The organism is Mycoplasma sp. 327 (assembly GCF_053851655.1).
The window spans coordinates 1-57,671 of sequence record NZ_JBSQBA010000006.1; the positions used below are offsets into that span (position 1 = coordinate 1).

The 57,671-nt window shown below is 27.7% G+C and carries 49 protein-coding genes and 1 other RNA gene (1 of these 50 running past the window's edge); 28 read left to right on the forward strand and 22 right to left on the reverse strand.

Annotated features, from left to right (window positions below; genetic code table 4):
- Positions 1–23 precede the first annotated feature (23 nt).
- From ACWXVS_RS01990 to ACWXVS_RS02030, 9 genes are all read right to left on the reverse strand, one after another.
- On the reverse strand, positions 24–227 hold the full coding sequence (locus tag ACWXVS_RS01990) for a hypothetical protein (RefSeq protein ID WP_455994773.1): 204 nt from the start codon (positions 225–227) through the stop codon (positions 24–26).
- A 430-nt stretch (positions 228–657) separates the two neighbouring features.
- A complete protein-coding gene (locus ACWXVS_RS01995; protein WP_455994775.1) occupies positions 658–987 on the reverse strand; it encodes a hypothetical protein in 330 nt (109 codons plus the stop codon).
- Between the two features lie 349 nt (positions 988–1,336).
- A complete protein-coding gene (locus ACWXVS_RS02000; protein WP_455994777.1) occupies positions 1,337–1,597 on the reverse strand; it encodes a hypothetical protein in 261 nt (86 codons plus the stop codon).
- Between the two features lie 352 nt (positions 1,598–1,949).
- Entirely contained in the window at positions 1,950–2,138 is a 189-nt protein-coding gene (locus ACWXVS_RS02005; RefSeq protein WP_455994779.1) for a hypothetical protein, read from the reverse strand.
- Between the two features lie 968 nt (positions 2,139–3,106).
- Entirely contained in the window at positions 3,107–3,325 is a 219-nt protein-coding gene (locus ACWXVS_RS02010) for a hypothetical protein (RefSeq protein ID WP_455994781.1), read from the reverse strand.
- 231 nt (positions 3,326–3,556) lie between these two features.
- Entirely contained in the window at positions 3,557–3,808 is a 252-nt protein-coding gene (locus ACWXVS_RS02015; RefSeq protein ID WP_455994783.1) for a hypothetical protein, read from the reverse strand.
- A 202-nt stretch (positions 3,809–4,010) separates the two neighbouring features.
- Complete coding sequence (locus tag ACWXVS_RS02020) at positions 4,011–4,133, reverse strand: hypothetical protein (protein ID WP_455994785.1); 123 nt, start codon at positions 4,131–4,133, stop codon at positions 4,011–4,013.
- 184 nt (positions 4,134–4,317) lie between these two features.
- Positions 4,318–5,229 (reverse strand): hypothetical protein, encoded by a 912-nt coding sequence (locus ACWXVS_RS02025; protein WP_444704849.1) that lies wholly within the window; start codon positions 5,227–5,229, stop codon positions 4,318–4,320.
- Positions 5,230–5,241: 12 nt separating this feature from the next.
- Positions 5,242–6,108 carry a hypothetical protein gene (locus tag ACWXVS_RS02030; RefSeq protein ID WP_438340421.1) on the reverse strand — a complete coding sequence of 289 codons (867 nt, stop codon included), beginning with the start codon at positions 6,106–6,108 and terminating at the stop codon, positions 5,242–5,244.
- A 429-nt stretch (positions 6,109–6,537) separates the two neighbouring features.
- On the opposite strand from ACWXVS_RS02030, the gene dnaE reads away from it, so the two are divergent.
- Positions 6,538–9,522, forward strand: a complete 2,985-nt coding sequence (gene dnaE, locus ACWXVS_RS02035) for a DNA polymerase III subunit alpha (RefSeq protein ID WP_455994787.1) — start codon at positions 6,538–6,540, stop codon at positions 9,520–9,522.
- Positions 9,522–10,409: a 5'-3' exonuclease gene (locus ACWXVS_RS02040; RefSeq protein ID WP_455994789.1), complete on the forward strand. Its 888-nt coding sequence runs from the start codon at positions 9,522–9,524 to the stop codon at positions 10,407–10,409. The genes dnaE and ACWXVS_RS02040 overlap by 1 nt, the downstream gene beginning before the upstream one ends.
- Positions 10,410–10,462: 53 nt before the next feature.
- Here ACWXVS_RS02040 and ACWXVS_RS02045 read toward each other — a convergent pair whose 3' ends face one another.
- From ACWXVS_RS02045 to ACWXVS_RS02105, 13 genes are all read right to left on the reverse strand, one after another.
- Positions 10,463–15,343 carry a valine--tRNA ligase gene (locus tag ACWXVS_RS02045; protein WP_455994791.1) on the reverse strand — a complete coding sequence of 1,627 codons (4,881 nt, stop codon included), beginning with the start codon at positions 15,341–15,343 and terminating at the stop codon, positions 10,463–10,465.
- Entirely contained in the window at positions 15,343–16,350 is a 1,008-nt protein-coding gene (locus ACWXVS_RS02050) for a hypothetical protein (protein ID WP_438340417.1), read from the reverse strand. Before ACWXVS_RS02050 ends, ACWXVS_RS02045 begins: the two co-directional genes overlap by 1 nt.
- Positions 16,351–16,428: 78 nt before the next feature.
- A complete protein-coding gene (locus ACWXVS_RS02055) occupies positions 16,429–17,517 on the reverse strand; it encodes a YhjD/YihY/BrkB family envelope integrity protein (RefSeq protein ID WP_438340416.1) in 1,089 nt (362 codons plus the stop codon).
- Positions 17,501–18,928 (reverse strand): Asp-tRNA(Asn)/Glu-tRNA(Gln) amidotransferase subunit GatB, encoded by a 1,428-nt coding sequence (gene gatB / locus ACWXVS_RS02060; protein ID WP_455994793.1) that lies wholly within the window; start codon positions 18,926–18,928, stop codon positions 17,501–17,503. Before gatB ends, ACWXVS_RS02055 begins: the two co-directional genes overlap by 17 nt.
- Positions 18,921–20,249, reverse strand: a complete 1,329-nt coding sequence (locus ACWXVS_RS02065) for an amidase family protein (protein ID WP_455994795.1) — start codon at positions 20,247–20,249, stop codon at positions 18,921–18,923. Before ACWXVS_RS02065 ends, gatB begins: the two co-directional genes overlap by 8 nt.
- Positions 20,239–20,541, reverse strand: coding sequence for an Asp-tRNA(Asn)/Glu-tRNA(Gln) amidotransferase subunit GatC (locus ACWXVS_RS02070; protein ID WP_444704842.1), 303 nt, complete (start codon positions 20,539–20,541; stop codon positions 20,239–20,241). The genes ACWXVS_RS02065 and ACWXVS_RS02070 overlap by 11 nt, the downstream gene beginning before the upstream one ends.
- An 11-nt stretch (positions 20,542–20,552) precedes the next feature.
- Positions 20,553–21,386, reverse strand: a complete 834-nt coding sequence (locus ACWXVS_RS02075) for a pseudouridine synthase family protein (protein ID WP_455994797.1) — start codon at positions 21,384–21,386, stop codon at positions 20,553–20,555.
- A complete protein-coding gene (gene scpB, locus ACWXVS_RS02080; protein WP_438340411.1) occupies positions 21,379–21,999 on the reverse strand; it encodes an SMC-Scp complex subunit ScpB in 621 nt (206 codons plus the stop codon). Before scpB ends, ACWXVS_RS02075 begins: the two co-directional genes overlap by 8 nt.
- Entirely contained in the window at positions 21,989–22,795 is an 807-nt protein-coding gene (locus ACWXVS_RS02085; RefSeq protein ID WP_455966110.1) for a segregation/condensation protein A, read from the reverse strand. The genes scpB and ACWXVS_RS02085 overlap by 11 nt, the downstream gene beginning before the upstream one ends.
- Positions 22,796–22,810: 15 nt before the next feature.
- Positions 22,811–23,599 (reverse strand): lysophospholipid acyltransferase family protein, encoded by a 789-nt coding sequence (locus ACWXVS_RS02090; protein ID WP_455994799.1) that lies wholly within the window; start codon positions 23,597–23,599, stop codon positions 22,811–22,813.
- A 24-nt stretch (positions 23,600–23,623) separates the two neighbouring features.
- The gene (locus ACWXVS_RS02095) at positions 23,624–23,926 is read right to left on the reverse strand and encodes a 4'-phosphopantetheinyl transferase superfamily protein (protein ID WP_438340408.1); all 303 of its coding nucleotides are present in this window, start codon (positions 23,924–23,926) and stop codon (positions 23,624–23,626) included.
- Between the two features lie 103 nt (positions 23,927–24,029).
- A complete protein-coding gene (locus ACWXVS_RS02100; protein ID WP_455994801.1) occupies positions 24,030–25,358 on the reverse strand; it encodes a C1 family peptidase in 1,329 nt (442 codons plus the stop codon).
- A 31-nt stretch (positions 25,359–25,389) separates the two neighbouring features.
- Entirely contained in the window at positions 25,390–26,079 is a 690-nt protein-coding gene (locus tag ACWXVS_RS02105; protein ID WP_438340406.1) for an NAD-binding protein, read from the reverse strand.
- Positions 26,080–26,448: 369 nt separating this feature from the next.
- Between ACWXVS_RS02105 and ACWXVS_RS02110 the strand changes: the two genes are divergently transcribed.
- From ACWXVS_RS02110 to dnaK, 26 genes are all read left to right on the forward strand, one after another.
- Complete coding sequence (locus ACWXVS_RS02110) at positions 26,449–27,891, forward strand: TrkH family potassium uptake protein (protein WP_455994803.1); 1,443 nt, start codon at positions 26,449–26,451, stop codon at positions 27,889–27,891.
- A 10-nt stretch (positions 27,892–27,901) separates the two neighbouring features.
- Positions 27,902–35,887 (forward strand): hypothetical protein, encoded by a 7,986-nt coding sequence (locus ACWXVS_RS02115; RefSeq protein ID WP_455994805.1) that lies wholly within the window; start codon positions 27,902–27,904, stop codon positions 35,885–35,887.
- Between the two features lie 37 nt (positions 35,888–35,924).
- An RNA gene (gene rnpB, locus ACWXVS_RS02120) (RNase P RNA component class B) lies at positions 35,925–36,236 on the forward strand.
- 543 nt (positions 36,237–36,779) lie between these two features.
- Positions 36,780–37,364: a hypothetical protein gene (locus ACWXVS_RS02125; protein ID WP_455994808.1), complete on the forward strand. Its 585-nt coding sequence runs from the start codon at positions 36,780–36,782 to the stop codon at positions 37,362–37,364.
- A gap of 253 nt (positions 37,365–37,617) precedes the next feature.
- Positions 37,618–38,367, forward strand: a complete 750-nt coding sequence (locus ACWXVS_RS02130; RefSeq protein WP_438340402.1) for a DNA-processing protein DprA — start codon at positions 37,618–37,620, stop codon at positions 38,365–38,367.
- A 109-nt stretch (positions 38,368–38,476) separates the two neighbouring features.
- Positions 38,477–39,193 carry a purine-nucleoside phosphorylase gene (gene deoD / locus ACWXVS_RS02135; protein ID WP_438340401.1) on the forward strand — a complete coding sequence of 239 codons (717 nt, stop codon included), beginning with the start codon at positions 38,477–38,479 and terminating at the stop codon, positions 39,191–39,193.
- Complete coding sequence (locus ACWXVS_RS02140; RefSeq protein WP_438340400.1) at positions 39,193–40,488, forward strand: thymidine phosphorylase; 1,296 nt, start codon at positions 39,193–39,195, stop codon at positions 40,486–40,488. Before deoD ends, ACWXVS_RS02140 begins: the two co-directional genes overlap by 1 nt.
- Before the next feature lie 28 nt (positions 40,489–40,516).
- On the forward strand, positions 40,517–41,179 hold the full coding sequence (gene deoC, locus ACWXVS_RS02145; protein WP_438340399.1) for a deoxyribose-phosphate aldolase: 663 nt from the start codon (positions 40,517–40,519) through the stop codon (positions 41,177–41,179).
- 32 nt (positions 41,180–41,211) lie between these two features.
- Positions 41,212–41,838: a uracil phosphoribosyltransferase gene (upp, locus tag ACWXVS_RS02150; RefSeq protein WP_438340398.1), complete on the forward strand. Its 627-nt coding sequence runs from the start codon at positions 41,212–41,214 to the stop codon at positions 41,836–41,838.
- 84 nt (positions 41,839–41,922) lie between these two features.
- Entirely contained in the window at positions 41,923–42,879 is a 957-nt protein-coding gene (locus ACWXVS_RS02155; protein WP_438340397.1) for an HAD-IIB family hydrolase, read from the forward strand.
- A gap of 1 nt (position 42,880) precedes the next feature.
- On the forward strand, positions 42,881–43,579 hold the full coding sequence (locus tag ACWXVS_RS02160) for a ribonuclease HIII (protein WP_455994810.1): 699 nt from the start codon (positions 42,881–42,883) through the stop codon (positions 43,577–43,579).
- A 166-nt stretch (positions 43,580–43,745) separates the two neighbouring features.
- Positions 43,746–44,174, forward strand: coding sequence for a 30S ribosomal protein S6 (gene rpsF / locus ACWXVS_RS02165; protein WP_438340395.1), 429 nt, complete (start codon positions 43,746–43,748; stop codon positions 44,172–44,174).
- Between the two features lie 29 nt (positions 44,175–44,203).
- A complete protein-coding gene (locus ACWXVS_RS02170; RefSeq protein ID WP_438340394.1) occupies positions 44,204–44,668 on the forward strand; it encodes a single-stranded DNA-binding protein in 465 nt (154 codons plus the stop codon).
- A 15-nt stretch (positions 44,669–44,683) separates the two neighbouring features.
- Positions 44,684–44,998, forward strand: coding sequence for a 30S ribosomal protein S18 (rpsR, locus tag ACWXVS_RS02175; RefSeq protein ID WP_438340393.1), 315 nt, complete (start codon positions 44,684–44,686; stop codon positions 44,996–44,998).
- A gap of 128 nt (positions 44,999–45,126) precedes the next feature.
- The gene (locus ACWXVS_RS02180; protein WP_455994812.1) at positions 45,127–46,341 is read left to right on the forward strand and encodes an AAA family ATPase; all 1,215 of its coding nucleotides are present in this window, start codon (positions 45,127–45,129) and stop codon (positions 46,339–46,341) included.
- Positions 46,334–47,272 (forward strand): phenylalanine--tRNA ligase subunit alpha, encoded by a 939-nt coding sequence (gene pheS, locus ACWXVS_RS02185; protein WP_438340391.1) that lies wholly within the window; start codon positions 46,334–46,336, stop codon positions 47,270–47,272. The genes ACWXVS_RS02180 and pheS overlap by 8 nt, the downstream gene beginning before the upstream one ends.
- Before the next feature lie 20 nt (positions 47,273–47,292).
- The gene (locus ACWXVS_RS02190; protein WP_455994815.1) at positions 47,293–49,470 is read left to right on the forward strand and encodes a phenylalanine--tRNA ligase subunit beta; all 2,178 of its coding nucleotides are present in this window, start codon (positions 47,293–47,295) and stop codon (positions 49,468–49,470) included.
- A gap of 96 nt (positions 49,471–49,566) precedes the next feature.
- Positions 49,567–50,565: a recombinase RecA gene (gene recA / locus ACWXVS_RS02195; RefSeq protein WP_438340389.1), complete on the forward strand. Its 999-nt coding sequence runs from the start codon at positions 49,567–49,569 to the stop codon at positions 50,563–50,565.
- A gap of 75 nt (positions 50,566–50,640) precedes the next feature.
- Entirely contained in the window at positions 50,641–51,447 is an 807-nt protein-coding gene (locus tag ACWXVS_RS02200; protein ID WP_438340388.1) for a YmdB family metallophosphoesterase, read from the forward strand.
- Positions 51,447–51,878 (forward strand): transcription antitermination factor NusB, encoded by a 432-nt coding sequence (locus ACWXVS_RS02205; RefSeq protein WP_438340387.1) that lies wholly within the window; start codon positions 51,447–51,449, stop codon positions 51,876–51,878. The genes ACWXVS_RS02200 and ACWXVS_RS02205 overlap by 1 nt, the downstream gene beginning before the upstream one ends.
- 1 nt (position 51,879) lies before the next feature.
- Entirely contained in the window at positions 51,880–52,626 is a 747-nt protein-coding gene (locus ACWXVS_RS02210; RefSeq protein WP_455994818.1) for a TlyA family RNA methyltransferase, read from the forward strand.
- Positions 52,619–53,794, forward strand: coding sequence for an aminotransferase class V-fold PLP-dependent enzyme (locus tag ACWXVS_RS02215; RefSeq protein WP_455994821.1), 1,176 nt, complete (start codon positions 52,619–52,621; stop codon positions 53,792–53,794). Before ACWXVS_RS02210 ends, ACWXVS_RS02215 begins: the two co-directional genes overlap by 8 nt.
- Complete coding sequence (locus tag ACWXVS_RS02220; RefSeq protein WP_444704830.1) at positions 53,781–54,206, forward strand: iron-sulfur cluster assembly scaffold protein; 426 nt, start codon at positions 53,781–53,783, stop codon at positions 54,204–54,206. Before ACWXVS_RS02215 ends, ACWXVS_RS02220 begins: the two co-directional genes overlap by 14 nt.
- Positions 54,199–55,446 carry a Y-family DNA polymerase gene (locus ACWXVS_RS02225; RefSeq protein WP_455994824.1) on the forward strand — a complete coding sequence of 416 codons (1,248 nt, stop codon included), beginning with the start codon at positions 54,199–54,201 and terminating at the stop codon, positions 55,444–55,446. The genes ACWXVS_RS02220 and ACWXVS_RS02225 overlap by 8 nt, the downstream gene beginning before the upstream one ends.
- On the forward strand, positions 55,447–56,550 hold the full coding sequence (locus ACWXVS_RS02230; protein ID WP_455993820.1) for a nicotinate-nucleotide adenylyltransferase: 1,104 nt from the start codon (positions 55,447–55,449) through the stop codon (positions 56,548–56,550).
- Positions 56,551–56,764: 214 nt separating this feature from the next.
- Positions 56,765–57,671 carry the 5' portion of a molecular chaperone DnaK gene (dnaK, locus tag ACWXVS_RS02235; RefSeq protein WP_438340381.1) on the forward strand. It continues 893 nt past the right edge of the window, so only the first 907 of its 1,800 coding nucleotides appear in the window; the start codon lies at positions 56,765–56,767; its stop codon lies beyond the right edge, outside the window.

The following is a 57,671-nucleotide window of genomic DNA, read 5'->3' on the forward strand; positions in this document are numbered from 1 at the left end:
CCTATAACATTTTACTATATATGTTAGGTGGCTCATTTTTGTTGCAATTTAACGTTTATAAATTTATTAATTAGTGGTATTGATATTGTTGTTTTATTATTTTCGAAAATAATACTATCAATATCATTAGTTGGTATTGTAATTTTACCTTGTTCTTTTTTAATAATTAAATTTCCTAAAAAAAGTGATAAATATTCACTTTCCGTAACATCGATTATTTTCTTCATATTCTTCTTTCTGCTTATATATTAAGCAAAAAAATTACATTGCAATTTTAAATATTATTTAAAAAATCCATTAAATTGGGCTTCTAATAATTAATATAACTATTTAGCTTGTTAATTCTTAATCAAATTGCAACATTTTTATAGTTTAAAAATGTTTCTTAAACTTAAGATATCAAATATGTTTTTTAAGACCTAAAAAATTTAAAACAGGAATTAGGAAAATTAACAAAGTGTCATACTTTGCTATTATTTTTTTGTAAATCTATATATTTCGAAAATAAAAATTAAATAGTAATATATCTTTAAATTAACCTTACGGGTCTTATTTTAAAAATTAGAATCCATTTTTTTAAGCTTTATTTATATTTGGATTGGTTGGCAAACCAATTTTTCAAACCCACTTTGCGGACATTAAAATAAAATTAAAAATCTACTTAAAGTTTTCAGATAGGTCATTACCCACTCGTTTAATTGGGTTTTTAAACATTGTTTTTAAGTGACTCGTTTCTTGTTTTAAATCCGATGTATTTAATTTAAATTTTTCTAAATTTCTAATCAAGTAATTAAACTTGTCCGTAAATGTCGAAACTACTGACTTATGCGTTACGACTATCAAACTCAATTTATAAGCCAAATCGTCTCAAATGTCAAGATTTTTGTCTATTAAAAAAATTTCTTGTGAGTTAAAGTTAGATAAATCACTACTTGCTTTGTAACGATTTTCTGGAGTTTTAAAACAATATTCACCACTTGAGTTCATACAAAATAAAACTCTTATTTTCTTTGAAAAATTAACTCTATTGCCCTTAGTATCGACTGGGGCATAATATTCGTCTGTGCCTGAATGAGTTTTGTTTTTAAAATGATAATCAACATACCAACCAGGATCGCCTTCAGTTATTTTTCTAAAACAGTTTTTATTGCTATTTCTTTTTAATTTTGGAGATATAGAATTAAAGTAATCTATTAAATGGTCTTAAATTTTACTAATTTCTGTTCAATGTTTTATATTCTTTATTTTAAAGCATATGGGATAACTTAATTGAGCAGTTTTAAAAGGCCTTTCAACAAAAGACCTAAATTGCAAAACAAAGATTGAACTTCAATGCCTAAAGATCGCAAATACTCAGTAATAGGTGTGTATGAAGACTCTTTTTTCAAAAAGTCGTTCTCTTATCGGTCTTTATAATCTGCGGAATTCCATGTGTTCTAAAAAGTTTTTCGAGCAGATTCATATAACCAATATCGGTTTTTTCTTTAGACACATGGACCGCTAAAAGCCTATCAGTGGCAGGATCAATAGCGTGGTAAGTACGAAAAGTTTCACCCAACCCCATTGTGTCTGTCGCAGCAATGATTTCAACGATCATACCTGGAGAAAGATTTTTCCAGGTATTTTTTATTACTACATTTTTTTCTATTGTTTTAAGATTCTCTAATCTACTATTTATTGCATAATAAAATATTGTTTCTAAAACCGTGCTATTTAAAATATTTTTTGCGTTTCTTTTAGCTTCTTTTCTAGTTGATTTGTGTAAGTGCTCTGTTGCATACCCCTTTTTAAAGTGGGTCTGTAAGAGTTTTAAAAGACATTATTGACCCTTTTGTTCTATAATAAACTGCCATAGTAACATTTCTAGTTCTATCTGTAGGTTGATCAAAAACAAAGGAACTAAAATCTCTGATTTTTTCAATTTCAGAATCTACTAGATCAGCACCAAACTATTGTCTATATTTATTTCCTTTATTTTTGTGCGAGGCATTAAATGTCCCACTAAAATTTATAGATTTTTTAATTTTAAAAACTGTAAAACGGCTAACATCGTGTTTATGGCGATTTGGTTTATTTTTAATTTTTTCATTAGTTATATCGATATAAATACCTTTTCTTTTTTTCTCAAAATCTGTCAAATTATGGATTTCTATTTTTTTATATTTCCAAAATTTCTGTTACAAACATAAATCAAATATCACCATGTGTATTTAACTATTCTTTTAATTTAATGTCACCATAATTTTAGGCCCGTATCTTGTAATATAAAAAATATTTTTATTACCATGTTTCTTTTTATAATCATCATAACTATTGTGAATTTTATGAGGTATTTCACTTAAAAAATGGTTACCTCCACTTCCTTTTATTCAATGCGGGATGCAAATCAAAGTGATTGGCTTAATAATGTGTAATTTATTATTAGTCTCATAACATGTTCTAATGATATTCAATGTATTTAGACTAATTTCAAGCTCGTATAAAACTATATTAATCATATTTCTTTAACTTTACTGTATTTTATAAATTGATCTATGCATTTATATTATCAATAATATAAAAATCAATAAATGAAAAATAAAAACCGCCAGTGGGCGGTAAATTCGGCATAAAGCCTTATTTTAGTACATACTATTCTTAAGCAAGATCAGATTGTGATCAAATTTCTGTACATAATCATTATAAAGGATTTTTTAATAAATGTTAAAAAAATATTTTAAAACCATTAATTAGCGTGAAAAATGAGCCACCGATATTTTGAATTTGTTTAATTATACATTTTGCATAATTTCTAATAAAAAATATAAAAAAGCTCTACTAGGAATAGAATAATTTATAAAATTTATGTCTCTTCTTATTTTTTTATAAATCTTCATTAATTGATCGCATTAAATCTATTTTTCTTTGTGAAATAAGACCAGTTTTAACAAAAGATTCTAAAATTTCTGTTTTTTTTAGATAACATTTGATTGTACTAATATCTTGATTCTTGATGTTTCACAATTTTTTTAACCGCCGATATTTCAAGAGGAAGTTTTTTTACTATATGCTATTTTCTCATACATTTGAATGTCATTTTTCATTTAATTCAAAAGCTTTATATCTTTTATTGTTTGTGTGAAAATAGTATTATTGATCTGCACCGATCATAAAAGTTACATCATTTTTTGACGTGACTTTTATTTTTTAATATTACAATTCCATTAAAAATTTGTCTTTTAATTGGCGAATCAAAATAAGCTTCAAGAGTTGCGCTGTTTGGTTTTCTAAATTCATTTTTTTCAGAATCGGTAATTGATTTTCTTGTTTTTATATCATTAAGCATTGCAATAATTTCGCATCTATATTTATTAGCGTCTTGGTTTGTTTTAATATTTCTATCTTTTAAGAATATCGGAATTCTATTATGTGCAATTCTCTAAAAACTTTCTATATGTGGTTTTTCATTAGGTAACTGATGTTGTTATAAATTCAGTAGCTAATTTTGTGACTGCATTATACAAAATAGCGCTAGATTCAAGGCTATTATGAAAATTTATTCTATTATCGTTAATCATTACTTTTTGTATCCCGTGTTCATTAATCATATCTTGAATAATAATTTGATAACCTTTTGCTGATTTACGCTTTTTTTATCAAAATAAAGTGATAAAACTTTTGAAGTTGAAACATCGATACATGCAACAATTGTTCATAAGGTTTGATCAACATAAAAATGAATAGATCCATCAAGTTCAACACATTCGCCCATATTTACTAATTTTCTTTTTGAGATTATGGTTGGTTTTGCAATCTTTTCTTTAGGCAAAATATTTGGCTTATAAGGTATATATTTTTTACAAAAGTTTTTTGTCTTTTTATTGTATTTTTATGAGCAAAAGCACTTAGAAAACCGCTTTGTGTAAGTCTTCTTGTTAATTGACTATATGATATTTTTGCATTAGCTATTCTCTCATAAAACAAACACTAAGACATATATGAATTACAAGAACTATTTTTTGTTCCAGCAATTATTTTTTTGCTTTCATATTTTTTTCATAATTGATAATTAAATCATTGTTGTAAATCTTTTTTCTATCGCCTCATTGGTTGCCATGTGCTAAATTAACTTCTTTTTTTGCATAATTCAGCATTTCTTAATTTTTGTTTAATCTTTTTTTGGTTGATATTGACATTTTGCTTTCAAGGATAATTGCTTATTTGTATGTAGTTATAACATCTAATTTTTTGCTTTCTATTTCATGAATAATAAAACCACCTATAACATTTTACTATATATGTTAGGTGGCTCATTTTTGCTACAATTTAACGCTTTTTTTATGAAATTACAATTTTTTTAAAGAAATTAGCCACCATTGTCTTAAAAACTTCTTCTAAATCATTTTCATTATCTTTTGAATAATAGTATGTAGTTAGTAATTTTGTGTTTTTACTCAAAAGATCCTTTGTTGAAGAAATAATAATTGGTGATTTTTTTTGTATACGCGTTTCAAATATGTTAATTAATAAGTCAAAAAATCATTGGGATTTCAAACCCAAACTAAGATTTGCAATGAATAATACATCAACATTATTCAAGTAATAACATATTGATTGTTTTTCTTCTTTATTTGATGATAGAAAATTATATAGTTCATTAGCATTTAAAAAGGCTACTGTCTTGCCTTGGCTAATTACATTCATTAGAGCTATATATTTAATAATATCATTGCTTATTGTAAAATTGGTTCCTCATAATCAAATGTTAAAATCAAAAACGCCTTTTCCGGTGATCATTGTTCTAAATTTAGCTCTAATATCTTCACTAGCAATAGTTTTAGGTAATGAGTCGATAAAAATTTTTGTTGTTTTTTTTAAAGCAACAACATCAGACGAATTGTTATTTTTTTGAAAATATTTCTTAAATATTGGATCTAACTCTGTGATTGATGTTAATCAGAATTTTTCTAGTTGTTGGCTTCTTATTATCTCCTTATCATTACTATAATCTTCAGCCAAAAAACCATAAATATCAACAAACAGCTTATAGTCAGGCTTTTTATGATTTTTGATAACTGAATCATGATATCTTTGTAAGATACCCATACCCTTTTTTATTTGTTTTTCATTAAGGTTTAATCTTTTAATTTCTGTTTGAATAAAATCCTTTGAAAGAACTTCATTCCTTAATTCATCAATATTTATTTTTTCATTAGGTGATAATATTGAATCAAAAATCTTTTTCTCCATTATTTATTCCTTTTAGTCATCTCATGTTAGTACATCGTTTAAATCATCATTAATATTATTATATTTTTTACTAAATAAAGAATAGCTATTATTTCTATTTAGAGAAGCTTGACATAATTCATTATCGATTAAATATGCATCATATAAGTTTCTTCTTGCAAAGTCATTGGCTATTTTTAGGATGTAATTGCATATAATGGCATTATTTATAGAAATTGAATATTTTATTATATTGTTAATAGCATTATCCTTAAAATTTAATGACTTTATTTTTTTTAGCATCAAAATTTGCGAAGGACTGAGTTCTTTTCTTGTGTGGTAACTAATATATTCTTCTGAAGTGAGATCTTCAATTAATTCGTGTTCATTAATAATTTTAAAATCAAAGCAATCTTCCTGCTGCAAAGAAATTTTTTCACTAGAAAAGACCTCAAAAAAGTTTTTTGAAACATTATTAAATTCTGTTTCATCATAATAATAAAATGCATTATTCTTAATTAAATTATTATATAAAACTTCACCTAATTTATTTTTTAACAAATTAGCGATAAGGGAATTTTTTACAATTCCATTGGCACATAGTGGTTTTATTAATTTAAATAATAAAGTGCCATCTTTGTCCTGCAGGGTTTTAATTAGACCTAAACCCTCTAATTTATTTTTAGCATCTTTTATTTGGTTTATCGACATAACTAGAAATTCTGAAGTTTTGGCTAAATCATATTTCTTTAGTCTATTTATATTATATAAATCATATAAATGTTGATAAAAAGCAACACCCAGACTTCCAATAATAGGAGAATAGAAGGTTCTTAAATTAATTAAATCTTTTGAAGAAATATCAGCTGAATTATCAACCAAAAATTTAATTTGATCCATTTTTATCCCCCCTCTTGTTTATATATTTGTTTTTGCATAAAATTAATTTATGTTAAAACGCATTTTTACTTGATAGCAAAATTATTTTATGGGACTAAGAGAATGTTTTGTCTCATTTTTATTAGTTTTTTGGGGGCTAAGTATTTTTAGTGTAATTTATAGACATCGTTAATAGCCTTTATCATCTAAATTTAAGAAAAATTTATAAAAAAAATTCAGTTTTCTACATGAAAATGTTTAAAAAAATAACTGTTTTTGGGTTAAAAATGGCTAGTTTTGATTACTTATAAAAATATCTTTTTGATTTAAGTTGAATTCTATTATTTTTATTTAAAAATCATCATTATAGAATTTTTATTTAATATTTTTTTATATCCTTTCAACGTCTCTAATTTAAAATTAAACTTAATATTATTTTATAATTAAACTATGAAATTAAATAACCTACATCTTAATACGACGTTTTCTTTTTTAGAAAGTACAATAACTGTTGATGAAGCAATAAAACAAGCTCTTAATAGTGGTATAAATTATCTTGCTTTTACAGAAAAGAATCATTTTTTTAGCTTAGCTGAAGCTAATAAAAAATGCATGGAAAATAACATTAAGGCTAATTTCGGGCTTGATGTAAAACTAATGATTGATGACCAATGATACCAATTTATCTTGTTTGCTAAGCATCAAAAAGGTTTTGAGATCCTTAAAAAGCTATCTTATCAATTATTAAATAATGAAATAATTTATCTTAATAATATTCTTAATTTTGAAGATGATATTGTTATTATAGAAAACCCTATTTTAAGCTACTTTAAATTAACTAAAAATGTTATAAACAAATCGAATTATTATATAGGATTCACAATCATAGATATTGAAAAAAATAAAGAATTTTGTTCTTATTTTCAGAATATTTTGGTTGTAAATAATTTTAACACAGTCGATTTTCAGGATTTTATGATTATAGAATTACTGAATAAAATGAATAATAAGACAAATAACATATTGTTTGATGGTACTTTGTTTTTTGATGTTGATGATGGAGATGGCTTGATGAATAAATTAGTAAATAGAACTAATGCATTTGTTGAGTCAATATATTTTGAACATCAAAAAAATAAATATAATTTGCCATTTTTTAAAAACGAACAAAACCTTGATTCAAAAGGCTATCTAAAATTTTTAATATGAGAAAAAATTAAAAATAATACTAAAATCAAGGCACTTTTTGAAAACCAAGCTTATAAGGATAGACTATTAAAAGAATTTCAAATTATTTCACAATTAAGATTTGAGGATTATTTTTTAATTATTCAAGATTGAATCAATTGGGCTAGAAAAAAAGGGATTTCAATTGGCCCCGGAAGAGGTTCTGCAGCTGGTTCGTTGGTTTCATATATTCTTGGAATTACAGAAATTGATCCAATAAAATACAATCTTATTTTTGAGAGATTTCTTAATCCTAAAAGAATTTCAATGCCCGATATTGATGTCGATGTTCAGGATGACCAAAGACATGAAATTATTAATTATCTTGTACAAAAATATGGGTATGAATGTGTTGCTAATATTGTAACTTTTTCTGTTCTAGGTAAAAAATCTGCGATTAGAGATGTTTTGAGAACTTATAAAGATGTATCTTCCGATAAAATAAATCAAGTTTCAAAATTAATTTCGTCTGATGACAGAAGTTTATTTGAAGAAGCAAATAAAAATACGGCATTTATTAGTGCTTTGCAGCAAATTAAGCCAACAGATAATTCTTTTGCTAAGAACGTTATCAACCAAACGTCTCGAATTTCTGGTTTCTATCGTCAAACAGGAACACATGCCGCTGGAATTGTAATATCATCAAGGCCAATAATGGAGCTTGTACCGACTTTTAAAAATATTGATAATTTTCAACAAACGCAGTTTAGCATGGAATACCTTGACTATTTTGGTTTAATAAAGATGGATATTTTAGGCCTTAGAACCCTATCGACAATTAAACAAATTGAAGATGAAGTTAAAAAGAAAACAAAAAAGGATATCAATTGAGACATTATTGATTATAATGATCAAAAAACATTTGATCTTCTTTCACAAGGAAATACTTCCGGTATTTTTCAAGTGGAAAGTCCTATAATGATTAAGGCCTTAAAGCAAATTAAGGTAAGCACGTTTGAGGATATTAGTGCTATTATATCATTGAATAGGCCAGGACCAATGGCTTATGTATCAAGCTATGCAAAGAGAAAAGCTGGTATAGAACCAATACCAAGCATCTCGTTAGAATATGATGAAATTGTTAAAGATACATATGGAATTATAATTTACCAAGAACAAATTATGCAAATAGTTCAGAAAGTAGCAAATATGACTTTCGAAGAGGCTGATTTGTTTAGAAAAATTATTTCAAAAAAGAAAGCTGATGAAATGAATGATATTAAGGATTCATTTATTGGGCAAGCAACTAAAAATGGATATAGTTTAGAAGTGGCTAATAAAATTTTTAGTAATATTGAAAAGTTCGCTGATTATGGATTTAATAAATCGCATGCTGTCGCTTATTCAATGCTAACATTTAAAATGGCTTATTTAAAGGCGAATTTTCCATTAGAGTTCTATAGTTCATGCATTACAAGTTCAAATGGAGCCCAAGCGACGATTTCAAAATATGCAAATGAAGCAAAAACCATGGGCATTCAAATTGTTAGTCCAGAAATAAATCTTTCAACAAATAAGGCAATAATTTTTGATAATAAAATAATTTTACCATTAGGTTTAATCAAAGGCATTGGTCCCGAGATAATAAGGATAATTATTAATGATCGCAAAGTAAATGGCCAATATAAAAATTTCTTACATTGTTATTTTAGCTTGTTTAAAATTAAAACATTTGGTAAATCGACATTAGAGACATTGATTAAGGCTAATGCATTGCGAAATTTTAAATTAAGTCAAAAAACAATGCTTGAAGAGATTGATTCATCTTCGAATTCTAGTGTTTTTGTACAACAAAATTTATTTAAAAATACGGTTGATATTGTTGATAAAATCATTAATTGTGAACCACAAAATGTTTATGAAGATGAAACTCAAATAGTTGAAAAAAATGAAATTGAATTGCTTGGCCAAATATACAATTATTCAACAACACAAAACTACGAGATTGATGGCAATAGATTAATAGATACAAGACCTAATAATGAGTATGTAATGATTGTTCAATGTGTTAATGTAGTAGTTGGAAATGATAAAAATGGTAGACAATATCAAAGAATTGATTTTCAAGATTCAAGTTTTAAAGTAGTTGCTTTTATGTTTAGAGTTGATCCTGAGCTATCCAAACTTAAACACAGGCTTGTAAAAATTAAATTTATAAGAAAATTAGATAATAAAATTATTTTAAGAAATTACGAGGTAATTAAATAATGAAACAAAAAATATTAATTATTGATGGTACTTATTTAACGTATCGTTCTTATTTTGCAATAAATAAGAATAATACTTATTTAACAAACGCAGAAGGCGTTTCAACAAGTACAATATTATTATTTTTTAGAACATTGTTTAATCTTATTGAAGAATATTCACCATCACACCTTTTTATAGCATTTGATGCAGTGGGAAAAACTTTTCGTCATAATTTATATGAGCATTATAAGGAAGGCCGAGCAAAAATGCCGAATGAATTTTATAATCAAATGACTATAATAAGAAAATTACTTACATCTTTAAATATTGTAAATATAGAAAAAACAGGGGTTGAAGCAGACGATTTAATTGCCAAGGTATGTTTTGAATACCCCTTGATTGAAAAGGTAATTTTTTCAGCCGATCAGGATCTTAATCAATTAATTAATGAATATACTTCAATAATTAAAAAAACAAAAGAAGGAATTGTTATTTTAACGCCAAAAAATTTTAAATCAATTTATGGCATTAACCCTAATCAAGTAGTTGATTATAAGGCCATAGTAGGTGATTCAAGCGATAACTTTTTTGGTGTTAAGGGTGTCGGGTCTAAGACAGCTATAAAACTTCTTGAACAATATCAAACCCTCGATAATATTTATGAAAATCTAGAAAATTTATCATCTTCTAGGCTTGCGCAAAAATTCATTGATTATAAATCTATTGCATTCAGAGATCAACATATTGCTAAATTAGTTACTAATTTTGAATTAGAAGGTATTGAATTAAATTTATTAGATATAGCGAATGTTGAGCTAACCCTTGACGCCGTAAAAATTATTGACGAGTTTCAACTTAATTCAATAAGAAGAGCATTTTTTAATAAAATAAAAATTATTAATTAAAGCCCTATTTCAGTAAGAAAAAACGCACAAACCAGGTGCGTTTTTTAATGTTATTATGAGTTATCCTTCTTGGTTAATTCTTCTTCATATACTTCTAAATTTCTTTGGTGTAGTGCTAGTTTTTCTTGTTTTTCTTTAATTTTATCCTCACTAGCATTTTTCATAAAGTTTGGGTTATTAATAAAGGTTTTATTAAATTCTATTTCTTTTTTCGTTTTTTCAATTAACTTTTTAAGTTCAATAATTTCATTTTCCTTATCTTCTTTGCTTTGTTTAATGAAGACCTTGGCAAAGGAGGTTTGGATAGACAAGTCATTATTTTCGCCGATAACAAAATTTGACAATTTAAAGATTATTAGTTGTTGATTTTCAGAAATATCGAAGTTTTCGATAAAGTAGTTTAATGTAATGTTTTTAGATATTTGTTTTTCTTCACGATATTTTCTAAACGTAGTGATTAGTTCGATTAGGTTGTTTATTTCATTTGAATTAAATGTATCTTCAATTGTGTAGTTGGCAAGTGCATTATCCCAAAGCTCCTCGTTGTATATTTCTTGAAACAAATAATCTGTAACAAAAGGCATATATGGTTGAAGCATTATTAAGATTTCTCTAAATAAATAATGAATAAAATAATCATTTTTTTTGAATTTTAAAAACTCTAAATATCATGATGAAAATTTATTGATCATAAATTCTTGAATATGTTTATAAACAACGGTGAATTCATAGTTTTTCATTGCTTCATCAATTTTAGATGTCATTTTTAAAAATTCTAGTAATATTCATTTATCGAAATTGTCTAATTTTTCATATTGCAACTCGCTTTTAATATTAATAGGAATATTTTTTATTAGGCGACCAATGTTTCAAATTTTATTAATAAATAACCTTGCGCTTTGAATTTTTTCATCTCCAAAATTAATATCTAATCCAGGTGTGCAATTAAATATTAAAGACATTCTTAAAACATCTGATCCATATTCGCCAATAACCTTAATAGGGTCAATACCATTGCCAAGTGATTTAGACATTTTGCGTCCGTGTGAATCCCTTACTAACCCATGCAATAAAACCTCTTTAAATGGTATCTTGTCCATAAATTCTAAGCTTTGAAAATACATTCTTGATACTCAAAAGAAGATAATGTCATATCCTGTTACTAATAAACTTGTAGGAAAGTATCTTTTTAATTTTTCTGATGATTGTGGTCAGCCCAAAAATACAAAAGGCGCTAATGCTGAGCTAAATCAAGTGTCTAAAACATCGCTATCTTGAATTCATTCATTACCAGGTTTTTCAGTTTGTACTTTAATTTCGTTACCTTTGTATCATACCGGAATTCTATGACCTCACCAAATTTGTCTGCTAATTGTTCAATCATGAACATTTTCCATTCATTTGACTAGATTATCCTTAAATCGTTTAGGTATTATTTTTACACCTTCCATAGAATCTAGATTTTTTAGAAGTTGTTCTGAAAGTGAATTCATTTTCACAAATCATTGTGGTTTTACTAATATTTCGATTGGTTCTTTGGTTCTTTCACTATAACCAATATTTGAAATAATATTTTCTGTCTTGTAAATAAAACCTTTTGTTTCAAGATATTGCGCAATTTTTATTCTTGCTTCGAAACGGTCTAAACCCTGAAACTCCTTCGCTAATGAGTTCATTAAACCATCATCGTTAATACACTCGTTGATGCTAAGACCATAGTTTTTGATAATTTCAATGTCATCAATAGCATGAGCTGAAACTTTCATCGCCCCTGTCCCAAAATTGGGATCAATATTTTCTGAACTAATAATTGGAATTTCTTTTTTGGTTAATGGATGAATTACTGTTTTATTTTTTAGTGAATTAAAACGTTCATCATTTGGATTTAAGGCAATTGCAACATCGGAAAACATTGTTTCAACACGGGTGGTAGCTACAAGCAAGTAATTATTCTTATCATTTTTAAATGGATATTTAATGTAATACATTTTTTGATTAGTTTCAGTGGGTATTACCTCAATATTAGATAATGCGGTTTTTAGCTTTGGATCCCACAAAATTGCTTTTGTATCACGATAAATCAATCCTTTATTATACATATCAATAAAGACTTTTGCAACCGCTTCTGATGCATCCTTATCAAGAGTAAATCGTTCGCTATTATAATCAAGCGCTAATCCAAGTTTTGCTCATTGGTCATTAATGTTTTGCGAATATTCATCTTTTCATTTTCAAATCTCTTTAATAAATTTTTCTCGTCCTAGTTGATATTTATTTCTTCCGCTCTCTGATAATCTTTTTTCAACAACGGCTTGTGTTGCGATGCCTGCATGGTCTTTACCAGCCACTCACATAACATCAAATCCTTTTATTTTTTTATATCTAATAATTGTATCTTGAATATATGTATCTAAGGCGTGCCCGATATGAAGCTTTCCAGTTACATTTGGAGGCGGCAAAATTATTGTAAAAGGAGGTTTTTTGATATCATGTGTTGAAAAGGTTTTCATATCTATTCACTTTTGATGGCGTCCTTGTTCAACGAGTTTGTGATTAAAATTCTTATCCATGTTATCTCCTAAATTTGTAGCAATGTTTTGTATACTGAAATCAATAATTTTCTCCTCATCGTAATTTCTTTTATCCTTAATAGCTTTTTCATTCTTATTTAATGAGCGATCAAATGAAAAAATATCTCTTATTTTTTTATTCTGAGTGTTATCTTTGTTTATTCATTTGGATAATTGATTTCACTTGCAACTTATATAATGATCTGGTTCAATTTCATATTCAAAAATATTTTCAATTTCATCAATATTATCAATAAATTCTTCATAGTTAGATAATAGGTAATCATCTTTTTTGTCTAACATTTTTTTAACAACCGGATTTATCGGGTTGTCTACAACAATGTTTGTTTTACCTCTCTCAATAATTCGCGAGTTTATCATTATTTGCAAATCTGTTGTTAACTTACTGGCCGTTTTTATATCACTTAATAAGTAAATCCCGATGGCTTCATGTTCAAAAATGTATTCATTTATTTTATTAAGTACTTCGATTTGGTTTTTAGCATCAATTTTATCAATGTTGTTTCCGATTACAATTAAGCTTGGATTGTTGATTAAAATTTTACTTAGCTCAAGAGCAATTTTTTCATCCTTAGAAAGATAAGACAATTTCATTGTAAGTTTGTCCAACGAAAGGTTTGCATTTAAAAGGATTCTATAAATATTGGATTTAAAAATAATTCTTTTCATCGCTTCTTCAGCGTCACTTGTTTCAAAAATTCTTTTATAGATTAGAAACTGATTAAAAAGATTATTAAGTAAGAAGTTTAATTCTTTTAGATTAAAAAATGCTCTTAAAAAAGGATTCAAAAAGGTTAATTCTTGATTAAAATCTTCTTCAAATTCAATTTTATTTAATGAGTGGAGGTTGGTTAATAATTCTTTTATATTTTTAAATATTTTTTTGGCATTTTCTATATTATTTTGAAAAACATTTGCTAATTTTGAATTGTAATTTTTTGTTTCATCCCTAATACTTTTACCGATATTTTCAACATTTCAATGAAATTCTGCCTGTTTTTCTTCAAACTTATACTCGTATTCCTTAATTGTTGAAATATCAATATAATCGCTAGTTTTCTCATTATTGTCTTCTTTGTCTACAAGTAATAAGCTTGGGGAGTGATTTTTTTTATTTTTTAGCGATTTAAATCTTTCGATAAATGAGCTAAAATTGTTGGTTATCATTGAATTAGCAATTAATTTTATTTGCTTTTTTAATTGTGTTCTAGTTCAGTAAGCTCCTAATAAACTAATTTCATTGATTATATTTTTTCTCAAATCATATAAATCATCAATAAACGAAAGTAGGGAAGTGCGATTTAGAAGCGAAATTAGAAAGAAATGTTTTGTTAAAAAACGCTGTATTATTTTATTAATATAATATCTACCATAATAGTGATTAAAAGAATCAATTTTAAGATTTGTTTTTAAATGGAATTTATTTAAAAGAATTTCACTGCTGAAGCTTTTTCTTAATCTAGAAAAATATTTATTATTTTCCTTTTTAACTTGTTTTTTTTCTTTTAATTTGTCTATTATTTTTTTTATCTTAGTTAGTAATTTACTTTTAAAACCATGATTTGAGTTTATGTCTTTTTTTGAACATATTTCAAGATAATTAGTTTTGGCTTCTTTATATTCATTATATTGCATTAACGACTTTCCAGAAACATAGTTCTTTATTGTTTGCTCTATATATGTAAAGAAGGATTGCTCATGATTTTGTATATTTTTTGCGATATTATGAATAATGCCTGAGAGATTTTGCATTAGTAAAATTTGGTCATTTTGATTTAATTTATTAAGATTTTGCGCATTATTTTTTGAGAGTATTAATTTTAATTCATTTACTAATGGTTCTAATGAGTATTGAAGTTGGTAATTTGTTTTAGAATATTCTAATCTAAAATGGTATCTCGAATCTTGGTAGACATCTTTTCAACTATTTTTAAAGATATTATTAAATGAGCTAGTAACTTTATTTTCTTTTATATAGTTTTTCAGATAAGCAAAAACAGTTTCTTCTGATTTTGTTTCAAATAGCTCATCGCTTTCAAAGCCATATGCAAGATTATCACGGAAATTTTGGTTTGAATCTATCATATAGAAATTTTCATCATCTTGTTTAAATTCGATAAATCCTTGAAAATCTTTGATTTTATTATCTCTATCTATCAAGAGATTGAAAATGTTTTTTTTAGATTGAATATTATCGGCAATAATGCCTAAAATACTGCTTTTAGAAAGCTTAAAATTTAAATCATTAATAAGATATTCGAATGAGTAATAATTGTTTTTTTTGATCTTATTTATTTTTTTTAGTTCTTGAACTCTAAAACCAGTAATTTTTTTCTTATTCATTAGAATCTGTCACCTTCCTTTGTTTTAACTAGCGATGCAACAACTCTATATGTTGCAAGTATGACAGCTAGATTAAAGAAAATCTTAACAGGACCCGTTAATGTTTGACCAGTAAAATTAACTCAAAAATCAGTTTTTAATGTTTGAGTATCGGCTCATGCAAGTAACACGGTGTTTGCCAGTTCTAGTAGAGCGCTAAATGAAATAATAGCCATAACTTCAAGGAACGTTTGGTATTTTTTTCTCACAAAAAGGCGATATATAACAACAAATAAAATCATTCCAATAAAACCAGATGTCGTTAGTAGAATATAAAATGTTTTATTTTTAACAAAACGATTGTGTTCGAATATTGAATTGTCAAGTTTAGAAAATATAGTTACAATGATTAAAATTTGCAAGGATAATAGCACTAAAGTAGAAATAAATGAGAAATTCATCATTGCCGTAGGTCTTGGCTTGTTCTCTAAAATAATGATTTTAACTTCATAGAATGCAATTTTTTCTGAAAAATATTGTAAATCTTCAGAATTCCCTTTTGCTAGTGCTTCAGCAAACTGAATTTTAAAAAATTCTACAATTTGTTTATATTTATATATTCGGTAGTTTCTCGAAAAGAAAAGTTCATTTATGTTAAAAAAGTAATATGATGCTATTCCTGGAATAAATCCAGCAATAGCCACTGCAATAGTATATAAGAAACTATAATATGTAGGAACTAGGGCAAATGAAATGAAATCTGCCAATACTCCTGTGATCATTCCGACAAACGGTCCGAAAATAAAACCTGTAATTTTTATTGGTAGGCCTATAAAACCAAATTTAAATGATGGTAGGGCGCTAATTGGTAAAATTCTTACTGAAATTAGAAAGAAAACAACAGAGATAGCAATTAAAACACCCACAAAGGCAATTCTTTTTGGGTTTCATTTTTTGAATGAAATATTTGTTTGTGATCTTAGCCATCTAATATAATGACTCAAGCCGCCTGGTAACTTTGAATTCATGCTTTTCCTTCGCTATCTTTTTAATAATAATTATATTATTATATTCTGAAACTACTTATAAAGTATGGTTATGCTTTGCTAATATTTTCTTGAAAATCACTTATTTTTCTCGAGAATGGGTAAATTAATAAAAGTTTTATAAAAGCTAGAATTAACTATTACGCCAGTGTAGATAAAATATGACATAACACTTAGTAATAAAATGATATACATAAATGATGCGACAACACCAAATTTCTTATAATCAAATACTGAGGTTAGAGATCCAAAAATTAAAATGTATAGGGTAGTTGGCACTGTTACTATTAGTGCGCCGGGATTTACATGTGAAAATTTTAGTTTAAAGTTAGGTGCAAATTTAAAGAAAAATAAAAATGCTACATATGTTATTATGGGTAAAAATAAAACTGTTGGAATTCAAAAAATAAGTTGAAATTCTCAGGGTAACATTTTAAGTGTTGTTGTGTGATCAACATTAATACTAAATACATTCTTTAATATAAAGTTAAGAAAAGCTGATGTAACTAATAAAAAAACTACGAGTAATACTGTGATAATTATGCTTGTTATAAATCCCTTGATTCGTGTTCTCCACATTGAGGATGAAGTTTTTTGTTCGTATAGAGCATCAAATGATCAAATAAATTTGCTATAGCCCTTTGACGATATTCACAATATAGATATGGTAAGAAAAATAAATGCAGCAATTCCGCCTGGGCTACTTCAAATTTCTGAAAATGCCGGAATAACGTTTTCAATACCAGGAATTAGCTGGCCTAGAATTGTGACTTTGATAACAATCTCTAACTGAGAATTTATTGCTCCAATAATTCCTATAACTAAACCTAGAGTCGGTATAAATGAAAGAAAAAGGTACATTGCGTATCCCGTTGGAACAAAGGCAAATTCATTTGAGTTTATTTTAGCATATGTCGATCTAACTATTTCTTTTCCTTTTACCTTCGAACTTCGCAAGTAATTTGGAATAGCAACAAAGAGAATCCCATATATAATCGCCTTTAAAGCCTTTTCAAAAAAGTTTTGTTTATTTTTATTTTTTATTACTTGTTTTGCTGAAATAGAATTAGCATTATTATTTAGTTTTTTTTCTTGGTTTTTATCATTATTTCAACCGGTCTGGAGTAAGTTTTTATTCCTTTTTTTCATAAAGATCCTTAATTATTTTGCTTAGCTCAATTGCATTTGCTTTCCCAGCAGTTTTTTTCATTACTTGGCCAAGCATAAATTTTGAAGCTCTGTTGAAATTTATTTCAAATTCTTTGTTTAAAGTTGGGAATTCATTTAAAATTTCTTTAATAATATCTGTTAATGAAATTTCCTTGTGTTCAATGAAAAGGTTATTTTGTTTAATTATTTCATCAATATCATTGTTTTCGTTTTGATTAATTAGAATACTTAGGATGGTTTTTATGCTGGTCTTTTGTATTTTTTCATCTATTGTATATTGAATGATTTTTGACATAACATCAATATTTAGTTTTAGCTTTGATAATGACAAATTATTCTGATTTAGAAATGAAACGATTTCGGCAAAGAAAATATTCACGCTCTTTTTAAAATCTGTTGTGTTGAGCATATCAATGAAACTTGCATATTCCATATTTTCAATTAATTGCATAATTTGAACATTATTTAACCCATATTTTAGATAACGCATTTCTCTTTCATATGGTAGTTCTTCAATGGCAATGCTATCAACAAATTCTGGTTTTAGTTCGATACAAGGGATATTGGGGTCTGGAAAATATTTATAATCAATTGAGTCAGATTTTGAACGCATTGTTATAGTTTTTAGTTTAGATTCATCAAATCTTTTTGTTTGTTGCGAGAAAGTTTGGCCGCTTTCATAACATGATGTTTGCCAATTATATTCATATTCTATTGCTTTTTCAATATTAGAAATTGAGTTTAAATTTTTTACTTCAACTCTTGTGTTTAGGTCATTAGTTCCTTTTTTTCTAACAGAAATATTTAAGTCAACTCTTAAGCTGCCTTCATTCATTTTGGCATCGGAAATGTCAAGAGCTAGCACAATTTTTCTTATTGCATCAACATATGCAACCGCTTCTTTAGCACTATGAAGAACTGGATTAGAGACAATCTCGATTAACGGAACACCTGAACGATTGTAGTTTAGTAAGGTTTGATTTCCTTCATGAAGAGATTTAGCTGTATCTTCCTCTAGGTGAATTCTCTCAATCTCAATATCTTTTCATTCATTATTGACTTTAATTTTTATTTTTCCATTTTTGCCAATTGGATTAAATTGTTGTGTAATTTGGTAGCCTTTTGTTAAATCTGGATAAAAATAGTTTTTTCTATCAAAGCGAATATTATGGTCGATTTCCATATTTAAAGCTTTTGCTAATTTTATTGCCTTAATGATGGCTTGTTTATTTACGATCGGTAATGAACCTGGATATGCTAAATCAATGTGCGATACATAAATATTAGGGTTGGATGTATAAAGATTAGGTTGTGATGAAAACATTTTAGTTTTTGTATTAAGTTCAATATGTATTTCAATACCAATAACTAATTCTCAATTTTTATCCATTTATTTCTCCTAGTTTTTTTTCAAAATATAATGCTTGGCTAAATAACTTTTTGTCATTATTTCTTTTTGTATCAAAAGCAATATTGAATGGTAAATGGTTTTTTAAATCAATACCAAGTTTCATTGTTAATGATGGATTCCCAACTAGATTTGCATAAGTTAAAATAAAATCTAAATATGATTTATATTTTGACCCATTTTTAATATTGGGAGCAATATCATTAGAGGCAGGATAAACAAACACATCGGCTGTGTTATGAATATTTTCAAAATATTCAACCAAGACTCTTCGCATCTTTTTGGCTTTTACAAAGTATCTAATTTGATTATTGGCTTTGAGAAAAAAAGATCCTAGAATTAGACGTGATTGAACCATTTTGCCCAGATATTTTGATCTGGTTTTTTTGAATGTATCAATCCAATCCTTGCCTTCTTCTCTTAATCCGAAGGAAACACCAGTAAGATTGGCGAGATTTGAAGATGCTTCTGAAAAGGCAATTATTTTGTAAACTACATCTATTGAGTTAAGAAGCTTTATATTTTCTTTAATTTTAATTAGTTTAATTCCATCTTTTTCCATCACATTAAGAAAGTTTTTGTATGATTTAGCAATTTCTGGATTAAGTTTATCAAAACAATCTAAATAGGCAATAGATTTTGGCTTTTCTTCTTTAATCTCATCATATTTAAAGCTAAGATCAATTGAAGTTAAATCATTTTTCAGATCTTGCTTATACAATATTGATGATAATTTTATTAGGTCCTTAATGTTGTGTGTAAAATAAGCCACAGTATCCAATGAAGAAGCAAATGCAAAAAGTCCATATCTACTAATTGCTCCATATGACGGTTTAAATCCAATCTCGCCGATATTTGAAGCAGGTTTTCTTACAGAGTCTCCGGTATCTGAACCAATTGCAAAGTCAATATCTTTACTAAAAGTGGCAGCAGCTCCTGACGATGATCCACCAACTAGATATTCTTTATTTAAAGGATTTTTTATTAAACCAAAGGCAGAATACTCCCCCGATCCCCCGAGACCGAATTCATCAAGATTTGTTCTAGCAACACATGTTGACCCATTTTCTTCGAGCAATTTGATAACACTAGCTTTATATCCTGGTCTGAAATTGCGCAAAAACAAGCTCGAGGCTTTACATTCAACATTTATGTCAGCATAGTTATCTTTTATTGTGTATATTGTATTGGATAGTGGAAGACTACTATCATTTAATTTAGCATCTTTGAAAATGTAGGATATAGCATTATTATCATCTTGTAATAATTTATCAATTATATTTTGAATATTTTTATTCTTCATGAACAACTCTTTTCATAATAACTAGATCTTCATTGCTATTATATGCGTTTTTAAGAAGTTTTTCTTTGTCAATTTTAGTGCAATCACATATTTCGTCGTCTCTTAAATCATTAAAAGAAATTTTAGATTCGTTGATATGCGATAACGGTTTTATATTGGCTAGATTTATTTCGTCAAGATCAGTTAGCGATTGGTTAATTGAGTCTAATAATTTTTTGGCCATATTAATAACTTCATCAGATGGGTCTAGTAATAAATTATTCGCTATTGTTTTTAGTTCTTCATCGTTCATTTTGGTCCTTTTTATCAACGCGGTTGAGATATAAAAATTTGATTATTATATTCATTAAATTCATCAGGTAAATTTTGAAATTTTATTGAATATGAATGCAAATATAATCTTTTTGCTTTTTTTCCACCATATTTAGTATCTCCCAAAATTGGAGATTTTAGATATTCAAGAGTAGCCCTGATTTGGTGCTTTTTTCCTGTAACAATTTGAGCGTAACTACGGTTTCCTTCCTTGAAGAAGATGGTTCTAGCTTTTATTCCAAAATCTGGATTTACTCGCATTTTTTCATTTTTAATATCTTTTTCAAGGCGTACAGTTATGTCAAGCTTTTCTTTGTTAAAGTCTGCAACAAATTGATAAATTTTTTCAAAATATTTTTGATACTCATCAAAAACTACTAAGGTTTTATAGTTCTTTGCATATATCACTAAACCACTAGTTTTTTTATCAATTCGGCCGATTGAAGCCGGTACAAAAGAAGAAGTTTTTTTAAAATTTAGATATTTATGAACTTGGTCATCTAGGCAATTTTCTTCTGAATGCATTGCGATGTTTATTGCTTTATCAACAATTAAAATATTTTTATCCTCATATATAACTTTAAAATTAATATTTGCAGTATTTCTCTTTTTTGGTTTTTGAATTTCAGAAATTCCATAAACAATAATTTCATCGTCTAACTGTAATTTATATTGTTTATCGTTAGTTTTAACTCCATTTACTCTTATGTCTTTTTCACGAAAAATTTTTTCAATTCGTGATTTCGGGACATTGTCACATACTTTTAATATGTATTTATAAAGAATACGATCCACATCATCTTTTTTTGCTCTAAATTTATTCATTATATGTTTCCTCTACAAATAATTCATTATTGGATGCGTCGACTCTTTGAGAATCAAATAAGTCAAAATTTTCATCAGCCATTTCTTCTTCGATATTCGAGTAGCGGCTAAATTCAGGAAAAGGAGGAAGTTCAGCCAGTGTTTTAATTTTAAAATAATCATAAAATTTGTTAGTTATTCCATAAATGATGGGATTACCTGGGGTTTGAGCTACACCTACCTCCTCAATAATTCCTTTTTCTAATAAACTCGCAACAATTCCGTCACTAACAACACCTCTAATGTTTGAAATCATTGAACGAGTTACTGGTTGTTTATATGCAACAATTCCGGCTACTTCAATAGCTGCATTTGAAAGTCTTTGTTTCTTGACAATTGTAACTAGTTCAGATATATATTCCTTTACAGCCTCAACTGTAAGAAATTTATAAACATCATTGAATTCATAAACCTTAATACCATGATCTTGGTTATTAAAAAAAGTCTTGAAATCTCTTAATATTTTTCTGCCTTCTTGGATGGTGTTTAATTTAAAAATATCTTTCACTTGTTCCGAACTTAATCCTTCACTTCCTTGAACGAATAGTAGTGCTTCAATTATTTTATTCTTCATATTCTATTCCTTTTTTAAATTTGATAATACCTTCATCAACATCTTGTTCTAAAATAACAATTTGTTGTCTTGCAAGATCCAAAACGGCCAACATTGTTATGACAAAATGGCCTATTGTTGGGACATTAAAAATCTCATTAAACATAACCTCATTTTTATTAACAAAAAGACTGATTATTCTCTTTTTTTGATCCTCAGGATTTACAGCAACTGTTGATATAGTAATATTTCTAATTAATTCCGAATATGTTCGTTCAAACATTTTTCTTAATGTTATAACTAACTTCGAGCTATTAGAATGTCCATCAAGAATTGTTGAATCAACTTCTTTAACAAATTCCTCGGTTTCTTCTGGTTCTTTTGAAAACAAGTTTTGTCTTTGTTCTTCTTGTTTTTTTAATATTGAGGAAATTTCCTTAAACTTTTCATATTCCGCAATTTGTTCAAGCAATCTTTTCTTTTCTTGTTTGATTTCCTCTTCTGCTTCTGGGTCTTGTAATAACATCCTTGCTTTTAATTGAACTAGTGTTGCAGCCATAACTAAATATTCTGATGCAAGATCAATTTCATAACTTTCTATGTGTTTAATAATTTCTAAATATTGAGCAGTCAATTCAATTAAATCTACCTCAAAAATACTAATATTCTTTTCTCTTATTAGTGTTACTAAAAGGTCAAGTGGACCATCAAAATTAGAAAGTTTAAAAATATGTTTATCGCTTTCGGTACTTGTGTTTATTTTTTTGTCATCTTCTGAAGATAACTTACCTGATTTTGGTGTGTTTGTATGGTTCATAATATTGGTTATTCTCTATTTTCTTTTTGTAAAAGTATTTTTTATGGTTTCATCTGATGAGATATTTTGATCTTGATATTTGCTTGAAACAATATTTTTAACTCAGTTAGCAAAATCTTTTTTATCTAGTGTTTGAAATTGCTGAGGTTTTATTGAAGGGTGAAAAATTACCTTAACGACAAGCTTTCCTCGTCTTTTATTATCAAGAGCATTAGCTGCGTTATTTATTGTTACTGGTACAAGGGGAATGTAGGTTGATTGAGCTGTTAGAAATACACCACTATTAAAATGAGCTATCTTGCCATCTCTTGTTCTAGTGCCTTCAGGGAAAATAACACCACAAGTTTGGTGTTTTTTAACATATTGCCCAAAATCTCTTAGAATTGCTAACGCTTCCTTTGGCTTTTGTGTATTTATGTAAAAGGTGCTAATTAGTTGACTAATTTTGTAAATTGATTTCTTTTGTTTAGCTTCCTCTCTAGCAACAAATGTCATTGGTTTTGATTTTCTTTCGCCATTACCATGGTTTCATAAAGCTGAAGCAATAATTAAAGGATCTAGATAAGTTGAATGATTAGGCGTTAAGAAACAAGGTCCACTTGGAATATTTTCAAATCCTTCAACTTCAACCTCGACATTCAGGTGTCGCAAAATATTTGAACTATATTTGTGGATAAAATGTTGTTTTTCCACGTCTTTATAATAATCTGGCATTGCTCTATTTCTTTTTGCTTTTGCCAAAAGTCTCATAAAGTTGTGTAGTAAAGGAATAAATCTAAGAAATTTTCTTGTTTTTAGTGTCATAAGTTTTTCTCCTTGTTTTATTTTTTAGGATTTAAATGCAACAGCAACAACATAACCATCTTCACTAGTTGTAGATAATTGGTAATTGGCATATGTATATCTTCCAGCATTCGTTTTTTTGATTAGTATGTTTTTAAAACTAAATATTGAATTGTCAATTTTGAATATGCACTCTTTTAATGCTCATCTGGTTGCTAAAAATATTGGTTTTTTAGAGTCGCTGATTTTTAAATATTCTTCAATTTCAATTGGGTGTAAAATTTTTTTAATGGCGTTGGTGGATATATTTATAAACCTATTAATTTTAGCCATATCAATTGAAATCATAAAACTCCTTAATAAATAATTATTAATTATAATTTAATTAATAAATATTATGATTACAAAAGGAAAAAAATACCAAGCTATTAAACTGGTATTTTGCTATTAATTATTCATCACATAGTGGATCAAATGGAGAAATCGTAAAAATAGGTTTATTAAATGATTCAATTATTTCTTTATCTAAATATTTCTTATCAACAATAGCCATGTAATTATAATCAGTAAATCATTGGTCGCTCATTGATCAAAAACCTTTTGATCCTCGATCGCTTCCTCAACTATTTTCGACCTTTCAATTAATTGCTTTTCCTTGGGAATCTAGGTTTACTCCTACCATATTCATTGCATGAGCAATTACTGAAGCTCTTGATTCGAATTTTTCAGCTTTTGAGAAGTCTGGCGTTTTTGTTAGTGTTAGATCAAAATTGTAAAGTTCGGAATCTAGGATGCCCTCTCTATTTCCAAATGTAGAAACATCGCATCCAAATCATACTGGGTCCCCTGCTTTAATTTGATTAATCATAACTTTTTTCATTATCTCGATATCAATATTAATCATTGTTAAGGGAGTACCGCCAACCATATTATTGCATAGAGGGGCTTGGATGACAGAATTATGTGGAAACTTATTTCTCGGATCAGATACAAGAGTGATTTTTGTTTCAATATGTTTGCTTAGGTATTTTTGGTAAAACTCAACTGGCGTCATTTTATCTAATGATACATATTTTTTATCCTTATTCATATATTCGAATTTGAATTCCTTCGGTGGTTTACCTAATGATTTTACTAAAATGTTATAAACATCTTCTAGTGCTTTTTCTTTTAGTAAAGAAACTTTATTTAAATCATTTGTTTGCAAAAATGTTTGTCTCATCTTAGCAGTATAAGCCTTTAATCTTCAATTAATTTGTTCTACCATTTCACTCGTGGCTTCAGAACTGAATGATTCATTCATTGCATCTTTTGTTACAATTCCATATTTCTTAATAAGATTTGTAAAGAAATCTCAATAGCCACCATCTGAAACTGGGTTAGTGTTAAAATATCTAAATAGGCGATCTTCATTCTCTAATTTTAGTCCTTCATTTTCAATTCAATTTAAGTAGAAATTTGCCTTTTCTAATTTATCAAAGAAATGAATATAGTTTTGTGAAAGTTCTAATGATTCAACATTAAATTCTTCCATTAGTTTAGTTCTAATAGAGTTTAAGCCAGCAAAAATTCAACATCTTCCTGATGCTTTTTGATTAGTAATATTCCCTACTTTTGTTTCATGAGAAAAAACAAAATTATGTTTTTTTATTGCCTCATTGTTTATTGAGCTTTGTTTCAATCCATTTTTAAAAATGGCTGATTCAATAATTTTGTTATTTATATTATTTTCATAATTTTCTTCAAACTTGTTAATTAATTCAAAATTAATTTCTGACATATTTTTATATTTTCTCCTTACTTTATTTAGATTATTTTGATTTGGTACAAAATTCCGTCACTCTTATAATATCTTCAAGTTTACCAATAAACGTAATTAGGTCACCATTTTCTATTTCAAAGTCGCCGCTAGGAAGAAATCAACTTTCGCCTCTTTGAATTAATGAAACTGATACGGAGTATTTGCTTCTAAATTCTGTTTCTCTAATTTTCTTGCCAATTATTTCATGATTTTTAATCCCGACTTTTGAACTAACAAATCCATCTTGAATTTCAGTAATACATTCCGAAAAATTTGTCAAAGCATTATCAGAAACTAGGATAGCTGTTTTTGTTCCTGCTTCTTCTTCTGGAGAAACAATTCACTTGACACCAATTTGTTTTAAAACACGTGAATGACGAGAATTTGATGCTCTTGCAATTACTGTTTGCACACCTATTTCTGCTAGCGCTGCAACAATTTCAATGTTGTCTGATGTCGCAACGATAACGACATCAAATTCCTTAACATTAATTGATTCAAGAGTTTTTTTATCAGCACAATCAGCGACGTAAATGTTTTCAACTTCATCTTTAAATGGTAGAAGGTGTTTTTCATCTTGGTCAATTAGTACTAATCGAATATTGTTCGTTCTATCTAAAAGAAGTTTTCTTACAACCGCTTGACCAAAACGGCCAATGCCGATTACACAAATTTCCCTTGCCTTTTTAAAAAGTTTCATATTTTCTCCTAAACTATTTTGATGATTACAAAATCATATACTAATAAATTTTAAGACTTTTATATTTAAATAAAGTAAAGTAATTTCAAAAAGATAACCCTAGCAAATGATTGGACTATTCAATCTAGTTGTCTGCAGATATAAATTATTAAATTTTTCTTTTAAATTTAAGTTGCCTTTTTAAATTTTAACATTTAAATTTTTTTAGTCAATTTCACCAAAAATATATTTTTTTACCTTTTGCTATATAATATAGCAATGATAAAAAAGCATCATATACCTAAAAAAACTAATATTTTCCTAAGATTTTTGCGTAAGCTTGGGGTGGTAAGATATATTTTTATAATATATATCTTATTTACTATTCTTATGTCACTTTTGTTATTCTGAAACATATCCCATAAGGCTGATATAAAGGAACCAGTTAAATATATAGATGCACTTTTCGTATCTTCATCAGCATTTAGCGATACCGGGCTAACACCATTAGTCACATCCGATACATTTAATACCTTTGGCCAGTTTTTGATTGCCTTAAGTATGGTTGTTGGCGGAATTGGAATATTTACATTTAAGATTTACATTTTTCAATCTATATTGGGTTTGAGATCTAACATCTTTAGCAATATGGTTTCTCAAACAGAAAGAGGTTCTATAACTGTTAGTGAAACAAGAAAGATGATTAAGATAGCAATTTCGTTCTTAATTATTACAACTGCTGTTGCTTCATTTATCTTTACAATGCTTTTATATTTGAGACCAAATTCAAATTTTATAACACAAGAGTTAAAAGAAACTAGCCCTTTATTGTTTAATAATAAAGTCGTTTTGAAGGGTAATGAGATACCATATAATAACTTTCTTCAATCATTAAAGTATGGAATTTTTCATGCGATTAGCTCAATAAATAATGCGGGATTTGACTTGTTTGGAAATAAGAGTTTACAACCTTTTTATAATGATTATGCTTTTCAAATAGTGACAATAATAACCTTTTTGATTGGCGGAATAGGCTTCCCGGTGATCTATGATATATGAAAAAAAATTCAATCAGTCAAGTTAGACCAACCACATCATAGATTTAATTTATTCACTAAATTTACAATAATAACTTATCTAATTACTACTGTATTAGGTTTTAGCATAAGTGTTATATTGGAATATAGTTCTAAATCAGAAACTACTTTTTGATATCAAAAGGAATATGGAACTGTGGGCGACAAACTATTTGCTATATACTTTCAAGTTAGTTCAACTAGATCTGCTGGTTTTTCGACTGTAAATTACTATAATTTTACACACTCAACCGTTTTATTACATAGCATCCTTATGTTTATCGGCTTTTCACCAGTTTCAACTGCAGGTGGTATTCGGAATACAACAATAGCAGTTATTTTTCTAAGCATAGTTACAATGATGACTGGTCGCAGTAGAATTAACGCCTTTAAGAGACAAATTGGTAAGGAAACTCTTATTAAAGCAGTCAATGTTTTTACTCTATCTATTGTCTTGATATTTATTGTATCAATTGTTAGTTATTCAACTCTTCCGACTCAAACTAAACAAATTGGTGATGTTAATTATCCAATTATTTTTGCAACATTTGAAGCATGCTCAGCTTTTGGCAATACTGGTTTGACAACAGGACTATCTTCAAATTCACACAACTTGCATATTGCTGGCAAATTAAGTCTTATTTTTATCATGATAATTGGACAATTTGGTATTCCTCAGACTATCAAAATATTTGGTCGAGGAAGAAAAGCGCCAGAATACTATCAATATATCTATGAAGATGTATCGATTGGTTAGGAGGTTTCTCATGAAAACGAAAGAAATGATTAAAAAAGTTACTAAAATAACTGTTGGTTTATCACTTGGATTAGTAATCCCAATTACTTCTATTTCTTGTGATAATAAAAAAGCATCAGATCAAGCAAAACCTAAAATTCAAAAGAAAAATATTCAAAAACCAGTTAGCGGAAAAATAAATTATGTTGCCATCGGTGATGATTATGCGGCTGGAAATAATAATAGTTTTAATGCTCATAGTAATAACTTTTTTAGCAAAGAAGATAATGAAGTATACGGAATTTCATATGCCTCATATTTAGCTAATTCAATCTCGCTAATCAATGATGATGAAACAATATTAAATAGATATGAAAATCTGGGTTTATCTTATTCTACTACTGATGCTTGATTGCATTTATTAAAACCAACCAATACTAGCAATTTAAATGAATTTAATGAGGTAATAAATCTAAATAAAAAATTAGGTTTGTATAATGCTAATTTGAATAGTAAAAAGGTTATTAGTAATATTAAAGAATCAAATTTTATAACCATTTCATTAGGATTTAATGATATCTTTAAGAAAGATGAAATTTTGTCATTAGTATTAAGACAATTTAAAGATAAAAAAGAAGAAAATCAATTTATTGTAGGCTATAATAAAATTATTTCAGCAAGAATTGCACAATTATCAAAAAAATATACAGAGATAGTTAGGGAAATAAAACAAATAAATCCTAATATAAATATCAATCTAATTGGATATAGTGCGCCCTTAATTCATACTATCAATATTCAAGGTAATTTTCAAAATAACGTTTTGAAAACAACAACAGATTTATTGAATAAAACAATTAGCAATATCGCCGACAGTGAGAGTTTAAACTATTATAGTTTTTCATCTGAAAATAGCATTTATGAAAATGCTGAACAATTTTCGACTGATTATTTAAGTATCTTTCCAAGTGTCAACGGTTATAAAAAACTTGCCCAGGACATATTTGCAAAAATGTCTACAAATATTACAGAATATAATTCATTATTCAGCAACAATGAATTTTCAAATCACAATAAAGCAATTTCATTTATAAAAAAAGCAACAACAATTAAATCATTAATTTTTGGAGTAGTTGGAAATAATGTAGATACATTTAAGAAACCGTATCCATTTGAAAAAAATTCAAAAAATAGTAGTCTTATTGCTTCTGAATCAAGCAATGTTTTTGCTCAAACTGTTTTGGCTGAATTTAGTAGTAAAATAAAAATGCTAAATAATGAACAACTTAAAACTTTTATTGATAACGTTCTTTCAATTATTGGCATTAATGATAAAGAGGCAAAAACATGATTTAATGAATTAATAAATTCATTGATATCTAAGCGTAAAAATAATTTAATAGTTTCATTATTTGAACAGCTGTTTGATTCAGTTTATGTTCAACACTTTCTTAATAAGGCAAATATCAAGGTTTCACAATTATTGGCAAAAAAATCTCCTCAAAATACTTTAACATCTGAAATTAGGAAAATTCTTACGCAAGAATTTCAAGATAAAAACAGTATATACTTAATCTTAAAATCAGTATTAAATTCTAACTATTTATCTAAAATTGAAAATAAAGTTTTTATTAGACAAAATTTAGCGTCATTAATTAAAATATTATTTTCAAACAAATCTATTAAGCAACTATTTCCACAAGAGCTATTGCCATTATGAGATAAGAAAACAATGGATAAAAATATAGTTGTAAAATTTGATAATCTTGTTAATAAGGTAGTGGATAATTTATTAAGCAAAAGCGAATTATATTTTTCTAATACTAATTTTGATGGTTTCATAAATGATATTTTGAGGGACTCTAAGAAAGAAATTATTTCTCTATTTCAAGCAATTGTTGATTGATTAACCAAAGATAAGGGATCTCTAAAAAAGATTATTGATAAGATTGCAACCTCCTTAAAAAATGTTTATAGAGTGCCACAAGAAAGACTTGATGACATTAAATATTTCATTCAAACAACAGTGGAAAATCTAAAGGATTTTAAGTATTCATATGAACTTCTTGATCTTTTTGTAGAAACTACACTCGATTCATACAAAGATAATAAGTTGTTAGATACACATTCATTTATTAAAGTATTTGTTAAGGGGTTGCTATTTAATACAAAGGATGCCAATAAAAATAATCGTGTCTTTTTTGCTCTAATTAGCAATGTTCCTAGAACGCCTAATATTGATCTTAATAAATACTATAATGGAATAAAATATCTCGGAGTTGGATTAGTGCAAGCGGAAAACATAATAAATTCAAATAATATAAGTAACCTGCTTGATGATCAAACAAGAGAAGCTATGCTTATATTGCTTAGAAATATTGCAAATAATTCTGATAACATTTTGAATATAACAGGTAAGAACTATATAAAAGACTTATTTTCATTATTGATTGACGATATCACTGCAAAGGGTAGCTTATTTAACCAAATTTTAGATAGACTTGCAGACTATGTTGTTATACATCCATTAATTAATTTCATTAAAAAACAAGGTTATGAGAAACAAATACTATCAGCAAATCCCGAATTTAATAATATAGAAGAGTTTGTAAAGTCTAGTTATTCTTCATTATATAAATCAGTTAATAATAAGATAATTATTGATAAGCTAAAATTTTTGGTAAATGACATTGTTGATAATGGTAAGCTATATGACAAAAGTTCACTATTTGCTTTTGTTGTTTCAACCTTAAAAAGAGTACAAGAAAATGGATTGATAACATTAGTAGAGACTTTATTGCAACAAATATCGAGTAAGGAAAATACTAAATTATTAGTGAATGTTCTTACCTCATACATTAATTCATCGTTAAATGTAAAACTAACCAATGTTGAAAAAGAACTGATCGAAACTTATATACAAAGCATTTTAAGAAACATTAAGGATTCAAACTTATTTAAACACTTTATTGATAATTTTAAGAAGATAACTAAAAAAATTGATATATCAAAAATCAATACTTTTGATAAGCTGGGTTTATATCTAAAAGAAGAATTAAGCAATCTTTTGATTGAATCAACAAACCCCGGTGCAATACAAATGTTTCTTGATTTTTTAAGCCTAAAGAATACAAAAGAAAAAGATGGATTTAACAAATTTATTAATGTTTTATCAATATTTTTAAAAAATGAAAATAATGTTGATTTTATTCTTGACAAGCTAAATCTTAAAAAAATTGTTGCGGATATCCCTAAAAAGATTGATTTTGCAAAGCTGCCCCAAAATGTTAGAGATGATGTTAAAGGGTTATTAAATAATGTATTGGCATTAATAATTAAAAAATGAGATGACAAGATAAATCCAAAAATTAAGGAATTAATTAAAAATTCAGTTTCAAATGAAAAAATTAAAAATGTAAAAAATTTAAATGAATTATTTTTCTTATTAATTAATGAAAATAAGGAATTTTTGAAGGAATTTATTTTAGACATAATAAACAATGTTATTTTGGTTAATCAACAAAGCGAGCAAAAAACTGTTGATATAGTTGTTTATTTAATTTCTACTCAAATTAATTACAAAAAATTAAGTGTTAGTGAACAAGGAAACATCAAATCGATAGTCAAAAAAGCAATTGCCTTTGTTAAGGATAAAAAAATATTTGGTCCATTGGTCGAAAGTTTATTAAATACAATGACTTCAAATATCAAGAAATTTGGTATTGATTTTAATAAATATGACTGAGCAAAAATTGTTGACTTTATTGATGATTTAGATATTATAAAAATTGTTGAAGCATCTGAGGATTTCTTTATTAACAAGATATCAAAAGATGAGCTAAAAACATTATTAAAAACTCTCCTTCTAAATGCTGTGCATCTTTTTGCTTTGAACGAGAAGTCAACAAATGATGAATCTACAGCATCTTCATTGCAAGAACCAACTAAAAAAACTATTCCAAACATTAATGTTGAAAAAATTTTAGGTATAGTTCAAAAGATATTGAACAAACTTTCTTCTGAAAATAAGAAGGAATTAATACCTTATTTAGTTGATGCTATCTACGATCTAAAAGAAAACGAAGGTTTTAAGAAATTCTTATCTGATTTACTATCTAAATCTCTTAAAAATGGCAATCAGACAGTTATTAAGGAAATATTAAATAATAAAGGAGATTATTCACTATTAGCTAGTCTAATTATTAACAAGTCATATAGCCTTTTATTAAACGAAGAAAATAAACAAGGTTTAGTTTTGATTTTAAATAGTTTATTTGCCGATGACAAACCAATAGTTTTAGATGCAAATAAACTTGCGATTAAATTATTTAAAAATGTTAAAACAAATAATTTATTAAATTTCATTAAAACCAATTTAGACCGTATATTGGGTGATGAGGAATTGCTGGATGTGATTGCCAGATATCTAATTAGTTTAGTAAAACAACAAGCAAACATAAAATTTAGTGGCAATGAAGATCTAATAGTTCTTAATTATCTAAAATCATTATTAAAATCTATTCCAAATAATCCTTTAATCCATAAATTAAAGAAGAATTTGGAAGAAAAACTCAGCGAATTAACAGATACATCAAGTTATATTGATTTCCAAAAAAAATTGAGTGATGCCCTTAAACAAACATTTAGTTTTAATAAGGAAAATATAGAACAAATTTTTGATCTTTTAATTATAAAACAAGACAAGAAGGCACTAGGTGAAAAAAAACTTGTAGAAACCTTAAAAGTATTGTTAGGCAAAAAAGAGTTTTTAGAATTTATTTTAAAAAATATTAATCCTAAACAATTGATTAATAATATGTTTGATAATATAAATTTATCTAATTTAAATTTAGGAGAACATTCAAAAGGAGCTCTCACTTCAATAATTAAAGACACGAAAGATCTTATTAATCTAAAATATAATGATCTTGTTTCGCAAAATATCAATGAAATTATTGAAAAATTATTGCTTGAGGATGTCCTAAAGAATGTAGATTCTTTTGAAGGCTGATTTAAGAATTTCTTCATAGTTAACGAGGATTGGATAATTAAAAAGGTAGACTTGATTCTAAATAATATTTTATTATCAAAAGAAAGCGAACAATTAAAGCAATCAATTGCTAATTTCTTAGTTGAATTTGTTGCCGAAAAACTTAATGGCATTGAATTTAAAAACGGCCAAAAAGAATCGCTAAAAGCAATATTTAACAAGGCAATTAATTTCCTTCCAGATCTTAATATAAGCAACGCTATAACTAAATCTGCTATTAAATTATTAGTTAAAAATATTAACCAATATCAATTCAATTTTGAGAAATATAACTTTAATAGTGCGTTCGACTTTATTAGTATATTTAATAAAATAAACATAGATAAGTTAGACCAATTCTTATCAGGATTAGACTCGCATGACTTAGCTAATATTATTCTTTTAGTTATAAATAATTTTGATAAGCTAGAGTTGCTTTTTACTACTCCATCTGTTACTTTGCAAGAAAAATCAAAGAATAAAACAATTGTTGAGTTCAATAAAAAAGAGGGAATTAAGATAAATATAAATGATATTTTTAGATTAATTAAAGTTGGATTTTCAATTTTAAATGCCTCTGATCGCGAGTCTATCAAAAAAGAAATTCCTAGTCTAGTTCAAAAGATACGTAAATCTCCAAAAATAAAAGAGTATGTAAAAACTAAATTAGACTTTTTAACAAATCTTATTTTAAAAGTTGACTCAAACGCTCGAGATTTTGCTGACAAAACAAAAGAAAAGATTATTGAATTTATCTTTGATAAGGAAGATACTAAGGACCTTATAACTAACTTTATTAATACACTAATTTCCTTAGACCAAAAATCATTAGACAATATTCATAATATAAATGAATTAATTAAGAAACTTTTGAACCTAAATAAGTCTTCGATCAGTGACTTTATTAAAAAAATTGTTTCTAATGCCACTTCTGATGAAGCGTATATTAATAGTTTGGTTAAATTTGTGTTGAATGCAATTCATTCAGAATTAAAATTTGATTCAACTAGCGACGAGTTTGAAAATATTGCTAACTTAGGGACCAGAATTATTAAAAATCTAGGTAATAAAAATGTTGTATCAGACATAATAAGTAAGCTTTTCGAGAGTCTTGTTGACATTGATATTATTGATTCAAAGGGCCATTTTGATCAAAATATATTGATATCAAAAATAATTTCAGGGTTAAAGAAAATCGATTGAAAGGCTTTATTTACATCCCAAAATATAGAGGATATGTTTAAATCACTTATTGGAAATAACATATCAAAAGAACAGTTAGTTAAAGAATTTAGTTCTTTATATCATTATTTGGAAAGAAATATACCAAAATTGACTAATCAAATAAACAACCAACATACAATATCTAATAACACTCAAAATGTGCTAAATCCAGTTATTTCTGATGAACAAAAAGAGTTTCTAAAGAATATTGAAGGCACAATATTCAATGTATTAACTGGCTTGAATGGTTCACTTGATTCTAGCGAAACTGTTGGCAAGGAAGCAATAATCGAGGTTGTTCATACAATCTTTAAAGACCAAATTAAAAAGATAAAATGGCAAGAAATAAAACAGGATTTAATACCTAAGTCCGAATTGCAAACTATAGTTGATAAATTTGTAGACAAACCAATTTTAAAAACGTTAATTAGCGATGTTATATCTGATTTTCTAACAAAACCAAAAGTCCAAGCAGCAAATATTGGTGAAATAGTAACTAAAACATTAGAAAAAGTTTCACAAAAATTAAAAGATAATGTAACAAAAGTGCTGGAAGCAGTTGTTGAAGACGATGATTTAATGAAGATTGTTATTGGTCATGTATTAAATTATTTAAAATTGGAAAATGTTACAGCCGAAGATATTTCATTTATCAAAGAATTAATTAGCGCTATTTTTAAAGAATTAATCAAAACTGATTTTTATAAACGAAAAGTTGTTAAGAGAACTATCGATCACATTGTTGGCTATAGTAAAAATTTTTCAATATTTGAACCAGTCAAATGACTCCTTGATGCCATTGAAAAAATTAAGGCCGGATTTTCATTTAATGATCTTAAGATTATTGCTTCTTTTGTTGGTGAAACTAAGGCTATTAATGGTGCTCGCTTGATTAAGCTTATAAATCTATTATTTGGGAAAAGTAATTTAAAAGATTCGGTTTTATATAATGGCTTGCGAAACATTAATATGAATCCCGATCCAACAAAGCGTACTAATATTAATACTCTACTTGATTTTGTAAGTATTGGACAATTAAGCAATTCGACTTCAACGAGCAACATTCAAAATGATGATCCAGATAATATTTCTCCCGACCTTGATGCACTGTCATTGATTAATGAAATCTTTAAAATGTTAAGTATTGAATATTATAAGAATAAAAATACTCAAGATAGTAGTTTTAAAGTCAGATCTAAGACACCTGAATGGCAGGCGTTATATCGTTTTAAGGTAGCGATTGATTATATTCTTTTTGAAACATTTGGGCGTGAAACAGATATTGCTCAACGTGATGTGAGTCAAAGAAAAATTAATTTATATACAGGTGTTCGTTCGTTATTATGAGAGATTCAGGAAGGAACTAACATTTCGGCCATTCCGTTTTTAAGCTCTAAATTTTCAGGTATGCAAAGCTATTTTACAAAAGATATTGATCGTCGTCAATTTACTAATTATGCAGTAAGTGAATCTGGTTTTTGATTGGTCAAGTCATGAACTTACTTTGATGATAGTAATTATGGTCCTGAATCAATTACTTATTTAATTACTAGTTCTGGTTATAATGATAAAGAAAAGGGCAATTTAACTAGATTTAAATATAAGATTAGCGAGGCCGGACAAGCATATGAGATTTCTAAAAAAGAATATATCTTACTAACCTTAAAAGAAGGCGGTTATGGTAAATTCATGAAATTAAATAATAAGCGTTCGAATTCATCATGGTCTGGACTTGATAAAATTAATCCCGAAGATTTCTATTAGGATTTAGCTAAAAAAATAAAAATAGAGTAAAATAATTATGCACAGCCAACTGCTGCATAATTATTTTATGTAGAGGAAAATCCGCTCTAGCACTTGCTGCGATGCAAGTAGTGATCATGCTAGGCCAAATAAGCCTAGGCAGTTATTTAAATAATTGACGACTAGTGCAACAGAGACGAGCTTATTTAGTTAAGGTGCAACGATGTAAACTCCATGAGTTAGAAACCCAAATTTTGGTAGGGGAACCTGATTAATATAAATGAATAAAGATCGGGAAGCATATTATTTTAATATGTTTAGATAAATAGTTGGCGCTGTTAATTTACAGAACAAAAAGCGGTTTATCGTGCAAAAAGGCATTTTGTGCCTTTTTATTTTTTTTATGCACAGCATTTTTAGGCGTTGATAAATTTAGTCTAATTTTAAGAACTATATAAAAATTAAATTTATAGAGATAAAAGCGAAAACTAAAGCCTTTTATCTTTTTTAACAAAAAATAAGTCACTAATTTTCATTATTTGGTGAATTGGGTATCTACATTATATTTTGGAATAAAATTAAATATATATGGATGTTAAAAAGGAATAATTATGAAAAGAATGAAATTATTATTACCTATACTAACTATAATGCCTTGTTACTGGAGATTATAATTTTGTAATAAATAATAAGAAAAGAGATAAATTAGAAAAAATGTTTAACTATAATGTAGTTAAATATGATGGGGGGAATGAAATGAATTTTTTACTAAAAGAAAAGGGGTATATTAAATAATGAGTAAAAAGAAGAAAATAATTATTGCTATTGTAACTATTTTGGTTATTGCTTACATTATATTTGTAATATTTGGTTTTGCTTCATCATTAGAAAGAAGATATACAGAATATAAATAATGGAAAATAAAAACAATTCTAAATCAAAATGAATAGCAATACTAACCATTTATACAATATTTGTAGTTTTATTTTTTATTATAACACTTCTATATACGCAGTATTTTTTGGATTATGAAGCCCGGCAATCTTATCCTCAAGTCATTAAACATGAGGAAGCAGTAGCAATATTTTGATATAGCGGATTTAGAGCCACAATTTTAGTTTTAGGGATAATATTAATCACATTTTCCGTTATCTTATATATATGTTTTAAATCAAAAATAAAAACTATATCTAAAATGAACACAATAATAATTAATATATTATTTGCAATTAACATAATTTTATTATCGATATCAGTTATACTAGATGCAACCTTACTCAATGCAATTGATGTTCTTTTATGAAAACTAAAAAGCAATAAACCGACTGAATTCTTAAATCCAAAGCACAAAGCCATTTCGATAATTTATTATGAAAATCTAGAAGTATTAGAAGCATTTCTATTTCTATCATCATCATTATTTGTAATTTTATCGTTCTTTAAAATTTACTATTTTGCAAGCGTAATTCATAAAAATTATTTATTAAAACAACATTAGAATAGAGACTACAAAAATGATTTGAAATACACTAGAATAGGCAAAAATAAATATTATAACGTCATTTAAGTATACTTTTTGTTGTGTTATTAGCGAAATTTTAGATAAAAATTGGAGATGTATTTTATATAGCATATGGAATTTCATCTTTTTATAAAAAGGCATTTTTGTGTCTTTTTATTTTCACTGTTTTTTCCCAATTTGGTTGAAGAAATCATCTTCTTAGCATATTATGTTTATATGTGGAGGACGAATGAACGAAATACTATTATATTTTATATTTAAATACAAAGGTGATTGAAACGATGTTTATAAGGCAATAAAAAATAAGGAAGAAATTAAAGAAGAAGAATTTGATACATTTAAATTTAAAATTCATGAGAAAAATAAAAAATTTATAACTATTTTAGATGATGAATACCCTAAACAACTTTTAAATATAACTAAGCCACCATTTGTATTATTTTATGAAGGAAATCTTAATATCTTAAAACAAAGCAATAGGCAACAATGCATCTACTTAACAGGATCATATGAAACTAAAAATATAATTGAATATATAGAAAAATACAAAAATGACAATGATAGCGTGTTTATTAATTTATATTGGACTGGATTAGAGCAAAAAATCCTAAAAACATTTTTGAAGCGTAATTTTAAGGTTATTATATTGCTTCCATGTGGAATTGAATATGCTAAAAACAATTTAAATTTAAAAGAATTTTTAAATGATAACTGTTTAATTATATCCGAATATCCTAGTGAATATCACATAACTAAAAATGCATTTTATAGTAGACAAAGAATTAACGCTTGTTTATGTCAAAAGATAATTTTGCTTTCTTCATTGGAAAAAAAATATAACGGAACAATTAATGAGTTTCTTGACCAAGGTAAAGATGTGCAATGCTTACTCTTTAGAGATCATTTAAGTGAAGATCAAAATATTGATTTAATTAATGAGGGGGCTACACTTATAAATGATAATAATCAAATTTGTTAGGACTTTTATATATCATAAAGATAATTAAAAACTAATTTTGTAATAAAATTTTTAATGTAATTAAAAATATGGAAATATATAAGAAAAAAATAAGAAAAAAGGAGATTTTATGACACCTCATATAAATGCTAAAGAAAATGCGTTTGCAAAGTTAGTTTTAATGCCTGGTGATCCCTTGAGAGCTAAGTATATAGCTGATAATTACTTAGAAAATGTTGAATTAGTTTCTAATGTAAGAAATGTCTTAATGTATACTGGTTTTTATCAAGGAAACAAAGTTTCTGTGTGCGCTTCCGGGATGGGTGTTCCATCAATCGGAATTTATGCATATGAACTATTTAAAGAATATGGTGTTGAAGCAATCGTTAGAATTGGTTCGGCAGGATCGTTTAAAGCAGAATTAAAAAATTATGAAATCGTTCTTGCATCATCTGCATATAGCGAAAGTACAGCTTTTAGAAGTTCAATTATTAAAGGAGATAAAAATAATATCGCAATACCAAGTCATGACTTGAATGAATTGATCTTAGATTATGCTAAAAAGTTGGGAATGGATGTTCATTTTGAAAGAATTTTAAGTGAAGATGCATTTTATACAGAAAAAACTATTAGCGAAAGAATTGAAACATCTGGTGGTGCGGTTTGTGCAGAAATGGAAGCATATGGTTTATTTACTGTTGCTGAAAGATTAAACAAAAAAGCTGCAACATTATTAACAATTTCTGATAATCTAGTTACAAATGAATTTACAACTAGTGAAGAAAGACAAAATTCATTTAATGGAATGATGAAAATTGCTCTTGCACTTGCTAAGGACTTTCAATAATGAGAATAATTGATATCATAAATAAGAAGGCTAATAGAGAAGAATTAACAAAGGAAGAATTAGAATTCTTTGTTGAAAACTATGTTAATGGAAATATTCCTGACTACCAAGCTTCAGCCCTTCTTATGGCAATTCGTTTAAATTCATTAAATGAAACAGAAACATCGTATCTAACTAATGCAATGATAAATTCGGGTGACACAATTGATTGGTCATATTTAAATACAACTATTGTTGACAAGCACTCAACGGGCGGAGTTGGAGATAAGGTAAGTATTGTTTTATGTCCAATACTAGCGGCGCTTGGTCTTACAGTTGCTAAAATGTCTGGCCGTGGCCTAGGACACACTGGCGGAACATTGGATAAACTTGAATCAATTTCCGGATATACGATATCTCTAACGGACAATCAATTTAAGACTGTTGTTGAAAAACATCACATTGCAGTAGTGGGACAAAACGAGAGACTAGTTCCAGCAGATAAAAAGATTTATGCACTACGTGATGTTACAGGCACTGTGGAATCCATACCCTTAATTGCTTCATCAATTATGTCTAAAAAGCTAGCAACAGGTTCAAATTGTATACTTTTAGATGTTAAATGTGGTAATGGGGCATTTATGAAAAATATTGATCAAGCTGAAAAACTTGGTAAATTAATGATTGAAATAGGTAAAAAATTAAACAAAAAGATTGCAGTTGAAATTACAAATATGGAGAAACCTCTTGGCCGTGCTATTGGTAATAAAATTGAAATTCTCGAAGCAGTGGATACTTTAAAAGGTATGGGTCCTAAAGATTTTACCGAAATTATATATTCATCGGGTGCTACATTGCTTACTATTTCAAATAATGCTAAAGATGAGCAACATGCCAGAGCAATGATTAAAGAAGTTATCGCTAATGGTAAAGCATTGCAAAAATTCAATGAATGAATTAAAGCGCAAAACGGAAATGTTGATGAAGTTTATGAATCTAATTGATTTAATCCAACATATAAGTTTGAAATCATTTCACAAAATGAAGGATATCTAAAAATTAATTCAGCTATTGAATTTGGATTAGTGGCCATGAAACTTGGCGCTGGAAGAAGCAAAAAAGAGGATAATATTGATTTTGATGCTGGTGTTTATTTAAATAAAACAACAAATGATTTTGTTAAAAAAGGTGATGTTTTATTTACTTTATATTCATCTAAACCAATCGATGAAAAGCTATCTAATGATTTAATAGATAAAATTGAGTTTGGTTCAAAACCTTTTGAAACCAAAGAAGTTCTAACTAAATTAATGTAATTAAAAAACAAAAAATAGGAGAAAAAAAATGCTAAATAAGTTAATTGATCATACCTTCCTTGGTCAAGCAGGAACAACAAAAGATATAGATAAATTAATAGAAGAGGCTAAAAAATATGACTTTAAATCTGTTTGTATAGCGCCTTCTTATGTTAAATACGCAAAAGAACAATTAAAAAATACTGATGTCTTAATTTGCACAGTTATTGGTTTCCCATTAGGATATAACGTTGCAAGTGTTAAAGTTTTTGAAACAAAAATCGCTCTTGAACACGGCGCAGATGAAATTGATATGGTTATGAATGTTGGGCGTTTTAAAGACAAACAATATGAATATGTTCTTAATGAAATTAAAGCAATTAAAGAAGTTTGCGGTAATAAAGTTTTAAAAGTAATCATTGAAACAGCACTACTAACAAATGAAGAAATTGCTAAAGCAACCGAAATAGTATTACAATCAGGTGCTGATTTTATTAAAACGTCAACTGGTTTTTCATATAGAGGAGCAAGTTTTGAAGATATTAAAATTATGAAGGAAGTCGCTAAGGATAATTTATTAATTAAAGCATCTGGTGGAATCAAATCACAGGATGATGCATTAAAAATGGTTGAATTAGGCGCTAATAGACTAGGTACCTCAAAATCAGTTACAATTATCGAAGGTAAAGTAGATAATAGTTCAAATTACTAGTTAAAAATTTAACAAATAAGTAAGGACAAAATATGGTAAAAATTTTTCAACACCCTCTTATCAATGCTAAGTTGACAAAGATGAGAGACGAAAACACCACTCATAATGAGTTTAGGCAAAATCTTAATGAAATAGCATCTTTAATGGTTTATGAAATGTTAAGAGATTATCAAACTAAGCCGTTAGAGGTCAAAACACCAACAGGTTCAATTTTTCATGGCGAGCAATTGGATAAGGAGATTGTTATTATTCCTATATTGCGTGCTGGTCTTGGTATGGTTAATGGTATATTAGATTTAGTACCACAAGCTCGAGTTGGTCATATTGGAATGTATCGTATCGAGGAAACCACACAAGTAGTTGAGTATTTTTTTAAAATTCCTAATGTTGAGAAAGATAGCTATGTAATTATTGTTGACCCAATGTTGGCAACAGGTTCATCGGCTTGCGATGCTATTAGTAGATTAAAAAAACAAGGTTTTATAAACATTAAACTTATATGTTTGGTTGGTGTTGAACAAGGGATTAACAAGGTTAATATTGAGCATCCTGATGTAGATATTTATTTAGCTTCAAAAGATGAAGAATTAAATGAAAATAACTATATTCTTCCTGGTTTAGGAGATGCTGGTGACCGTATTTTTGGAACAAAGAAATAGAAAGAGAGACTATGTGTCTCATTTTCTATTTTCTACCTTATTTTTAAAGAAAATAAATATTTAAATTTTGAAGAAAGGAAAAAAATGGCTTTTAATAAAGAATCAAATAATAGAAGATTTTTATTTGCTCTTGATCTTGATGGTACATTGTTAGCAGATTCTGGTGCTGGAACTATTCACCCTAAAACAGAAGAAGCAATCAAGAGAGCTATTAAGGAAGGACATATTGTATCTATCATAACTGGTAGACCATGAAGAAGCACAATGCCGGTTTATCAAAAACTTGGATTAAACGCTATTGTGGGTAATTATAATGGAGCTCATATACATAATCCTGCAGATCCATTCTTTATACCAACAATAACATATCTTGATTTGAATGAGGTTTTATACATTTTAGGTGATCAAAAAGTTAAAAAAGAAATTTCAAATTATGCTATTGAAGGGCCGGACTGAGTTCAATTAATGCATAGAGATCCGAACCTAGAGAAGGTCTTTGGTTTTAATCAAGCTACAAAATTCCGCGAATCAATAAATTTGGAAAAATTACCCTTAAAACCAACAGGAATAGTTTTTGATTGTCAACCTACAACTGATGTTCTTGATTTGTTAACATATTTAAAAAGAAGATATGGAGATCTTGGCGAATTTTCATCTTGATCAAAAGGTGAAGGATTAAGCCCTGTTTTTGATATTACATCTATTGGAGTTGATAAAGGTAAGGTTATTTCTTTAATGATGAGATATTACAACATTGATATTGACGATACCATTGTAATGGGAGATTCATATAACGATCTTAGCATGTATGAAATCGGTAATGTGGGAGTTTGCCCTGCGAACGCTGAGCAAGCAATTAAGAAGGTTTCGACAGTTGTGATGCCTCAAACAAATAAAGAAGGAGCGGTTGGATACTTTATTGATGAATTTTTAGATAATCCAGATAAATATATTGAAATGGCTAAGAACCTAAAAAATGAATCAAAGAAGAATTTAAAAACTGTAAAAGCCGATAATTTTTATAATAAAGACGAAAAATAATATGATGACAAAAGATTCTGATTATATTGGCGTTGATGAAACGGGAGTAGGCGATTATTTTGCTCCTATTGTTTCAGTTGCTTGTTTTATTCCGGAAGAAAATATTCAATTAATTAAAAATCTTGGCGTTAAGGATAGTAAAAAACTTAGTGATTCTAAGATAACGGGGATTGCTGAATACATTATTAAAAATAATGTTGTTTTGTTTAAGGATACAACAATGAGCCAGAAGGGTTATAATAACTTGATTAAGTTTGGAATTAATAATAATGCAGTTAAAACTCTTATTCATATGAATTCAATTGATAGATTGCAGAATATTGTAAAAAATAATAAAAAAGTTGTTATTGACCAATATACAACATTGAATAAGTTCAATGAGCATATAGCAAACCTTTATAATAAGAATCTTATCAAGAAGAATATTTTTGAGAGAATTAGTTTGGTACAAGAAACAAAAGCTGAGGATAAATTTTTATCCGTGGCTTGCGCTTCCATTTTAGCAAGATATATTCTTCTTAAAAAGATGGAAGCTCAAAAAGCTAATTATGATGGCTTTGATTTTATACTTGGAGCAAGCGATTTGGTTATTAAACAAGGAGTTAGTTTTGTGAAGAAATTTGGGATTTCTGAGTTATATAACGTCGCAAAGTTTCAATTTAAAACGACAAAGAAAATTCTTGAAGAACTAGAAAAATAGCTGTGTTTTGTGTAACTTAACCATAAAATTTATATATTAAAAAAATCCCTATATTTTCTAGTAAAATAATTAGGTTAAAATATTTTAATTTTTAAAAAATTATTAACAAAAGGGTGAGACTCCTTGGCCAAATATAAAGGCCCAAAAGTCCAAAAGGAGAACTATAATGTCAAAATATGAAATTATGATTCTAGTTAACCCTACATCAACAGAAGAAAGTGTTAAAGATTTAGTATTCTCAGTATTAGATGAAAAAAACACAAAATTCGAAAGATTAGAGAGAACTGAATTAGCGTATCCAATTAACAAATTAACACGTGCAACATATTTCTTGATTTTAACAAGTGCACAACCTGAATTAATAAAAGAATTAACAAGAAAATTTAATATTGATAAGTCAATTATTAGATCATTAATTATTAATTTAAATTCAGAAAAAGGATTGAAGCCAAGAAAACAAAGAAGATTTACAAAAAGAAATTTTGAAAATAGAAGATCATTTGATAAAAATGAAAACAAAGAAGCAACATCAAATGATAGAAGAAATGAACAAAGAAGACCATACATTAAAAAACAACAACCAGTGGCTAAATAGTTAATTTTATTTTATTGGAGGCAAAAGTTATGAACAAAGTTATTTTAGTCGGAAGACTAGCTTCAAAGCCATATAAGGGGATTACTGCTTCAAGTGTTGAATATTCAAGGTTTACAATTGTTGTAACTAGAACATATTCGACGCCTAACTCTGAACCTGTTGCGGATTTTATTCCATGCGTAGCGTGAAGAAGCAATGCATCATTTATTAACAAATTTTTAGATAAAGGGTCGTTGATGCTAGTTGAGGGAACTTTCCAATCAACAAGAACAACTGATCAAAATGGGCAATTAATTAATAATTATGTTGTTAGTGCTGATAAAATACAATCTCTTGAATCGCGAGAAGTTACTGAGGCTAGAAGAAAAAATAATTTTAAAGAGTTTAGCATTTCCAATGAAGAAAATAACAAGGTTCCAACTAGTGAACAAGCATCTACGGAACATACAAGTGATGTTGATGATGCCATAGATGGTTTGAGTTGAGACTTTTAAATAAAGGAGAAAAAAATGGCGAGAATTGTTCGTAAGAAATTATTCGTTCGTAAACGTCCATGTCAATTTTGTTCAAATAAATTACCTGTTGCTTATGTTGATTATAAAAATGAAGAACTATTATCAAAATTAGTAAATCTACAAGGAAGAATTATATCTTCAAGAATAACTGGAACATGTGCTAAACACCAAAGAGCGGTAGCATTGGCAATCAAAAGAGCAAGATTAGTTGCTATTTTGCCTTATATTGGTCCAGTTAAAAAAGAATTTGTTAAGAAGGAAGCGACCCCAAAACCAGTGGTTGATACTACAACACAGGAAACAAAATAAATTTATTTTATAAATAAGTGCACACGAAAGTGTGCGCTTTTTTATTGGTAAAATTGAATGAGAGTTGCTTTTAAAACACCATCATAGAATATTCTTATAGTTTTTTAATTTCAATTATAATTAGTAATATGAAATTAAACCTATCTAATCAGTTGCGCCCTAATAATTTAGATGATTTTGTTTGTTCAAAAATTAAAAGAAACCTTTTCAATTCTATAATCAAAAATAAAGACCTTTCTTCATTTATTTTTTATGGTAAACCAGGTTGTGGCAAAACTACAATAGCTTCAATTCTTGCTAATCAAATGAATGTTAATTATGATTTTTTTAATGCTGCTATTGATAAGAAGGATGATTTACTTACAAAAATCAAAAATAATGACATTTTAATAATTGATGAGCTGCATAGATTAAATAAAGATAAACAAGATATTTTGTTGCCTTACTTAGAAGACGGTTTTATTACCATTTATGCCACAACTACTGAAAATCCTTATTTTAAAATACAACCAGCATTGCGTTCAAGAACTCATATTATTGAAATGGATTTTCCAACGCAACAAGATATTAAAAAAAGACTACAACAGATATCTATACAAATGAAATTCGACTGATTAAAAAATGTTGAAATACAAGATTTTATTGCCACACAGGCTAACGGTGATTTTCGAGGAGCCATAAATATTGTTGATCTTATAAGTAAACTTAGTACAAGTGATAATATTACATTGGGAAAAATTAAAGAGTTGGTCCCCTCAATAAATTTTGCAAGTGATAATAATGCCGATAATCATTATGATTTGCTAAGTGCTTTTCATAAGTCATTGCGAGGTTCCGATCCTGATGCTGCTTTGTATTGAGGGCTATTAATTTTAAAAACTGGGGACACTAGCGATTTATTTCGTCGAATGTTATGCGCTGCTTATGAAGATGTTGGGTTAGCAAATCCAATGGTCGGCCCACAAACGCTAGCAGCAATTGAAAGTTTCGAGCGATTAGGATTACCAGAAGGTTATTTGCCGATTGGTTTTGCAATTCTTAATATTTCTTTGAGCCCCAAATCAAACTCAGGATATCTTGCTATACAACAAACTAAAAAAATATTGGAACGTAATTTAATTTATCAGCCTCCTTACTATCTTAAGGAATTTAATTTGTCTGCAAGTTTTAAAAAAGAGAAATATAAGTATCCTCATGATTATCCTTATCATTGAGTCCAGCAACAATATCTGCCTAATGAATTGATAAATTTAAAGACATATGAATATCAAGGCCAAGGTTGAGAAAAGAAAGTTAAACAATACTGAGAAATAGTTAAAAAAAAGGAGAACAACAATGTTTAATTTGGATAAAATCAATAATTTAGAAGACTTAAAAAATATTAAAAATCAATTTAATAATTCTCCTGAATTAAAACAATTAATGGAGCAATTAAAAACGGCCTCTAAGGAATTAAAACCAGAAATAGGTAAAAAAATTCAAGAATTAAAAAAACAAGCAGAAGACTTTTTTGATATAGCAAAGGATAAACTTAATAATTTAGAAATCCAAAAACAACTAGAAAAAGATTTTGTGGATTATGCCACTCCTGTTGAAAATGAAGGTTCAATTCATCCCGTTAATCTTGTTTCTCAAAAATTTAGAGAGTGGCTTTTATTTAATGGTTATATTGAGCTAAGTTATTCTGAAATTGAAAATGATAGATATAATTTCGAGAATTTAAACATTCCTGCATCACACCCAGCGCGAGAAATGCAGGATTCCTTATATTTAAATAATAATGAGCTTTTAAGAACACATAATACAGGAATAAGCGCTCGTGCACTTGAGAAATTTGCTAATAAGGAATTTTCACAGTTTGCCATTGGTAAGGTTTATAGAAATGATGAAGAAGATAAAACACATACTCATCAATTTACACAACTTGATTTAGTGAGCGTGGGTAATGTTTCCTTTGCGTCATTAATGTATACATTGAAAGAAATGCTTTCTTATGTACTTGAGGAAGACATAAAAATTAGGCTTCGTCCATCATATTTTCCATTTACAGAACCTAGTGTTGAGGTTGATATTTTTTTCAAAAATAGATGAATTGAGGTTTTGGGGGCAGGCATGTTAAATGATAAAGTTTTAAAATCTGCTGGTTATACTAATATGATGAACGGGTTTGCAGCTGGCATTGGAATTGAAAGAATTACAATGATTAAATATGGTATTGAAGACATTCGAGAGTTATATACCAATGATAAAAGATTTTTAAATCAATTTAAATAGAGGTTTAAGGAGTTAAGAATATGATTTTTTCATTTAAAACATTATGTAGACTAGCTAATTTACAAACTCATACTATCGAGGATGTTGTTGAAGCAATAAATTCAATTGGTTTTGAAGTGGAACAATATTATAAATTCAGTGATGTTGAAGGTATAAAAATATGTCATGTTACAAATACATACAAGAATCCTCAAGCCGATCGTTTAACAGTGTGCGAGGTTGAATATAGTGACGGACATAAAGCTATTATTCAAACAACTGCAACCAATATGAAAAAAGGTCAGTATGTTCTTTCCTTTGTTCCTGGTTCGAGAAGCAAAGAAATTATCTTTGCTCCAAGAAAAATGAAAGGCATTACTTCGGAAGGTATGTTTGTGAGTTTGGATGAATTAGGTTTTAATTCGAATGTAATTCCAGAGGAATTTGGCAATCAAATATTTCAATTAGATAAAATAGATTTAAATATCGACCCAATAACCTATTTTGATTTAGATGATTATATGATTGAAGTTTCAATTCTTTCTAACCGTGCTGATGCGCAATGCTATCTTGTTATAGCTAGAGAATTAGCAGCATTTTTTGATACCGAGATAAAATGACCAAAAAAGGCAAACCCTAACTTGATTTCTTCATTTGAGGTCAAAAAGTTAAATGATACTCATTCTTTTTCATTGGTTGAAGCGTCTAATAGTAATTTAAGATGTTCATTACAAGAACAAATGCTATTATGAAGACATAACATTAAAACATTCAATAATGCTGTAGACCTTACCAACTTAGTGCTTTTATTTGCCGGCGTCCCATGTCATATTTATAATAAAGAAGACCTGCAATCAAATGTGTTTAATGTTGATTATTATAGCGGTAAGCTAAATATTTTAGGTAATAAAGAAGTTGAATTAAAAAATGCGCTTTGTGTGTTTAATAATGAAACGCCTATATCTATTGCTGCTACTATAGGTTTAGAACAATATCAATTTAAGAAAGAATCTCAAAAAGTTATATTTGAACTTGCTTCGTTTAATATTATGAGTGTTAGAAAAAATGCTAAGCAAATCAAATTAAATACAAATTCATCAATGCGTGCAAGTCGTGAGATATCGGATGGCTCTTTGATTTTGGCTTATAATTTTTTAGCTCAATATTTAACTGATTACTCGCATCAAATCAATGTTCCCAAAACCCACAAGAAGAGTATCTTAATAGATAAATCATATTTGAATAAATGCGCAGGGTTTTCAATTAATAAAACTAAAAAGTTTAATGATGTAATGAAAAAAATATCTAAACTTGATTTTAAATTTAAAAATGATGAATCAGTTGTTGTTTTTCCAACTTATCGCTATGATTTAAATACTTTGCAAGATTTCGTTGAGGAGGTCTTTAGATTTTATGGTTATGATAATTTTCCACTAAAACAACCTAAAATAACAAGATTAAATTATGATATTAACAACGTTTATGAATACTATAGAACATTAGCAAATAAAAATTATTCAAATGTTAGAACATATACACTAATAAAACCTGAGGAAAATATTTTCGACCCTTTTAATATCAGAGAAATTTTGAATGCAGTGGATGCAAAAAATTATGATCACTCGCAGGTTCGTCTATCATTTATTCATAGTTTGAATGAGGTGGCTATTCATAATGAGAAACAAGGTTTTAAAAAAGGGTCTTATTTTGATATCGGAATGATCGGGCGCAAAATGAATATTTTGGGTCTTTGTTCAAATATTAAATCATTTGCTGAAATTAAACAAGATGTTATGTCATTGACTAATAAACAATTAGAGTTTAAAAAAACACATAGCACAATTTTTCATCCCAACGCATCATGTGTTATTTATCTAGGGTCAGAAATGATTGGATATATAGCTAAAATTCATCCCCAAATTATTAACTCAGATTATATTTTTGTAGAAATAATGCTTGATAAATTATTAAATGATTCTAATACTTTTATTAATTATCGACATGAACCTATAAAAACAAGGGATATTACTTTTGAACTAAATAAACACGAAACTGTTGAAAAAATCATTGAAAAAATTAAGTCAATAAAGGGCATTTATTCATACAAAATTATTGATACTTTTTATAAAAATAATGATACTAAAAATGTTACATTTTCCTTTTTAATTGAGGATTGAGCAATTAAAAAACTTGAGCAAGTTTTTGCTGTTTCTAAATAATTCAAATTTATATTTTTTTCTTCTGTTTTCGCTATTTTTTCCTAAAATACCCTACTTTAAAAGCGAGTATTGCAAAATATTAGTGGAGGCAAAAATATGAATGAAACAAACATAAAAAAGGTTGTTAATATTGATCAAATTTTGAAGGAAATTGAAAAAGAATTCGGTAAGGAATCAATTATGTTATTAGGAGAAGAACCTAACATAATTCCAGAAACTTTTAGTTCCGGTTCTTTAAACATTGATAATATTCTCGGAATTGGTGGATGACCAAGAGGCAGAATTGTTGAGATATTTGGTCCTGAAAGCAGCGGAAAAACTACATTAGCATTACATGCAATTGCTGAAATTCATAAGAATGGCGGCATTGCTGCTTTTATTGATGCTGAACATTCTATTGACCCAATATATGCTAAAAACCTTGGCGTCGATATTAAAAATTTAATTCTAGCTCAACCAAATTCCGGTGAAGAGGCATTAGAAATAGCTGACAGATTAGCCAAAACTGGTGCAGTCGATTTGATTGTTATTGATTCAGTGGCTGCATTAGTTCCAGAAGTTGAACTAAATGGCGAAATGCGAGACCAAACAATTGGTGCTCAAGCTCGATTAATGTCGAAAGCATTAAGAAAAATTACCGGTACATTATCTAAAAATAAAACAACGATTATATTTCTTAATCAAATAAGGGAAAAAATTGGAGTGTTGTTTGGCAATCCAGAAACTACAACTGGCGGTAAGGCGCTTAAGTTCTATTCCTCGATTAGGCTTGAGGTAAGAAAGTCACAAAATATAACTAGCAACGGTGATATAACGGGGAATCAAATTAAATGTAAGGTTGTTAAGAATAAATTAGCCCCACCATACAAAAGTGCACAAATTGAAATTGTATTTTCAAAAGGTGTATCAAGGGTTAATGAGATTATTCAATTAGCAGAGGAATTTATGATTATTTCTCGTAAAGGTTCATGATATAACTATAATGGCCAAAATATTGCCCAAGGTCAAATTAATTTATCGCTATTATTACAAACAAATAATGAACTCTATAGTGAAATTTATAATCAGGTCATTGAAAAATTAAACAATGTCTAATGTTTATTAAAAATGTGTTTACTTATAAAGACTTGTTTAACCTAAAAAACGTTAAATTATATATAATTTAAAACTATGAAAAAAGAGAATATAAACATTTTATTTCTTGGTGATATATTTGGAAACCCAGGTATTGATTTTGTTATAAAGAATTTAGACAAAATTATTAAAGACGAGAATATAGACTTTGTAATAGCACAATCTGAAAATGTTTCTGGTAGAAAGGGCTTTATTCCTGAACATTACTTTCAATTAAAAAATGCGGGGGTTAATGCCTTTACATTGGGTAACCATGTTTGAGCTAAACATGAAATAATGGATATAATTGATAATAATGACTTAATTAGACCTGTTAACATAGATCAAGGCTATCCAGGGTCAGGTATTAGACTATTTGATGTTAAAGGGAATAAAATTGCTGTTATATCATTTATGGGGATAACTTTTAATCCCCTATTGCAACCTTGGAAACAAGAGGTTGCCAATAACTTTTTTGATAAGTTTGATGAGGTATACAGCTTATATAAAGCTGATTATTATATAGTTGATTTTCATGCCGAAACAACATCAGAGAAATCTGTTTTTGGTTTGTATGTTGATGGAAAAGCTGATGCACTTATCGGTACCCATACACATATTCAAACAAATGATGCTAAAATTCTCCCACATGGAACATATTATTTAACTGACGCCGGAATGTGCGGCCCAAGGGATTGCGCTATTGGTTCTAATTTTGAAGAAGTTTATCAAAAAATGAGATATGATGCAAGATTGCCATTTAAAGTATCAAACAATAAGTGTCAGTTTAATGGTGTAGTTTTTACGCTAACTAAAAATAAAGATAAAAAAATGATTAAATTAATAAATTTCTTGGAGAAGTAATGAAAGAAAAAAAACAAATAAGCATGAAAGGCAATTTTCTAGTTAAAAAGTATAATTATCGAAAAAACATCATTTTTTATCTTTATCAATCAGAACTATTTAGTGTGCATTTAGATACGAGCGTTATTGTTAATAATCCTCTAAATGAAATAAATCCTTGTGAAATACAAGCGTTGCAAATAATAGAGTCAAAATATGAAACCTTAAAAAAAATTATTGAGAAGTTTATACTAGAAACATGGGAGTGGGAGCGAATTAGCCCATTAATTAGAGCAATATTAATATTTGGTGTTTATGAACTAACTTACAATGATAGTAGCGTAGTGATATATGAATTGGTTAATATTACTAAGCTTTTTTCACCCGGCAATGATTATAAATTTGTTAATAAAATTCTCGATAAAATTTCTAAACAAATAATTAATAAATAATATGAAAAAAACCTTGAAACAGTTAATAAAGGAAAAATTTTTATTGGATGAAAAAACCATCGATTCTTTAGCAATGCAAGGAAGGATAATTGTAAATAATGAAAAAGTTTTTTACCCAACATTAAGATTTAGTGATGATTGTGTTATTACCATTAAACAAAAAAAGGATAATTATGTTTCACGTGGGGCATACAAATTGAAAGAAGCAATTAAGGAATATGGTATTAACGTGGAGGATAAAGTTTGTTTAGATATTGGCTCTTCAACAGGTGGATTTGTTCAAGTATTATTAGAAAACAAAGCAAGAAAGGTTTATGCTCTTGATTCAGGCACAAACCAATTAGCTTTTTCTTTAAGAATAAATGATAAGGTCGTTGTATATGAAAAGACAAACCTTAAGGTAATAAATAATAATTTATTCGGTGAGGATATAAACTTAGTGACTTGCGATGTTTCTTTCATAAGTTTAAAATATGTTTTTGAGGTTTGCAATAGGACCTTTGGTAATGGTGTTTTATTAGTTGCTTTAATTAAACCTCAATTTGAAGCAAGCAGCAAATATGTTGAACCTGGTGGATATGTTCCTAAACAACATCATGAATATATAATTAATAAAGTGATTAATATGGCTAGGGAAAATAATTTTATATTACTAAAGCCTATTATTGAGAGCCCAATCCGTGGGGAGAAGTCAAAAAATATTGAATATCTTTCTTTTTTTGTTAAACAGGAGAAAAAAAATGACTAATGAACAAAGAGAAAAAATTTTTCCTATGTTTAAAAATAATCCTAATATTATCTATTTAGATAACGCTGCCTTAACATTTAAGCCTAGTGTAGTGATAAAAAAAGGGATGGAATTTTATGAAAAGTATTCAATTTCAACTCGTACTGCTGATTCGAAACTAGGAATAAAATTAAACAGTGATCTACAAAGAATTAGACGTGATGTTGCTATGTTTATTAATGCTGATCCTGAAGAGATAATTTTTACTTCGGGTACAACTGAAAGTTTAAATTTGGTGGCGCAGATGCTTTCAAAGGTTGTAGAGAGTGGTGAAATATTATTTACTTATTTTAACCATTCTTCTGCAATTGTTCCCTTTCTTGAAAATTTTAGTATTAAAAATATAAGATTTAGATATTGTTTTGACGGTGAGGACATTATAAAATCTATTAATAAAAATACACGAATTATTGTTTTACCTCAATTAACAAATAATTTTCAAATAAATCTTGATATTAAGAAAATATACTCACTTTGTCGAGAAAATAACATTATTTTAATAAACGATGCAGCCCAAGCTATTGTACATAGTAGCGTTGATTTTCGCTATTGCGATGTTATTGCATTTTCTGGCAATAAATTATATGGCCCAACTGGGACTGGAATATTAGCTATAAAAAATAATATTTTAAAAAATCTTCGGCCTTCAAAATGGGGTGGTGGCCAGGTGCAAAATATTTTAGAATCAAATAATTGAGTAATGAGAAATTCATCTTCTAAGTGAGAACCCGGCACACCAAATTTTGCTGGCATTATCCAATTAGGAAAGGCAATTGAGTTTTTTAAAAGTTTTAATGTTACAGAATTATTTAAATATGAGAAAGAAATTGCGATATATGCCTATGAGAAATTGCAAACTTTGCCTAATGTTTTAATTGATTCTAAAAAAGGCGATACGATAATTTTGTTCAATATTAGAGGCGTTCCGGCCCAGGATGTCGCATCATATCTAGGGAACAGAAATATTTATGTGAGATCTGGTGCTTTTTGCGCTTATAAATTTAAAGATACAAACAAATATTGTAGTTCATATGTAAGAATATCGTTAGCAATGTATAACAATAAAGGGGATATTGATAAATTAATTAAGGAATTAAAAAATGGGGGTAATTTTATTGAAATCATTTAGTACCCAAGAAAAACAACAAATAATATTTAATTCTTATTCTGAACCAAAGCACAGTTTATCTATTCCAAGAGGAAATGGTATAAAAGAACATTCAAGAGTTTGCGTTGATGATATAGAGCTAAATTTACTATTTGAAAATGATAAATTAATTGATGCAAAGTATTATGCAACCGGATGTGCTATCTTTATTTCAAGTGTGGAATTGATGATTGATCAAGTTTTAAATAAAGATAAGAGCGAAATTTTATGTATTCTGGAAGAGTACTTTAAATTAATTAACAGAGAAGAACAAATAGACATAAATATTGATTTAGGTAAATTGTTGGTATTTGAAAATGTTAAGGTTCATCTTAATCGTTTAGAATGCGCCTCAATAGTTTATCGCGCTTTTAAAAAAGGATTAAATGGCTAAGGTTATATTTCATATTGATATGGATGCATTCTTTGTAAGTTGCGAGAGATCAAAGAATGAAAATTTAAAAAACAAACCAGTGGTAATTGCTTTGAATTCAAGGAGAGCAATCATTTCTGCTATGTCTTATGAAGTAAAAAAGCAAGGCTTTAAAAGTGGAGATCCCCTTTTTAAAGTAAGAGATAAGATTAAGGATTTAATTGTTATTTCACCTCATTATCAACTTTATTCTTTAATGTCTAAAAAAATTTTTAATTTTATAAAAACAAACTATTCTAATATGTTGGAAGTTTATTCAATTGATGAATGTTACTTAGATGTTACTAATAATATTAAAAAGAATGGCAATGCGATAGATTTTGCTAGAAAAATACAAAATGATATCCTTAATGTATTTGACATTCCTTGCTCAATAGGTATTTCTTATACAAAATTTTTAGCAAAAATGTCTACAAACAAGGCAAAACCATTTGGTATTTTGGAAACAAAAAAGGAAGATATTAAAAAACATTTTTATGATTTAGGTGTTGAAAAAATTTTTGGTATTGGTAAAGCTAATTCGAAAAAAATAATTAGTTATAACATTAAGACTTGAGCAGATTTAGTAAATTGTGATAATGATATTTTTTTAAGAAGCGTTTTTGGCAAAAATTATTTTAAACTTGTTGAAAATTTAAAGGGAATTAATACAGGGATTGATCATATATTTTATAGCGATGCTAAAAGTATAAGTAATAGCAAAACATTTATTTCTGATGACTCTAGTGATAGACTTTTTTTACTTAATGAATTAAAGAAAATTACTCAAAATGTATGTCTTAGAGCGAGTGACGCAAATTTAGAGGCTAAACAAGTTTCTGTTATGCTAAGACGTCAAAATAAGATATGGATTTCAAAAAACAAAAGCATTTCAACTTGAACTAGCAACTTTGATTTGATATGAAAAAATGTTGAATTGATTTTTGATTCTTTGTGAGATGAAGAGCCACTTCGTGGTTTGGGGGTAAGTATTGGTAATTTAAGGACAATTTTTAATTCTGATTCTTCATTTGATATACTTTCTAGCGATTCAAAAAATATGGTTGAAAAAATAATTAATGAACAAAATTTTATAAATGGTAATAATTTATTAAAAACTTTATATCAATATAGCATGGAAAAAAATATCAATACAGACAATATAAAATTTCTAAGAAAGAATTCAAAGACAAAAAACAAGAGAATTAGTTTGGAGGATTAAATGAAAATAGGAATATATGGTGGTAGTTTTAATCCAATTCATAAAGGCCATATTAGCTTAGCAAAATTCGCAATAAATGAGCTTTCATTAGATAGGTTATATTTTGTGCCCACTAATAAAAACCCCTTTAAGAATAGTAGTGAGTATGTTGCTAATAACCATCGCATTAATATGATCAATATGGTCTTGGAAGATAAAATGTTTTTGTCTGAGTTTGAAACCAATAGAAAAGGTAATTCATACACAATTGATACAATAAATTATTTTAGAAGCAAATTCCCTAATGATGAACTTTATTTATTTATTGGCACTGATAATGTACCCATGTTAAATAAATGAAAAAAAATTGATGAGATTGCTAATAAAGTAAAAATTTGTGCATTTAACCGCGGTAATAAGTTTTCAAAAGTTAATGCGAAAAAATTTAATGTAAGAATTTTGAACAATACTATTTATAATTTTTCTTCAACAAAATATAGAAAAGGTGATTTTTCGCAAGTAGAAGATAGAGTGCAAAAATACATCGGTGAAAATTTTTTATATTTTGAGGAAATTGCTAAAAATCTAATCTTTGATATTAAAGATAAAGAAAAGCAATTTAGATATTTTCACTTAAAATGGACGGCAGAATTTGCTATAAAGCTTGCAAAATTAAATAATTATAAAATAAAAAATGCTTACCAAGCGGGTTATGCTCATGATATAACCAAGAATTGGAATGAACAAGATGCATATGATTTTTTGGAAAAATACGGATTTAGTCGAACAAATTTGGAGCCATATAAATTGCATCAAACCACAGCCTTTTTTTGGTTAAGAGATGTTTATAAATATAATAATCCGGAAGTCCTCTCAGCAATTAAAAAGCATACTTCATTAGATATAGAATTATCGTTGCTTGATAAGATTCTTTATGTTGCTGATAAGATAAGTCAGGGTCGTAGATGAGAAGGAATAGAAAAAATAAGACAACTAAGCTTTCAAAATTTTGATAAAGCATTTTCATATATTGTTTCAAGGTGCGCAAAATATGAATCCGATGTTAGAGGTCATTGCTTCAGTGAGGAGCAAAAAGAAATATATAAAAAATGAGGCGAAAATTAAAACCTCATTTTTTTATATATCCAAGGTTTTTAGAGATAACAAATCAATTAGCAATAATTCGCTAATCAATGAAATTTAATAATAAAAATAAAAATTAGCACTCATTTTATTAAAGTGCTAAAAAATATGGTACAATTATTTTATAAATTATTGAAAGATGATTTAAATATGTAAAAAATCTTAATCTTAAATTTAAAAAAAGGAGATAAAGAATATGACAAAAGAAGTTATTTTAGGAATTGACCTTGGTACAACTAACTCTGTGGTTTCGATTGTTGAAAACGGAACTCCTAAGGTTTTAGAAAATCCAAATGGTAAGAGAACTACCCCATCTGTTGTTGCCTTTAAAAACGGCGAAACAATAATTGGTGAGAGTGCAAAAAGACAATTAGAGACAAATCCAGATAGTATTGCCTCAATTAAAAGATTAATGGGTGGTTCAAAAACTGTTAAAGCAAATCAAAAAGATTATAAACCTGAGGAAATTAGTGCCTTAATTCTTTCATATATGAAAGAGTATGCGCAAAAGAAAATTGGGAGCGCAGTTAAAAAAGCAGTTATTACAGTTCCAGCGTATTTTGATAATGCGCAACGTGAAGCAACTAAAAATGCCGGTATTATTGCAGGTCTAGATGTTGTTAGAATTATCAATGAACCAACTGCAGCAGCATTAGCATTTGGGTTAGATAAGTCAAAAGATGAAAATCACAAAATATTAGTATTTGACCTTGGGGGCGGTACTTTTGACGTTTCTATTCTTGAAATGGAAAATGGAACATTTGAAGTGTTATCAACCTCTGGCGATAATCATTTAGGTGGTGACGATTGAGACCACAAAATTGTTGATTGACTAATTAAAGAAATAAGCAATAAGTATAAATATGATGCTAGAAATGATAAGATGGCAATGGCTAGATTGAAAGAAGAAGCAGAAAGAGCAAAAATTTCACTTTCAGAATCATTGGTTGCAAACATTTCACTTCCATTTTTAGCTATGAATGAAAATGGTCCAATTAATGTTGAATTAGAGCTAAAAAGATCAGAATTTGAGGCAATGACTTCGGACTTATTAGAAAAAACTAAAAAGCCATTGCTTGATGCATTAAATGAAGCAAAATTAA